The 57,671-nt window shown below is 70.3% G+C and carries 47 protein-coding genes (1 of these 47 running past the window's edge); 38 read left to right on the top strand and 9 right to left on the bottom strand.

The window, feature by feature from the left end; all coding sequences use genetic code 11:
* A protein-coding gene (locus BIU89_RS18500; protein WP_155896754.1) for a hypothetical protein crosses the window boundary here: on the bottom strand, positions 1-89 show its 5' portion. 61 nt of this gene lie to the left of the window's left edge; the window shows 89 of its 150 coding nt (coding positions 1-89); its start codon is at positions 87-89; its stop codon lies beyond the left edge, outside the window.
* A gap of 228 nt (positions 90-317) precedes the next feature.
* Here BIU89_RS18500 and BIU89_RS09700 point away from each other — a divergent pair, with 228 nt between their 5' ends.
* From BIU89_RS09700 to BIU89_RS09670, 7 genes are all read left to right on the top strand, one after another.
* Positions 318-1,418, top strand: coding sequence for a LacI family DNA-binding transcriptional regulator (locus BIU89_RS09700; RefSeq protein WP_071246163.1), 1,101 nt, complete (start codon positions 318-320; stop codon positions 1,416-1,418).
* A 206-nt stretch (positions 1,419-1,624) separates the two neighbouring features.
* The gene (locus BIU89_RS09695) at positions 1,625-3,406 is read left to right on the top strand and encodes an ABC transporter substrate-binding protein (RefSeq protein WP_254791578.1); all 1,782 of its coding nucleotides are present in this window, start codon (positions 1,625-1,627) and stop codon (positions 3,404-3,406) included.
* Positions 3,403-4,383, top strand: a complete 981-nt coding sequence (locus BIU89_RS09690) for an ABC transporter permease (RefSeq protein ID WP_071246159.1) — start codon at positions 3,403-3,405, stop codon at positions 4,381-4,383. The genes BIU89_RS09695 and BIU89_RS09690 overlap by 4 nt, the downstream gene beginning before the upstream one ends.
* Positions 4,380-5,321 carry an ABC transporter permease gene (locus tag BIU89_RS09685; protein WP_027464906.1) on the top strand — a complete coding sequence of 314 codons (942 nt, stop codon included), beginning with the start codon at positions 4,380-4,382 and terminating at the stop codon, positions 5,319-5,321. The genes BIU89_RS09690 and BIU89_RS09685 overlap by 4 nt, the downstream gene beginning before the upstream one ends.
* Positions 5,318-7,114, top strand: a complete 1,797-nt coding sequence (locus tag BIU89_RS09680; protein ID WP_027464905.1) for an ABC transporter ATP-binding protein — start codon at positions 5,318-5,320, stop codon at positions 7,112-7,114. Before BIU89_RS09685 ends, BIU89_RS09680 begins: the two co-directional genes overlap by 4 nt.
* On the top strand, positions 7,111-7,983 hold the full coding sequence (locus tag BIU89_RS09675; protein WP_071246157.1) for an alpha/beta fold hydrolase: 873 nt from the start codon (positions 7,111-7,113) through the stop codon (positions 7,981-7,983). Before BIU89_RS09680 ends, BIU89_RS09675 begins: the two co-directional genes overlap by 4 nt.
* 24 nt (positions 7,984-8,007) lie before the next feature.
* Positions 8,008-9,204, top strand: coding sequence for a glycoside hydrolase family 1 protein (locus BIU89_RS09670; protein ID WP_139178934.1), 1,197 nt, complete (start codon positions 8,008-8,010; stop codon positions 9,202-9,204).
* A gap of 107 nt (positions 9,205-9,311) precedes the next feature.
* Here the strand turns inward: BIU89_RS09670 and BIU89_RS09665 are convergent, their stop codons facing one another.
* Complete coding sequence (locus tag BIU89_RS09665) at positions 9,312-10,499, bottom strand: ankyrin repeat domain-containing protein (RefSeq protein WP_083404291.1); 1,188 nt, start codon at positions 10,497-10,499, stop codon at positions 9,312-9,314.
* 86 nt (positions 10,500-10,585) lie between these two features.
* Positions 10,586-11,770: an acyltransferase family protein gene (locus tag BIU89_RS09660; RefSeq protein ID WP_071246151.1), complete on the bottom strand. Its 1,185-nt coding sequence runs from the start codon at positions 11,768-11,770 to the stop codon at positions 10,586-10,588.
* An 83-nt stretch (positions 11,771-11,853) separates the two neighbouring features.
* Here BIU89_RS09660 and BIU89_RS09655 point away from each other — a divergent pair, with 83 nt between their 5' ends.
* From BIU89_RS09655 to galE, 3 genes are all read left to right on the top strand, one after another.
* Positions 11,854-12,960: a polysaccharide pyruvyl transferase family protein gene (locus BIU89_RS09655; RefSeq protein WP_071246149.1), complete on the top strand. Its 1,107-nt coding sequence runs from the start codon at positions 11,854-11,856 to the stop codon at positions 12,958-12,960.
* Positions 12,960-14,378: a polysaccharide biosynthesis tyrosine autokinase gene (locus tag BIU89_RS09650; RefSeq protein ID WP_071246147.1), complete on the top strand. Its 1,419-nt coding sequence runs from the start codon at positions 12,960-12,962 to the stop codon at positions 14,376-14,378. The genes BIU89_RS09655 and BIU89_RS09650 overlap by 1 nt, the downstream gene beginning before the upstream one ends.
* Before the next feature lie 76 nt (positions 14,379-14,454).
* Entirely contained in the window at positions 14,455-15,414 is a 960-nt protein-coding gene (gene galE, locus BIU89_RS09645; protein WP_071246145.1) for a UDP-glucose 4-epimerase GalE, read from the top strand.
* 76 nt (positions 15,415-15,490) lie between these two features.
* Here the strand turns inward: galE and BIU89_RS09640 are convergent, their stop codons facing one another.
* Positions 15,491-16,753: a hypothetical protein gene (locus BIU89_RS09640; protein WP_071246143.1), complete on the bottom strand. Its 1,263-nt coding sequence runs from the start codon at positions 16,751-16,753 to the stop codon at positions 15,491-15,493.
* 83 nt (positions 16,754-16,836) lie between these two features.
* Here BIU89_RS09640 and BIU89_RS09635 point away from each other — a divergent pair, with 83 nt between their 5' ends.
* From BIU89_RS09635 to BIU89_RS09615, 5 genes are read left to right on the top strand one after another with little or no spacing between them, the layout of a single operon-like run.
* Complete coding sequence (locus BIU89_RS09635) at positions 16,837-17,589, top strand: WecB/TagA/CpsF family glycosyltransferase (RefSeq protein ID WP_071246141.1); 753 nt, start codon at positions 16,837-16,839, stop codon at positions 17,587-17,589.
* A 41-nt stretch (positions 17,590-17,630) separates the two neighbouring features.
* Positions 17,631-18,674, top strand: coding sequence for a glycosyltransferase family 4 protein (locus BIU89_RS09630; protein WP_071246139.1), 1,044 nt, complete (start codon positions 17,631-17,633; stop codon positions 18,672-18,674).
* A complete protein-coding gene (locus BIU89_RS09625; RefSeq protein ID WP_071246137.1) occupies positions 18,671-19,930 on the top strand; it encodes an O-antigen ligase family protein in 1,260 nt (419 codons plus the stop codon). The genes BIU89_RS09630 and BIU89_RS09625 overlap by 4 nt, the downstream gene beginning before the upstream one ends.
* Positions 19,927-20,793: a glycosyltransferase family 2 protein gene (locus BIU89_RS09620; RefSeq protein WP_027464895.1), complete on the top strand. Its 867-nt coding sequence runs from the start codon at positions 19,927-19,929 to the stop codon at positions 20,791-20,793. The genes BIU89_RS09625 and BIU89_RS09620 overlap by 4 nt, the downstream gene beginning before the upstream one ends.
* A complete protein-coding gene (locus tag BIU89_RS09615; RefSeq protein ID WP_071246135.1) occupies positions 20,790-21,881 on the top strand; it encodes an NAD-dependent epimerase/dehydratase family protein in 1,092 nt (363 codons plus the stop codon). The genes BIU89_RS09620 and BIU89_RS09615 overlap by 4 nt, the downstream gene beginning before the upstream one ends.
* 212 nt (positions 21,882-22,093) lie before the next feature.
* On the opposite strand, the gene BIU89_RS09610 is transcribed toward BIU89_RS09615, so the two are convergent.
* Together BIU89_RS09610 and BIU89_RS09605 are read right to left on the bottom strand one after the other, a co-directional pair.
* The gene (locus tag BIU89_RS09610; RefSeq protein WP_071246133.1) at positions 22,094-22,519 is read right to left on the bottom strand and encodes a DUF3060 domain-containing protein; all 426 of its coding nucleotides are present in this window, start codon (positions 22,517-22,519) and stop codon (positions 22,094-22,096) included.
* Between the two features lie 102 nt (positions 22,520-22,621).
* Positions 22,622-25,066 carry an Ig-like domain-containing protein gene (locus BIU89_RS09605; RefSeq protein ID WP_139178928.1) on the bottom strand — a complete coding sequence of 815 codons (2,445 nt, stop codon included), beginning with the start codon at positions 25,064-25,066 and terminating at the stop codon, positions 22,622-22,624.
* A 979-nt stretch (positions 25,067-26,045) separates the two neighbouring features.
* On the opposite strand from BIU89_RS09605, the gene dnaK reads away from it, so the two are divergent.
* The 4 genes from dnaK to BIU89_RS09585 all read left to right on the top strand — a co-directional run bounded on the left by dnaK (position 26,046) and on the right by BIU89_RS09585 (position 30,155).
* Positions 26,046-27,911 (top strand): molecular chaperone DnaK, encoded by a 1,866-nt coding sequence (gene dnaK, locus BIU89_RS09600; protein WP_071246129.1) that lies wholly within the window; start codon positions 26,046-26,048, stop codon positions 27,909-27,911.
* Positions 27,912-27,913: 2 nt separating this feature from the next.
* Positions 27,914-28,573 carry a nucleotide exchange factor GrpE gene (locus BIU89_RS09595; protein ID WP_083404289.1) on the top strand — a complete coding sequence of 220 codons (660 nt, stop codon included), beginning with the start codon at positions 27,914-27,916 and terminating at the stop codon, positions 28,571-28,573.
* Positions 28,574-28,614: 41 nt separating this feature from the next.
* Positions 28,615-29,619 carry a DnaJ C-terminal domain-containing protein gene (locus tag BIU89_RS09590; protein WP_017886377.1) on the top strand — a complete coding sequence of 335 codons (1,005 nt, stop codon included), beginning with the start codon at positions 28,615-28,617 and terminating at the stop codon, positions 29,617-29,619.
* 125 nt (positions 29,620-29,744) lie between these two features.
* On the top strand, positions 29,745-30,155 hold the full coding sequence (locus tag BIU89_RS09585; protein WP_027464889.1) for a heat shock protein transcriptional repressor HspR: 411 nt from the start codon (positions 29,745-29,747) through the stop codon (positions 30,153-30,155).
* 66 nt (positions 30,156-30,221) lie between these two features.
* On the opposite strand, the gene BIU89_RS09580 is transcribed toward BIU89_RS09585, so the two are convergent.
* Complete coding sequence (locus tag BIU89_RS09580; RefSeq protein WP_071246128.1) at positions 30,222-32,282, bottom strand: Ig-like domain-containing protein; 2,061 nt, start codon at positions 32,280-32,282, stop codon at positions 30,222-30,224.
* A 120-nt stretch (positions 32,283-32,402) separates the two neighbouring features.
* Between BIU89_RS09580 and BIU89_RS09575 the strand changes: the two genes are divergently transcribed.
* On the top strand, positions 32,403-33,548 hold the full coding sequence (locus tag BIU89_RS09575; protein WP_071404391.1) for a class I SAM-dependent methyltransferase: 1,146 nt from the start codon (positions 32,403-32,405) through the stop codon (positions 33,546-33,548).
* A 61-nt stretch (positions 33,549-33,609) separates the two neighbouring features.
* On the opposite strand, the gene BIU89_RS09570 is transcribed toward BIU89_RS09575, so the two are convergent.
* Both BIU89_RS09570 and BIU89_RS09565 read right to left on the bottom strand, forming a co-directional pair.
* Positions 33,610-34,440: an aldo/keto reductase gene (locus BIU89_RS09570; protein ID WP_071246127.1), complete on the bottom strand. Its 831-nt coding sequence runs from the start codon at positions 34,438-34,440 to the stop codon at positions 33,610-33,612.
* 73 nt (positions 34,441-34,513) lie between these two features.
* Entirely contained in the window at positions 34,514-34,933 is a 420-nt protein-coding gene (locus BIU89_RS09565) for a hypothetical protein (protein WP_027464885.1), read from the bottom strand.
* 238 nt (positions 34,934-35,171) lie between these two features.
* Between BIU89_RS09565 and BIU89_RS09560 the strand changes: the two genes are divergently transcribed.
* The 18 genes from BIU89_RS09560 to BIU89_RS09475 all read left to right on the top strand — a co-directional run bounded on the left by BIU89_RS09560 (position 35,172) and on the right by BIU89_RS09475 (position 57,633).
* Positions 35,172-37,862: a glycoside hydrolase family 2 protein gene (locus BIU89_RS09560; protein WP_071246126.1), complete on the top strand. Its 2,691-nt coding sequence runs from the start codon at positions 35,172-35,174 to the stop codon at positions 37,860-37,862.
* 111 nt (positions 37,863-37,973) lie between these two features.
* On the top strand, positions 37,974-39,536 hold the full coding sequence (locus tag BIU89_RS09555; RefSeq protein WP_071246124.1) for a sugar transferase: 1,563 nt from the start codon (positions 37,974-37,976) through the stop codon (positions 39,534-39,536).
* A gap of 151 nt (positions 39,537-39,687) precedes the next feature.
* On the top strand, positions 39,688-39,972 hold the full coding sequence (tatA, locus tag BIU89_RS09550; protein ID WP_027464884.1) for a twin-arginine translocase TatA/TatE family subunit: 285 nt from the start codon (positions 39,688-39,690) through the stop codon (positions 39,970-39,972).
* A 104-nt stretch (positions 39,973-40,076) separates the two neighbouring features.
* Positions 40,077-41,495, top strand: coding sequence for an MFS transporter (locus tag BIU89_RS09545; RefSeq protein WP_083404288.1), 1,419 nt, complete (start codon positions 40,077-40,079; stop codon positions 41,493-41,495).
* Between the two features lie 53 nt (positions 41,496-41,548).
* Positions 41,549-43,717: an ATP-dependent Clp protease ATP-binding subunit gene (locus BIU89_RS09540; protein ID WP_083404287.1), complete on the top strand. Its 2,169-nt coding sequence runs from the start codon at positions 41,549-41,551 to the stop codon at positions 43,715-43,717.
* Between the two features lie 74 nt (positions 43,718-43,791).
* Complete coding sequence (locus tag BIU89_RS09535) at positions 43,792-44,346, top strand: DUF2231 domain-containing protein (RefSeq protein ID WP_071246123.1); 555 nt, start codon at positions 43,792-43,794, stop codon at positions 44,344-44,346.
* Positions 44,347-44,391: 45 nt separating this feature from the next.
* Complete coding sequence (locus BIU89_RS09530; RefSeq protein WP_027464882.1) at positions 44,392-45,045, top strand: response regulator transcription factor; 654 nt, start codon at positions 44,392-44,394, stop codon at positions 45,043-45,045.
* Entirely contained in the window at positions 45,042-46,247 is a 1,206-nt protein-coding gene (locus BIU89_RS09525; RefSeq protein WP_071246121.1) for a sensor histidine kinase, read from the top strand. The genes BIU89_RS09530 and BIU89_RS09525 overlap by 4 nt, the downstream gene beginning before the upstream one ends.
* Positions 46,244-46,762: a hypothetical protein gene (locus BIU89_RS09520; protein ID WP_071246119.1), complete on the top strand. Its 519-nt coding sequence runs from the start codon at positions 46,244-46,246 to the stop codon at positions 46,760-46,762. Before BIU89_RS09525 ends, BIU89_RS09520 begins: the two co-directional genes overlap by 4 nt.
* Positions 46,759-47,913 (top strand): peptidoglycan-binding protein, encoded by a 1,155-nt coding sequence (locus BIU89_RS09515; RefSeq protein ID WP_071246118.1) that lies wholly within the window; start codon positions 46,759-46,761, stop codon positions 47,911-47,913. The genes BIU89_RS09520 and BIU89_RS09515 overlap by 4 nt, the downstream gene beginning before the upstream one ends.
* The gene (locus BIU89_RS09510) at positions 47,910-48,656 is read left to right on the top strand and encodes an ABC transporter ATP-binding protein (protein WP_254791576.1); all 747 of its coding nucleotides are present in this window, start codon (positions 47,910-47,912) and stop codon (positions 48,654-48,656) included. The genes BIU89_RS09515 and BIU89_RS09510 overlap by 4 nt, the downstream gene beginning before the upstream one ends.
* On the top strand, positions 48,653-49,840 hold the full coding sequence (locus BIU89_RS09505; protein WP_254791574.1) for an ABC transporter permease: 1,188 nt from the start codon (positions 48,653-48,655) through the stop codon (positions 49,838-49,840). The genes BIU89_RS09510 and BIU89_RS09505 overlap by 4 nt, the downstream gene beginning before the upstream one ends.
* A 287-nt stretch (positions 49,841-50,127) precedes the next feature.
* Positions 50,128-51,453: a sugar ABC transporter substrate-binding protein gene (locus BIU89_RS09500; RefSeq protein ID WP_071246116.1), complete on the top strand. Its 1,326-nt coding sequence runs from the start codon at positions 50,128-50,130 to the stop codon at positions 51,451-51,453.
* A 3-nt stretch (positions 51,454-51,456) separates the two neighbouring features.
* Positions 51,457-52,545 (top strand): carbohydrate ABC transporter permease, encoded by a 1,089-nt coding sequence (locus BIU89_RS18770; protein ID WP_083404285.1) that lies wholly within the window; start codon positions 51,457-51,459, stop codon positions 52,543-52,545.
* Positions 52,542-53,429 (top strand): carbohydrate ABC transporter permease, encoded by an 888-nt coding sequence (locus tag BIU89_RS09490; RefSeq protein WP_254791572.1) that lies wholly within the window; start codon positions 52,542-52,544, stop codon positions 53,427-53,429. The genes BIU89_RS18770 and BIU89_RS09490 overlap by 4 nt, the downstream gene beginning before the upstream one ends.
* Positions 53,430-53,690: 261 nt before the next feature.
* Positions 53,691-54,479, top strand: a complete 789-nt coding sequence (locus BIU89_RS09485) for a DeoR/GlpR family DNA-binding transcription regulator (protein ID WP_071246112.1) — start codon at positions 53,691-53,693, stop codon at positions 54,477-54,479.
* A complete protein-coding gene (locus tag BIU89_RS09480; protein ID WP_027464874.1) occupies positions 54,476-55,471 on the top strand; it encodes a 1-phosphofructokinase family hexose kinase in 996 nt (331 codons plus the stop codon). Before BIU89_RS09485 ends, BIU89_RS09480 begins: the two co-directional genes overlap by 4 nt.
* A gap of 74 nt (positions 55,472-55,545) precedes the next feature.
* Positions 55,546-57,633: a PTS fructose transporter subunit IIABC gene (locus BIU89_RS09475; RefSeq protein ID WP_071246110.1), complete on the top strand. Its 2,088-nt coding sequence runs from the start codon at positions 55,546-55,548 to the stop codon at positions 57,631-57,633.
* Positions 57,634-57,671 lie beyond the last annotated feature (38 nt).

Genomic DNA, 57,671 nt, shown 5'->3' with positions numbered 1-57,671 from the left:
GTGCGTTCGAGCAGCGCGTCGCGCACCTCGGCCTCGTCGTGGCTCGCGCGGAGTGCGAGCTTGCTCCCGGAACGTGTCGACTGTGACATGTCGTGTCCTTCCCCTGCGTGTGGGCAACCTGATCGGTGCGGGCACGCGGCCCGCTGGTGCGCTTCCTCACGGGACGTACTGAGGTCGGAACAGTGTCGCGCGACCCCCGCGGTCCCGCAAGCGTTTCCGGCACCGTGTGGAGAACTCCCGGGACACGGCATGCCTAGGATGGTCCGGCCGCACAGCGCGAGGCGCGGCACCAGCGGACGTCGAAGGGGAGGCACGGGTTGGCCGACCAGCGCACCGCACCTCCCACGGTCTACGACGTCGCGTCTGCAGCCGGCGTCTCCATCGCCACCGTCTCGCGCGTGCTCCGCACGCCCGACGCCGTCCGCGAGGGCACCCGGGACCGCGTGCAGGCGGCGATCCGGAGCCTCGGGTACGTCCCGTCCGGCAACGCCCGGGCCCTCGCCGGCAAGCGCACCGGCGTCGTCGGACTGCTGTTGCCCGGGTTCGACGTGGTGCCCGACGAGCGGCCGGACCTGGTCACCGACGGCGGCGTCCGCGTGGTCGACGACCGGCGGCACGTGACGCAGCCGTTCTCGTCCAACCTGTACTTCGACGAGGTCCTGCGCGGTGCCGAGACCGAGGCCTGGCAGCGGGGGCTCGCGCTCATGGTCGCCGCCGGGCGGGGGTCGTCGCGCGACGTCATCGTGAACGACGTCGCCGGCCGGGTCGACGGGCTGGCCGTGCTGGCACAGACCGTGCCCGACGACCTGCTCGAGCACGTCGCCCGACGCATCCCGGTGGTGGTGCTCGCCGACGACCGGCGCTCGCACGGGTTCGACTCGGTGAGCGTGGACAACGCCGCGGGCATGCGGACCCTGGCGTCGCACGTCATCGGCCGCCTGGGGATCCGGTCCCTCGCGTACGTCGCGGGGCCCATCGACTCGCCCGACGACATGGAGCGCTCGGCGGGGTTCCGCGCGGCGCTGGCCGACCACGGGGTGCCGGCCTCGACGGTGCGCACCGTGCACGGCGACTTCGGGCGGGCTCGGGCGCGGGAGCTCGCGGTGTCGCTGCTCGCCGACGACGTCCCACGAGCCGTCGTCTGCTCGAACGACCAGTCCGCGCTCGGGGTGCTCGACGCCGCCGCTGCGCGGGGGCTCCGCGTGCCCGAGGACCTCGTCGTGACGGGGTTCGACGGCATCGACGCCGGTCGGTTCTCGTCACCGCGCCTGACGACCGTGCACCAGCCGATGGGGGCGCTCGGCCGTGCTGCCGTCCTGGCGATCGTGGACCGGCTGGAGCGCCGCGAGGGGCCGCCGCGCGCCGTGCGCCTGCCCGTCGAGGTGCTGCTGCGCGAGAGCTGCCCGCCCGCGCTGTAGGCGTGCGGCGGCTCGCACCGTGCGAGGGGCGTGTGGTGCGAGCTTCCGTGTTCGGTGCGAGCCTCGCGATCTCGCACCACGGACGGAACCTCGCACCATGCGCGACGCCCCTCGCACCGTGCGACGCCCCTCGCCGACGGCACCTCGCACGGTGCCGCCCCGCGAAACAACACCCGCGCTTGCACGCCGCGATGTAAGCGCATACATTGAGCACGTACCGACTCGACATGGAGGTCGACCGAGCAATGACGCTTCCCCCACAGCGCACGCGCGGCACGCGTGACCCAGGCCCCCGCCGCCGAGGCCGCCTCGTCGCGGCCATCGCCGGCCTCGCCGCAGTGGCCCTCGTGGCCACCGGCTGCAGCATCCAGGTCCGCTCCGAACCCGATCCCACCATCGGCAAGGACACGATGCTCATCAACGCGGACCGCGGCAACCCGCTGTTCGACCGCAACTTCAACCCGTACATCACCAACGCCCGGACAGCCTCCAAGTGGATGTACGAGCCCCTCATCGAGGTGAACCCCCTCGACGGCAAGCGCAACCCGTGGCTCGCCAGCGCGTGGAGCCAGCCCGATGCGAAGACGATCGACATGACGATCCGCTCGGGTGTCGAGTGGTCCGACGGTTCGCCGTTCAGCGCGAAGGACGTCGTCTTCACCTTCGACCTGCTCAAGAAGTTCCCCGCCATGGACGTCAAGGGGGCCTGGCAGCACATCGGGAGCATCGAGCAGGACGGTGACCACGTCGTCTTCCACCTCAAGAGCGAGGACGTCCCGAGCCTGACGATCATCGGGCAGACGTACATCCTCGGTGAGGACCACTGGAGCGGCGTGAAGGACCCGACGACCTGGCGCGACCCGAACCCGGTCGGCACCGGGCCCTTCGTGCTCGGCAACTACACCGACCAGCAGTACTCGATGGACAAGAACCCGAAGTACTGGCAGGCCGACAAGATCGCCATCAAGCACCTCATCCTGCCGGCGACGAACACGCAGCTCGACACCGTCACCCGCGGCTACGACTGGGCGTACTCGTTCATCTCGGACGTCAAGGGCACCTGGGGTGCCGCGTCGAAGACGAACGACTGGTGGTTCCCGGCCGGCGGTGTGATCGGCCTCATCCCGAACCTCACGAAGGCGCCGTACAACGACGTCAACGTCCGCCGGGGCATCTCGCTCGCGCTGGACCGTGACGCCATCGCCGAGACCGCGTCCGAGGGCAACCTGTCGGCAGCGGGTCAGACCGGCCTGATCCTGCCGAACCAGGAGCGGTACCTCAACCCGGACATCCCCGACCAGGGGATGATCACCCAGGACCTCAAGGCCGCGAAGGCGAACTTCGCGAAGTCCGGGTACGTGGAACAGGGCGGGAAGCTCGTCAAGGACGGCAAGCAGCTGTCGATCACGATCACCACGGCCAACGGCTACTCCGACTGGCTCCGCGCGGCGCAGGAGGTCCGCAAGAACCTCGCCGCGATCGGCGTCGACGTGACGATCAGCGCACCACAGCCCGCCGGGTACCAGCAGTCGATCAACAACGGCGAGTTCGACATGGCGATGGGCGGCATGGGCAACGGTGACGTCTACCAGGCGTTCAACTCCCTGCTCAGCAGCGAGTTCTACCAGCCGGTCGGCAAGTCGACCGTCAACAACTACGAGCGGTACAAGAACGCCGACACCCAGAAGCTCCTCGACGAGTACAAGGCGACGACGGACACCGCGAAGCAGCAGGAGATCCTCGACCAGCTGCAGCAGACCGTCTACGACGAGCTCCCCGTCATCGGCATGTACTACGGCGGACTCTGGGGCCTGTTCAACACCGGCAAGTTCGTCGGCTGGCCGAGCGCGAAGGACCCCTACATGGCACCGCAGAACTACGACTCGGCACCGCTGCTCATCTTCACGAAGCTCCGGCTGCGCGACAGCGCCGCGGGCAAGCAGATCCTGCAGGAGCAGAAGGCTGCGCAGCAGGAGGACCAGAAGTGAAGTACATCCTCCAGAAACTCGTCCTCTTCGTCCTGACCCTCTGGGCCGCGGTCACGCTGAACTTCCTGCTTCCGCGTCTCATGCCGGGCAGCCCGTCGGACGCCGCCCTGGCGAAGCTCAGCCGGAACGGCCCCGTCACCGAGGCCACCAAGAAAGCCGTCGAAGCCCAGCTCGGGGTGCCGACCGGCAACCTCTGGGACCAGTACGTCAGCTACCTGCACCAGGTCGTCACGCTCGACTTCGGGGTCAGCTACACGTTCTACCCGCAGCCCGTCGGTGACCTCGTGTCGAAGGCCCTGCCGTACACGCTGATCCTGGTCGGGGTCGTCACGATCCTGGCGTTCGTCCTCGGCACCCTGATCGGTGTCGCGGCGGCGTGGAAGCGCGGCACCTGGCTCGACTCGCTGCCCACCCTGTCGGGCAGCTTCATGTCGACGTTCCCGTACTTCTGGACCGCCCTGCTGCTGCTGTTCTTCCTCGGCTACGTGCTGCACTGGTTCCCGACCACGGGCGCCTACTCGGCGACGACGACGCCCGGGCTCAACGGCGCCTTCTTCGGCGATGCGCTGCAGCACGCGGTGCTGCCGGCGGTCACGATCCTGGTGACGAGCCTCGGCGGCTGGATCATCGGCATGCGCAACGCGATGATCAACACCCTCGGTGACGACTACGTGACCTTCGCCGAGGCCAACGGCCTGCGCGGACGCACCGTGGCCATCCGCTACGCGGCCCGCAACGCGATCCTGCCGAACCTGACCGGCTTCGGTCTGGCGCTCGGTGGCGTGGTCGGCGGTTCCGTCCTGGTCGAGCAGGTCTTCGGCTACCCGGGCATCGGCTACCTGCTGTTCAACGCCGTGATCGGGCAGGACTACCCGCTCATGCAGGCCCTCTTCCTGATGATCACCGTGTCGGTGCTCATCGCCAACTTCATCGTGGACGTCATGTACGGCGTCCTGGACCCGAGGACGCGTCGATGACCAACAACGCAACCATCGCCGTGCGAACGCAAGACACGGAAGAACAAGCAGCTCCGTCCAAGTGGCGCGCCGCCGCCCGCCAGTTCGGCGTCGTCTGGTCGAACAAGAAGGCCCGGATCGGCATCATCATCCTCGGCGTCTTCGTGTTCGTCGCGGTCTTCGCCCCGCTCCTGGCCCCGTACGGCGCCAGCCAGAACGGCTTCGCCCGGTCCGCCGACGCGACGCCCGACCACTGGATGGGCACCACCGCCGCCGGCGAGGACGTCCTGTCCCAGATCATCTACGGCGCCCGCATCTCGGTCATGGTCGGCGCGGTCGCGGGCATCCTGTCCACGCTCGTCGCCGTCGCGATCGGCCTCAGCTGGGGCTACGTCCGCGGCTGGATCGCCGAGGTCATCGGGTTCATCGTGAACCTGTTCCTCGTCATCCCGGGGCTGCCCCTGATGATCGTCATCGCCGCCTACCTGCAGAACGGCGGCATCGCGGTGATCATCGCGGTCATCGTCGTGACGGGTTGGGCGTGGGGCGCTCGCGTGCTCCGCTCGCAGACGCAGTCGCTGCGCGGTCGGGACTTCGTCACCGCCGCCCAGTTCTCCGGTGATGGCGCGACCCGCATCGTGTTCCGCGAGATCCTGCCGAACATGACGAGCCTCATCGTCGGCAGCTTCTTCGGGGCCGCCACCAGCGCCATCCTCGCCGAAGCGGGCCTCGAGTTCCTCGGACTCGGCGACTCGTCGATCGTCAGCTGGGGCACGATCCTGTACTGGGCGCAGAACTCGAACGCGCTCCTCACCGGGCAGTGGATCCTGCTCTTCGCGCCGGGTCTCTGCATCGCGCTCCTCGCGATGAGCCTCACCCTGATCAACTTCGGCGTCGACGCCGTGTCCAACCCGCGGCTGCGCGACGGCGCACGGCCCCGTAAGGAGAAGCGCGCATGAGCGGCTTGCCAGAAACGCACCCGGCAGACGGCCTGGAGGCGCCCACCGGCGCCGCCACGGGCCTCCAGTCCGACGGTGGTGCCGTCCAGGGCGACGCCTCCGTCCTGCTCGACGTCCGCGACCTGTCGGTCGTCTACGAGTCGGCCGGCCAGAGTGCCGTCCAGGCCGTCGACCACGTGTCGTTCCAGCTGCAGAAGGGCGAGTTCGTCGGCCTGGTCGGCGAGTCCGGTTCCGGCAAGTCGACGCTCGGCTACGCGCTGACCCGGCTGCAGAAGCCGCCGGCGCGCACGAACGGCGGCAGCATCGTCTTCGCGGGCAAGGACATCCGCGACCTCGACGACGAAGCCCTGCGCCAGCAGCGGCAGGGCGGCTTCGCCATGGTGCTGCAGTCCGGCATGAACGCGCTCAACCCGGTGCGCACCATCCGGAACCACTTCATCGACGTCTTCAAGGCGCACGGCCACGTGTCGCGCGACCGCTGGGACGCCCGGATGAAGGAGCTCATCGAGAAGGTGAAGCTGCCGACCTCGATGCTCGCCCGGTTCCCCGGGGAGCTCTCCGGCGGCATGCGGCAGCGCGTCTCCATCGCCCTGGCGCTCTCGCTCGAGCCGCAGCTCATGGTGTTCGACGAGCCGACGACGGCGCTCGACGTCCTCGTGCAGCACGCCGTGATGGACACCATCATCGAGCTGCAGCGCACCGAGGGCTTCACGGCGATCCTGATCAGCCACGACCTCGGCATCGTCCTCGAGGCCACCGAGCGCGTCCTCGTCATGCACGAGGGCCGGATCGTCGAGGACGGCGGCTCCCGCGAGATCCTCCGCGACCCGCAGGACGAGTACACGCAGATGCTCCTGTCGCACTACGCCGACCCCCGCGCCGAGGTGGTGTCGCTGCCGGGCTTCCCGGACCGCTCGCTCCGTGCCGAGGCCGGCGAGAAGCGGCAGGAGACGACCTCGTCGTTCAGCACCGTCGGCTCCCGCGAGCGCAGTGCCGCCCGCAACCCGATCGTCGTCGACCACATCGTGAAGACCTACCCGGCTCCCCGCCGCGGTGAGCAGCCGGTGCAGGCCGTGCGCGACGTGTCGTTCACCCTGGAGCCCGGGCAGTCGCTCGCCCTGGTCGGCCAGTCCGGTTCGGGCAAGTCGACCATCGCGAAGCTGCTCACCGGCGTCGAGAAGCCGACCACCGGCACCGTCCGGTTCGGGGACCTCGACGTCGCCCGCCTCGGCAAGCGCGGCCTGCGCGACCTGCGCTCCGAGGTCCAGATGGTGTTCCAGGACCCGTACTCGGCGCTCAACCCGCTGCACACCGTCGAGTACACGCTGTCCCGGCCGATCGCGAACTACACCGGGCTGACCGGCCGCGATGCCCGACGCCGGGTGCTCGAGCTGCTCGAGACGGTGGGGCTCACCCCCGTCGAGCAGTTCGCGCAGAAGCTCCCGCACCAGCTCTCCGGCGGGCAGCGGCAGCGCGTGGTGATCGCCCGGGCGCTCGCGAGCGACCCGCAGGTGATCATCGCCGACGAGCCGGTGTCGATGCTCGACGTGACGCTGCGTGCCGGTGTGCTCGCGCTGCTCGAGGACCTCCGCGAGCAGTGGGGCGTCTCGCTCCTCTACATCACGCACGACCTGCTGAGTGCGCGGCTCATCACGGACGACATCATGGTGCTCCACGAGGGCGCCGTGGTCGAGCGGGGTCACACCGCCCAGGTGCTGCAGGACCCGCAGGACCCGTACACGATCGCCCTCCTCGACGCTGTTCCCAACCCGCGGAGGACCCTGCGCGCATGACGAACCTGCACGACTTCCCGACGGTCCCGCCGTTCGGGCACCTGCCCACCCCGGACGGCGTCGACGTCGTCGGGATCGACGTCCCGGTCGGGCGGCTCACGGCCTACCGGATCGTGCCCGAGGGGGTGTCGAAGGGCACCGTGCTCATCGTCCCCGGCTACACCGGCTCGAAGGAGGACTGGCGGACCTTCCTGCCCGTCCTCCGCGACGCCGGGTGGACCGCGGTCGCGATCAGCCGGCGCGGTCAGGCCGACTCGGCAGCACCGACCGAACCCCGCGACTACTCCCTCGACGAAGAAGCCGCCGACGTCGTCCGGGTCGCACGCCTGCTCGACGACGGCGCCCCCGTGCACCTGATCGGGCACTCGCTCGGCGGTGTGATCGTCCGGGCTGCCGCGCTCCAGGACCCGACGGCGTTCCGCGACGTCGTGCAGTTCTGCTCCGGGCCGCACGGGTGGCCTTACCGCAAGGTCGCCGAGCTGACGATCCTGCACGACACCGGCGGGAACCTCCGGCAGCTGTTCGACTCGACGAACCCGCTCTGGGCGTACCGGCCCGACGACGAGCTGCCCGACGACGTCCGGATGGTGCGTGACCGCTTCGACGCGACGAGCCCGCTCAGCGTCGTCGCCGGCGGCCACATCCTCGAGGACCACACCGACGCGTCCGACGCCCTGCGCGCCACCGGCCTGCCGGTCCTCGTCGCCCACGGCGAGTGGGACAACGCCTGGCCGATCCCGTGGCAGCGGGCGATGGCCGAGCAGACCGGCGCCGAGTACGTCGTCATCCCCGCGAGCTACCACGGTCCCCAGGTCGAGAACCCGCTCGGGACGGTCGCCGTCTTCGACGCATTCCTGAGCCAGCACTGACTCGAACACGCACTGAAAGGCACCATCATCTCCACGCTGCAGTTCCCCGACGGCTTCCTCTGGGGTGCCGCCACCGCCGCCCACCAGATCGAGGGCAACAACGTCAACAGCAACTGGTGGGTGCACGAGCACGAGCCGGACACCACCATCGTCGAGCCCTCGGGTGACGCGGCGGACAGCTACCACCGGTACCGCGAGGACATCCGCATCGCGGCCGAGCTCGGGCTGAACTCCTACCGGTTCAGCATCGAGTGGGCCCGCATCGAGCCCGAGCGCGGGTTCGTCAGCCGTGCCGAGGTCGACCACTACCGCCGCATGGTCGACGCCTGCCACGAGTTCGGCATCGAGCCGATCGTCACCCTCATGCACTTCACCGTGCCGCGCTGGTTCGAGCGCGACGGCTTCTGGCGGGCACCCGACGCAGCGGACCTGTTCGCCCGCTACACCGAGGCCGCGCTCCCCGTGGTGCAGGACGGCGTCCGCTACGTCTGCACGATCAACGAACCGAACATCGCGGCCATGCTCGCCGGCGGCGAAGACGCGGCCAACCTGGTGGCCTTCGGCCTGCCGAACCCGGACCTGGGGGTCGCCGACGCCCTGCTGGCCAGCCACAAGCGGTCGCGCGAGGTCCTGTCACAGGTGTCGGGCCTCCAGTCAGGGTGGACCGTCGCGACCCAGGCCTTCAAGTCCAACGGTGAGCCGGGCGCGGACGCGATGCTCCGCGAGTACGGGTACCCGCGCGACGACTGGTACCTCGAGAACGCCGCGGGCGACGACTTCCTCGGCGTGCAGGCTTACACCCGCACGTTCATCGGTCCGGACGGGCCCCTGCCCGTCGCGGACGACGTCGAGACGACCCTCACCGGCTGGGAGTTCTACCCCGAGGCCTCGGCCGACGGGCTCCGCAGCGCGTGGGAGCTCTCCGGTGGTGTCCCGCTGATGATCACCGAGAACGGCATCGCCACCGCCGACGACCCCCGCCGGCAGGCGTACACGCAGGGCGCTCTCGAGGGCATCCACCGCTGCATCGAGGACGGCATCGAGGTCCTCGGCTACCAGCACTGGTCGCTCCTGGACAACTACGAGTGGGCTTCCGGTTTCCGCCCGACCTTCGGGTTGGTCGCGTGGGACCGCGAGACCTTCGAGCGCACGCCGAAGGACTCCGCCCGCTGGTACGGGCGGGTCGCGCAGGCGAACGCCCTCGAGTCGGTCACCGTCTAGGACGGTCGACCCCGCAGGCGCGCGGCGGACGGGAGGCCCTGCTCCCGTCCGCCGCGCTTCGTCGTGTCCGGCACGGGTCGGCCCACGGGCCGTGGTGCGGACAGCGCTCAGGCGGCGGCGAGCAGGTCGGCGACGGCCGTCTCGCGGAGCAGCTCCGCGCGGTCCGCAGCGGTCGAGCCCTCGTCGTCGGCGGCGTCCCGGTCGACGTCGAGCGACAGCACGACGCGGACCGTGTCGAGCTCGCCGGAGTCGACGGCCGCGATCAGCAGCGTCGCGCCCCGTGACCCGCGCGCCCTGGTGTCCGCACCCGCGGCGGCGAGGGCACGCACGATCGCGGCGTGCCCGCCCCACGCAGCGCGGACGATCGGGGTGTTGCCGTCGCCGTCACGGGCCTCCAGGTCGGCGCCCGCTGCGACCAGCACGTCGACCGCCCGTCGCGCGTCGCGGTCGATCGCCAGCGTCAGCGGCGTCCGCCCCTCGGTGTCCTCCAGCTGCAGTGTCGCCCCGCGGCGCAGGAGTTCCTCGAGCATCTCGGGGTGGTCGAACCACGCGGCGGCGTGCAGCGGGGCGAAGCCCCAGCGGGGGTCGACGTCGTCGACGTCACTCGCGTCGTCGGCCAGGTGCAGCCCGCCGAGGTCGCCGTAGGCCGCGGCACGCACCACCTCGGTCGCCCACTCCACCCAACCGTCCGGCACCGGGCCGTGCCAGCCGCGTGCCGGGCGCGACTCGAGGCCGGAGTACACGGACTCGGCGACGCTCCGGATCGCCACCCGGACGCCCCGGAACCGGATCGCGACCTCACCGACGGGGGAGATCAGCAGGCGGAGTTCCCAGGCGTCGTGCTCGTTCAGGTACTCGAGCTCGCCCCGGGCGACGTGCGCGTCACCGGCGAGCAGTGCCGCGGCGTCGACACCCGGCGGGTCGATGACGGCGTCCCGCAGCCGGAGCGACACCCTGGCGTGGTTCCAGCGGCGCCACAGGCCGCTCGGGGTGTCGAGCACCTCGTCGTTGCGGACCACGATGTCGGCGTGCACGACGACCGGGTCCGGCACACCGTGCCCCGGCAGGTCGACGGGAGTCGTCACGTCGTCCTCGTCGGCGTCCGGGTCGACGACGGCGTCGGCGGACTCCACGACCCAGCGTTCGATCCGTGAGTCGGTCCACTTGACCGTCAGGAGCGCGGCGATCGTCGGCGGGGCGTCCTCGAGCAGCCGGGTCACGTGTTCGCGCTGGCCGTCGAAGTCCTCGAGGGAGACGTAGCCAACGGAGGGCCAGTTCACTCGACTCCATCGCACGGGACGACCCTACCCGGCAGTGGTCCGTCTCCCCGCGGAGGGCCGCGTCGCGTGCTCTCGTCCAGCTCCGCAGTTCTCCACAGGTGTCACCCTTCCGGAGCAGCGCCGTCCGGGATGTGAGATGTTGAAGACATGCCGCCGCGGACCGTCCCCCGAGTTGCGGTACGGGCTGCGTCCAGGGGTCCTGATCGCGCGACTGCTCGGCTCGAGGACCTGCGGCCACGGCCGGAGCGAGCCCCGGGGAGCAGCAGGCGGCTGGCTCCGCGAGTGAGCGGACGGTCGACGAAGCGGTGGGCGAGCGGCGCCACGGCGAGCATGGCACCGGCGGTGATCGTGACGACCACGAACCACGGCACCCAGTACGCGCCCACGGCGGCGAGTGCTGCGGGCACCACCGGCGCCAGGAGCGGGTGAACGAGGTACAGCGCGTACGAGGCAGCGCCGCCGGCCATCACCCAGCGGGGCACGAACCGGCCGATCCGATCGTCCAGCCAGACCGCCGAGAACACGACAGCGGAGATCACGAGCGGGACGACGGCCGCCGAGACCTCGAGCCGCTCGGCTCGCAACGAGGCCAGGGTGCCCATGCAGACCGCGATGCCGCCGAGCGACAAGACGGTCAGGACCGGTCGTCGTGCTCGCCACCCGCGGGCGATGACCATGCCGGCGAGGAAGTAGAGCGTCACGTCATCGGCGTAGAACCACCATGCTGACCCGGTGGCCGGGCGCAGGAGTGACGCGGCGGCCGCGAGCGTGAGGATCGGTGCGCAGAGTGCCAACGGGTCGATCCGGATGGCCAGGGCGAGCGTCATCAGCGCGTAGAACGCCATCTCGAAGACCAACGTCCACCCGACGCCCCAGAGCGGATGGATGGCACCGGCTTCGTCGTGACTGGGGATGAACAGGTACGACGCAAGGACCGTGCCCGGGCTGAGGGCCGAGTTGACCACCAACGAGCCGGCCAGGACCACCGCGGCGACCTTGATGGTGGTCATCAGCCAGTAGAGCGGGACGACCCGCGCGAGCCGCGCCCGGGCGAACCGGTGCCAGGACCCCGGCGCCTGACCGAGGTCGTCGCCGACGAGCACCATCACGAAACCACTGATCGCGAAGAACAGCCAGACGCCCAGTCCGCCGATCCGGTCGAGCTGCGGGGTGTGCTCGTCGAAGCGCTCCGCCGAGTAGTAGCACGCGTGGACGATCACCACGAGGGCGGCTGCGACGTACCGCAGGGCCTGGATGAGACGGAAGGGCTGCTGTCGCGTCGGCATGTCGCAATTCTACATGCAAAATACAAACATACGTGATGATATCGGGCGCGCGCTATGGATATCGCACGTGATATACTAATGACATGACCACACGAACCGCAGCGCGCGAGGTCGTCTACCTCGGCTGGACGGGGCACGGCAACTACGGCGATGAACTCCTCCTCGAGACCTGGCGTCTCGCCCTCGGCATCGACGCCGTCTCGCCGGTGACTCGACGGGAGCGACTCGCCGACGTCCGGAGCGCGATCCACTCGTACCGCACCGGAGGTCGTACCGAGCGGATGCTCCTCCTCGGTGGCGGGACGGTGCTCGGCTTCCAGAACTGGGCACGGCACGTGGCAGATGCTGCTCGGGTGTACCGCGCAGACGCAGTGGTCGCACTCGGAGCCGGGGCGGCTGAGTCGACCGACACGTTCGCCCTGGGCCTGCAGGGGCACGACTGGCGGCGCTGGTCGGAGCTCCGATCGATCTTGCTCGGTGTCCGCGGTCCACTCACAGCGGTGGAGTGCGAGCGGGCCTGGGGTCGTCCTGCGGTCGTCGGCGACCCCGCTCTGCTGTACCCGGTCGTGGCGGGCATCGAACACGTCCACGACGCCGACGGCCCGGTCGGTGTGAGCGTCGGCGCTGATCCGGTGTCGCGGTTCGACCCGCGGTCGGTCGCAGCGGCGGTGTGCAGGATGACCGGAGCGGACACCGAGATCGTGTTGTTCGCGCTGTCCCCGAACGACCTCGCCGCCTGTCGAACCCTGCAGTCCGAACTGCACCGCCCGTCGCGGATCCACCGGTTCGACGGCGACGTCCGCGCAACGACCTCGGAGATCAGCCGGTGCAGTCTCATGCTCACCGAGCGACTGCACGGCGCCGTCGCCGCGGTCGGCCTGGGCGTCCCCACGGTGCCGCTCGCCTACGCCTCGAAGTGTGACGACTTCTGGCTCAGCGTCACGGGTGAACGGCCCACGGTCGTTCCGGGCTCGACGGAGCAGCAGATCGTCGATGCTGCAATGCGGGCACTCGACCCCCTGGAGCGCTCGGCGACCCAGGCGCTGGCGAGCACGCTCCGCCAGCGCCTCGTGGTCGGGGTGCAACGGATAGCCGACTGGCGCGAGGGCGTCACCACGACCGACCAGCTCCGCGAGCCGCTCCCGTTCGAGACGGTCGAACCCGCTGGTGCCAACGGAGGTGTTGCCTGATGGAGGCTCAGGAGTACGTCCGGATCCTGCGGAAGAGCTGGCTCCTCATCACGGCGACGGCGCTGCTCGGCATCCTCAGCGGTGGTGCGCTCGCTGCTGCGTCGACACCCGCCTACACCGCGGCGACCCGTCTCTACGTCTCGGTCCGTGCGCAAGAAGGCGCCGCCAGTACGGATCTGAACCAGGGGACGAGCTTCGCGCGACAAGCGATCTCCACCTACGTCGACGTCGTGAACAGCCCGATCGTCCTCGATCGCGCCGGACGCGAGCTGGAGCCGCGCATGACGGCAGCCGAACTCGCGCCGCTCGTCAGCGCTTCGTCCCCTGCCAACACCGTGCTCCTCGAGGTCTCCGTGACGGACACCAGCGCGAAGCGTGCGGCCGAGATCGCGAACGCCGTCGGGGAGTCCTTCGCACGCGTCGTGTCCGAGGACCTCGAGAAGCCGAGCGTCGGGCCGTCCCTCATCGCCGTGAAGACGATCGCGCCGGCAACCGTACCGAGCGCGCCGAGTGCTCCACGGATCCCGCTGATGCTCGCGATCGGCCTCGCGGTGGGTCTCGTGACCGGGGTGGGGATCGCGGTGCTCCGGACGAACCTGGACACGAGGGTCAGGACCGCGGAGCAGATCGAGGCAGTCGCGCGTCGCCCCTACCTGGGCGGGATCTTCGTCGATCCGGACGCCCAGAAACGCCCCCTCATCGTCCACGCCGACCCGAGGAGCCCACGGTCGGAAGCCTTCCGTCGACTCCGGACGAGTCTGCAGTTCGTCGGTCTCGGCGACGCTGGCCGCTCGTTCGTGGTGACCAGTTCCGGGCCGGGCGAGGGCAAGAGCTACGTCGCAGCGAACCTGGCCATCGCCCTTGCCGAGACCGGAGCGAGTGTCGTCCTCGTCGATGCGGACCTCCGGCGCCCCCGTGTGGCTGACTACCTCGGCATCGAGGGGAACGCCGGGCTGACGGACCTGCTCATCGGACGTGCGGAGATCGCCGACGTCCTGCAGCCGTGGGGTGAGCAAGCGCTCTCGGTGCTCCCGTCCGGACGCATCCCCCCGAACCCGAGCGAGATGCTCGGCTCCGCTGCGATGCGTGCAACCGTGGAACACCTGGAGCGCAACTTCGACTACGTCGTGATCGATGCGCCTCCGGTCCTGCTGGTCGCCGATGCCGCCGTGCTCAGCGCGGTCGCCGGCATCCTCTTCGTGGCCGCCGCCGGCAAGGTCCGCAAGGCGGATGTCATCGCGGCACTCCGGGCGCTCGACGCGGTCAAGGCGGTCACGTTCGGCGTGGTCGGCCAGATGCTGCCGCTGCGCGGTGCCGGTGGTGGGTCCTACGGCAAGTACGCCTACTACGACGGCGACACCCCGGTGATCGAGCCGGTGCCCGAGGAGCGGCGCGGCCGACGCGGTCTGACCACATGACCCACGGTGTCAGCTCGACCGTCGCGCGCCCGGTCGGCGCCGCCCTCACCGACCCCGAACCCTCTGGGAGCTGAACTTGTCAATCCTCGTCACCGGCGGCGCCGGGTACATCGGCTCGCACGTGGTGCGCCTCCTCGAGGAGCGAGGCGAGTCGGTCGTCGTGGTCGACGACTTCTCGAGCGGCCTCAGGTCGCGGGTCGGAGCCGTCGTCGTCCAACTCGACCTCGCGGCCGCCGACGCTACGTCAGCACTCATCGACGTCATGCGCGAGCACGACGTGTCCTCGGTGATTCACCTCGCAGCCCTCAAGGACGTCGCGGAATCGGTCGACGAACCGGAGCGCTACTACAGCGTCAACGTCGGAGGACTCGGGCATCTGCTCGAAGCGATGCGGTCCGTCGGCGTCACCCGAATCGTCTTCTCGTCCTCGGCTGCCGTGTACGGCGATGTGCAGGACGTCGTCGTCACGGAGCGGACCCCGTGTTCGCCGATCAATCCGTACGGCCAGACGAAGCTGATCGGTGAGTGGATGCTCGACGCAGCGCACCACGCCTGGGGGCTGCGGGCGATCTCGCTGCGCTACTTCAACGTCGCCGGCGCCGGATGGGACGACCTCGCGGACACGGCTGCCAAGAACCTCATCCCGATCGTGGTGGATCGGATCCTTCGCGGTGAGTCACCGGTCGTCTACGGCGACGACCATGACACCCCGGACGGCACCTGCATCCGCGACTACATCCACGTCGCAGACCTCGCACGGGCGCACCTCGCTGCGGTCGACACGCTCCGCGACGCCAGCGACTTCGCCGGCCCGGTCAACATCGGCACGGGCAAGGGGGCGTCCGTCCGAGAGGTCGTGGCCGAGGTGAGCAGCGCCCTCGGACGACCGAGCACCCTGCGGGTCGCCGCAGCTCGTGCTGGCGATCCCGCCGCGGTCGTCGCGGACCCGTCCGTCGCAGCCGATCAGCTCGGGTGGCGGGCTCGTCACGGTCTCGACGCGATCGTCCGGTCCGCCCTCGGAGCAGTCCACTCCTGACGCACGCTGATGAGCGCGCTGTCCGCATCGACGCGCGGAGCGCCCGGGATCCGCTGCGTTCTCGGCTCGGGACCCGTCAGAGTCGCCGCGACACGGGCGCCCAGCGGAGCACGGCATGGAGCGCAGGGAAGACAACCCACGGCGCGGTCGCGGCGATCAGCCGGACGGGCACAGCGATGTCCGACGGTACGGCGACGAGGATGCCGAGCGAACACGCGAGCGTGATGACCCGCACAATCGTGAGCTCGGCGTTCGATCGGCGGTAGCGCTGGAACGTCGAGAACACGGTGCTGGTCCACAGTGCTGCCACCAGGAGGCAAGCGACGACGCTGAACGGGACTGCGTCGGAGAGCGCGGTCAGGTGGATGGCGCTCAGGACGAACGGCACGACCGCAGCAGCCGTCGTGCCCCAGAGCGCGCCGGCCAGGATCGCGCTCGCGGCGATCGTGGCGGGGAAGGCGAGCGACCGCATCCGTGCGCGGAAGGACGACGGCACAGCTCGAGTGGGATCCCGGTGATCGGCCGATCGCTCCTCGAGCGCTCGGCCTCGCATCGAGCGGATGACGGTCGGGGAGAGTCCTGTCTGCAGCATCTGGAACGGTCCCGCGATGAGGGTGGTGCAGCTCCGGAATGCGCCGGCCACGGCGAGTGACGTCGATGCGCCGAGCGCGATCACCACCGCGCTCATCGTGGTGCCGATCAGGACTCCGTCGAGCGCGAGGAACGGGATGTCCCGCCGGTACTCGTCGAGGAAGGCCCGGACGCTCCACGACCGGGTCGGGCGTCCGCGCAGTGCGAGTCCTGCGGCACCCACTCCGTACGCGATCGTCATCGCCACCGGCAGCGCCACCGACGCGTCGACGCCGGGCAACAGCCCGACAGCACAGAGTCCAGCCAGGACCACCATCACCACGGCGTCGGTCGAGACGACGCGGCCGTAGCGGACGGCCGACATCTCGACCGATCGTGTCGTGTCGTACAGGGCGTACGTGACGAGTGCGGCTGCGAGCGCGAGTCCGGATGCGGCGGTTGCGAGACCGAGACCGACGACCGCGATCGTGATCGACGCGGGAGCCGCTGCGACGAGGGTGAGCAGCACCGCAGCGCGGCGTGCGGCTCGAGACCGTTCCGGGTCGCCTGACAGGTAGATGACGACGGGCAGCGCTCCGAACCCGCGTACGAAGCCGGCCGCCATGAAGAACACGGAGAGCAGAACGGCGAAACGGCCCCATCCGTCGGGAGTGAGGCGGACGGTGCCGACGATCGTGATGCCCATCTGGCCCAGGCTCAGCATCGCCTGAGCGGCGAAGGGGAGCGCGAGTCGGCCGAGTCGCTGCATGTTCGCGCCTCTCTCATTATGGATGTCACGTGTTAGTATATCACCGACCCGTGGGGGACCCACCTGATGAATGAAGGACCGAGATGCTGACATTTGCCGAGTTCGAGCGAACCGAGATCGCGGGCGTGCCGATCATCGTCGCGACCCGTGACGAAGCGATCGAACAGATCGCGGCGGTCGCGCAGAGCGGTGGTGCCGGTGACGTCCACCTGGCGAACTCGTACGTGATCTCCCTCACCGCGCAGGACGAGGACTACCACCGGCTCATCGCCTCCGGGGCTGCCGTCTACCCGGACGGGAAGCCCCTCACGTGGGTGTCGAGAGTGCTCCCGGGCCGCGCGCTGTCGCAGGTCAGGGGCCCGTCGCTGTTCCCGGACATGATGGACCGGGGGCGGAGCCTGGGACTCCGGCACTTCTTGCTCGGCAACACGGACGAGGTGCTGGCATCCCTCCGCGCCGAACTCGAGCGGCGGTACCCGGGCGTCTCGATCGTCGGGACGCACCGCTCGTACTTCCGGCCGCTGACCGACGACGAGCTCGCCGCGCAGGACGCCGAGATCGTCGCCGCTGATCCGGACATCATCTGGGTCGGGCTCGGCACACCGCTGCAGGACGTCGAGACGCGACGGATAGCCGAACACCTCGGGAAGGTCGCGATCGGGGTCGGGGTGGCGTTCGACTTCATCGCGGGGACGAAGCCAGTGGCTCCGGAGTGGATGACCCGTGTCGGGCTGGAGTGGGTCTTCCGGCTCGCGAGCGAACCGCGCCGTCTCTGGAAGCGCTACCTCATCGGGAACTTCGTGTTCCTCCGCGCGGCCTTGCGGCGACGCCGATGACCGGGGGACGCGTGGCGGTCGTCAGCCAGGTTCCTCCGCCCGTGCACGGCCAGACCGTGATGACCCTCCGTTTCCTCGACGTGTTGGAGCGGCTGGGGCGACCGTCACGACTCATCGACCGTCGGTTCAGTGCGACGGTCGCCGAGGTCGGTGTGCCGTCGCTGCGCAAGGTGGTCGCGGTTGTCGGACTGCTCACCCGTGTCGTCTGGACGAGCGTCCGTTTCCGGCCCGAGGTGGTCGTGGTGTTCGTCACCACCCGGGGCGGATCGTTCCTCGTCGACTGGGCCGTGTCCGAGCTCCTGCGGCTCTTCCGGAGTTCTCTGGTGCTCTACGTGCACTCGGTCGGCTTCGAGGACCTCCGTCGTCGAGGTCGGTTGTGGGCGTGGTGTGTCGATCGTCTCCTCGGCTCGAGCGACCGGATCGTCACACTCGGTCCGTCCCTGCTCGCAGACCTGCCGGGCCGCGCTGCACTGTGTCTCGCCAACACTCCGGGCCCGGTGCCGGCAGTGACCACCGCGGCCGACCCGTGCAGCGTCCTCTTCCTGTCGAACCTCATCCCCGGCAAGGGCGCCGAGGATTTCGCGCGGATCGCCGGCCTCCTCCTTGGTCGCTCCGGGACCGAGCGCTGGCGTTTCACGGTGGCGGGTTCGCCCGCCGATGCAGCCGTCGTCGCAGCGGTCGAACGGGAACTGGTCGACGCTGACGCCACGGCGCGTGTCGCGGTCGTGGGCGCGCTCGGTGCGGCGGAGAAGTGGCAAGCGTTGGCGGCGTCGACGTGTCTTGCCTTCACGTCGTCGCTCGAAGAGGCGCAGCCGTTGACGATCGTCGAGGCGTTCGCGAGCGGCACGCCTGTGGTCGCGTACCGCGTCGGCGGCGTTCCGGACCTCGTCGAGCACGGTGTCAACGGCTTCCTCGTCGACGTCGGCGACGATGATGCGTTCGCCGATGCCATCGAGTCCCTGATCGGAGACCCTGCACTCCGCGGACGTCTGTCCGCTGGTGCCTCGCGGACCTTCTCGGCGCGTCTGTCCGAGCACGCCTACACGGACGCCTGGCGACACGTCCTCGACGAGAGCACCCGATGAGCGTCCGTCCCGGCACGACGTTCCTTCCGAGCCGTCGATCGTTCCGAGGGCACCGCTGGCGAGCCCCTGCCCTGCCCTGGCTCACCTGGGTGGCGGTGGCGATGGCGGTCGTGATCGACGCGAGTGGCCGTGTCGGTCTGGGGCCGGTGAGCCTCTCGGCGTTCATCTCGGTCGGCGTCATGGCGGTGCTCATCGGGCTGGCCCCGCTCGTCGTGGGAGCGGGCCTCGCAGCCGTTCCCCTGCCGTTCCTCCTGTTCTACGGCTTCGTCGTCGTCCGTCTCGTCTTCGCGCCCAACCCCGACGGGCTCCAGAACGCAGCGATCCTCACCATGTTCACCTTCGGCATCGCGTTCTCGGCGCGGTCGGCGACGGTGGAGGTCGCCGGCGCGACGCTCCGGGTGTTCGCCGGTGTCGGTGTCCTGGTCGCCGTCGTGTTCGCCGTCGGCAGTGTGTCCGGTGCGGACGTCTACATGACCCGTGCGTTCGCCCTCACTGCTCTCGTGCTGCTGGCCGCTGCGGTCGTGCTGCCACCGACGGACCTCCTCGCCCGTGCCGCTCCGTTCGTGATCGTCGGGGCCATCGTGCTCAGCCTGTCCCGGACGGCGTCCGCGATCAGCATCCTGATGTTGGTGGGACTCGTCGTCCGGCTCCGCCGAGGACACCGGCTCCTGCTCGCCTGTGGCGCGGTGACCGGCGTCGCGCTCGCCACGTGGGCGCTCCTGTCGACGTTCGCACCGCTGCGTGATCGCTTCCTCGTCGGTGACAACGCGGTCGAGGTCGGTGGCCTCGCGATCAACACCTCCGGCCGTTCGGCGCTCTGGGAAGCAGTCAGCCAGAACGCGATGCACGCGCCCTTCCTCGGCCACGGCCCGGGGTCGGCGGTCGTCTTCGTGACGGAGCGGTTCGGTGGGATCACCCAGCCGCACAACGAGTACCTCCGCGTCCTGCACGACGAGGGCCTCGTCGGACTGATCCCGTTCGTCCTGGGTTGTCTGCTCGTGCTCATCCGTGTCATCAAGCGGATCGCACGGACGGACCAGCCGATCCACTGGGCCGCGCTGTTCGCCCTGACGGCGACACTCGCTGCCGCCGCCACGGACAACGTCCTCGTCTACCCGTTCGTCCTGCTTCCCGCCTCGGTCCTCATCGGGCTGTCGCTCGGTCTCCCGGTCGGTCTCTCCGAGCAACCGACGACGGGAGCGCGCGCACGAGAGCCTCGAATCGGCGACCGCGGACTCCTCGGAGCATCCCGATGACCGGTCGCCCCGACATCGCAGTCGTGATGAGCGCCTACAACGCCGTCGACACGATCATCCCCGCCGTGCGCTCGCTCCTCGACCAGACCGAGGTCGCCCTGGAGGTCGTGGTGTTCGACGACGGATCGACCGACGGGACCGATCTCGCGCTGGGATCACTCGCCGATCCGAGGCTCCGCGTGATCCGTTCCCCGCACAACGTCGGTCGATCGGTCGGACGCGACCGCGCCATCCGAGCGACGACCGCAGCGGTGATCGCGATCGCTGACGCGGACGATGTCGCGCTTCCTGGAAGGCTCGCGGCACACGTCCGACAGCTCCGGGGAAACCCGCACGCGGTCGCGACGTTCGGCAGGCTCGTCGAGCAGCGTGGCTCGCGGACGATCCTCGCCGATCGGTTCCCGCCCGACTCCGATGCCGTCGACGCGATGTTCGAGCGCGGTCAGATGCCGGTGGCGCACCCGGCGAGTGCGTTCCGCCGCGAGTGGTACCTCGACACCGGCGGGTACGACCCACAGATCCGTTGGTGCGAGGACTACGACCTGTTCGCACGCGGATGGCGCCCAGGAGCCGTCGTCCCCGACCGCGCACCCGTCGTGGTCTACGCGTCCCCTGGAGCCGTCCGGCCGTGGCGCTACTGGTGGGAGAACGAGCGGCACCGTCGTGCGATCACCGCCCGTGTCCTCGCGGCCGGCCGCTCTCGAGCGGGTGCGACTCCCATCGCGCCCTACCTCCGTGCTGCCAGCGCCCCACCACGTCGCGCCGTCGAGGTGCTCCGGTACGTCGCTGTGTCAGCTCGCGACGCCGTTCGCGAGCGTCGGCGTCTCCACCGTCCCACAGAAGAAGGAAGCGGAAACAGATGAACACCACCAAGACCGTCCTCATCACCGGGGGTGCCGGCTTCATCGGCTGCGCCCTGTCCCAGCGGCTCGCGAGTTCGTTCACCCGCTGGGTGGTGGTCGACTCGCTGCACCCGCAGGTACACCCCGAGCGAGTCCGACCGGATGGACTCCATGACTCGGCAGAGCTCGTGGTTGGCGACATCACGAAGAGCGCGACCTGGGACCGTGTGCTCTCGGACATCCGCCCGGACATCGTGATCCACCTCGCCGCAGAGACGGGAACAGCGCAATCGCTCGACGAGGCTTCGCGTCATGCCGAGGTGAACGTCGTCGGCACCACGCGCATGCTCGACGGGTTCGGTCGTCTCGGCATCGTCCCCGAGCGGATCCTGCTCAGCAGCAGTCGCGCCGTGTACGGCGAGGGGCGCTGGGTCTCCGAGCGGGGGGACGTCCGGTACCCGGGCCAGCGCAGTCACGGGCAGCTCGAGCGTGGGGCGTGGGACTTCGACGGACTTGTGCCGCTCCCCGCCCGCGCCGGCGACAACGTCCCGCATCCGACGAGCGTCTACGGATCGACCAAGCTGTCGCAGGAGCAGATCCTCGCGGCATGGGTGGGCGCGCGCGACACGGCGTTGACCGTGCTGCGCCTGCAGAACGTGTTCGGTCCCGGTCAGTCCCTGACGAACAGCTACACCGGGATCGTCTCGTTGTTCTCGCAGCTCGCCCGCGCCGGTCGGAGCATCCCGATCTACGAGGACGGCGAGATCACCCGCGACTTCGTCTTCATCGACGACATCGCCGACGCCTTCGTCGCTGCGCTCGGGACCGCTCGCTCGGTCGGGACCACGACGTTCGACGTCGGGTCCGGCGTTCCTTCGACGATCAACGATCTCGCTCGGACGATCGCTCATCACCACGGAGCACCCGCGCCGCACGTCACCGGGGCGTTCCGTGACGGCGACGTCCGGTTCGCCGCGTGTGACGTTGCTCCGACGGTCGCTGCGCTCGACTGGCAGCCGCAGTGGAACCTGGACGCCGGCGTCGTGCGCCTGCAGGACTGGATCGACGGCCAGCTCGGAACGCCGGTCGAGGCACTGATGGCTGGCTGAGGCGCTCGCACGAGAAGCCCCGATCGCTCCCGCGTGGAGCGGTCGGGGCTTCTTGCTGTCCCGCGGACGGCCGGCGGCCGTTGATCGACACACGCGTCGCCCGCCGAAGAGACCGAGGCGAGCACTGGCGCGCACACGAAGATGCCCCGGCTGCTCGCGATGAGCAGCCGGGGCATCTCGTGGTGTGCGGGAACAACACGCTCGTGCGCGTGCTACTCCGCGGTGATCTCGTTCTGCTCGCCCTTGTCGTCGACCGTGGGGGTGTTCCCGGCCTTCACCACGTTGCCGTTCGAGCCGGCACCGATGGTCACCGATCCGATCGACTCCGCACGGACCGAGTTGATGGCACCCGTGATCGAAACGTGTTCGACGGCTCCGGACACCGTGACGAGCGAATTGGACGCGGAGATCTCGACGTTCTCGCAGTCGCCCTGCACGGTGAGCTCAGCGCTGTCGTCGGTAACCTTCGCGGTCCCGTCCTTGCACGCGACGTCCTTCTTGACCACGGGCGGGGCCGTCGACGTGGACGTCGGGCTGGAACTGGGCTTCGCCGTGTTCGTCTCAGCCGCTGTGCAGCCCGCGAGGGTGGCGATGGCGAAGGCGGCGGTGGCGATGGCGAGTGGCTTGATGAACTGCATGAGGGATCCTGACGTCGATTGCATTGCGTGGTTGGGAAGGGGCGAGGCCCAGGTCGCGGTGAGCGAGCCTGGGCCTCGACGAGCGCTCCGGATTCGGAGTGCTCAGCTCACCGTGAAGGAGAACTGTGCGGTCGTGTTCGAGCCAGGCAGGGACTGCAGCACGGTGCCGGTGTAGCGACCCGCCGGCAGCGTGACGGTCGACGTCAGCGTCCACGTGCCGTCGTCCTTGACCGTTCCCGTGGCCAGGGTGGTGCCACCAGAGCCCTTGATGACCAGGGGAGCCTTCGGCGTGCCCTCCCCGGAGAACACCGGCGTGCCGCCGGTCAAGGTCGCGCCGATCTCGGGGCTCTCCAGCGTCACCGCAGTGAACTCGACACGGAACTGGAACGAGGCGGTGGTCACCTTGCCGTCAGCGACCTGTCGAACGGTCCCGGAGTAGGAACCGGCTCCGAGCGCGATCGTCGAGGTGACGTCGAACTCGCCGTTGCTCCGCACCTGGCCCGAAGCGAGCTGGGTCCCGGAAGCACCGGTGACGGTGATGTCTGCGTCCGGGGTCCCCTTACCGCTGAAGACCGGGTTCGGGGTGGAGACCACCGCGTCCTGCGCGGGAGCGGTCAGCGAGACCGGGATCATCGGTGCGACAACGGTGAAGCGGAAGTCGGCCGTGGTGGTCTTGCCGTTGACGGTCTGCCATGCCTTGCCGGCGTAGCTACCTCGAGCGAGGGCGACGTCGGAGGCGGCTTCCCAGGTGCCGTTGTCCTTCACGACCGCGGTGGCGAGGAGGGTGCCGTAGGTGCCCTTGACCTCGATGGTCGCGCCGGGCTGGCCCTCACCCGTGAACACGGGGTTGGTGTCGGTGATCTCGGCGCCGATCGCCGGGGTCTCCAGCGTCACCGGGGCGATCGCCTGCACGACGGTGAACCGGAAGTCCGCCGTGGTGGTCTTGCCGTTGACGGTCTGCCATGCCTTGCCGGCGTACTGGCCGTTGGCGAGGGTGATGTCGGAGGAGGCTTCCCAGGTGCCGTTGTCCTTCACGGTCGCGGTGGCGAGGAGGGTGCCGTAGGTGCCCTTGACCTCGATGGTCGCGCCGGGCTGGCCCTCACCCGTGAACACGGGCTTGGTGTCGGTGACCTCGGCGCCGATCGCCGGGGTGTCCAGCGTCACGGGAGCGATCGCCTGCACGACGGTGAACCGGAAGTCCGCCGAGGTGGTCTTGCCGTTGACGGTCTGCCATGCCTTGCCTGCGTAGGTGCCGTTGGCGAGGGCGACGTCAGAGGTTGCCTCCCAGGTGCCGTTGTCCTTCACGACCGCGGTGGCGAGGACGGTGCCGTAGGTGCCCTTGACCTCGACGGTCGCACCGGCCGTTCCCGTGCCCGTGAAGACGGGCTTGGTGTCGGTGACCTCGGCGCCGATCGCCGGGGCGGTCAGCGTCACCGGGGCGAGGTTCTGGCCAACGGTGAACTTGAACGGTGCTGTCGTGGTCTTGCCGTCGACAGTCTGGGTTGCCGTCCCGGCGTAGCTACCGGTTGCGAGCGCAATGGCCGAGGGGACCGTCCAGGTGCCGTCCGCCTTGACCTCGGTCGTCGCGAGGACGCTGCCGTAGGTGCCCTTCACGACGACGGTCGCCCCAGGCGTGCCGCGGCCCGTGAAGACGGGGTTCGGCGTCGAGACGTCCGAGTCGATCGCGGGAGCGGTCAGCGTGACCGGGACCATCGCCTTCACCACGAAGTTGATCGGCGCGTTCGACTTCTCCCCCTCGAGCGGCGTCTGGGTCGCGGTGAGCGCGTAGCTGCTGTCGTTGAGGTCGAAGCTGGCCGGCACGCTCCACTTGCCGTCCTTGACGGTGGTGGTGGCGACGACACGGCCGGTCGCGCCCGTGATCTCGATCGTGGCGCCTTCGTCGCCCGTACCGGAGAAGACCGGACGCTTGTCGGTTACCGTCGACCCGTTCGCCGGGGTCTCCACGACGATCGGAGCGACCGGGTTCACGGCCTCATCGATCGTGGCCTGCGTGGTGCTCGCGGTGTTGAACGCGCCCTCGACGGCGGTGCCGCTCAGGACGGTGCGCATCGGGAAGGCGCCGGCGTCGGCGTCCTCGGGCGTGTTCACGTTGATGTTCCAGCGCATCAGCGACGCGTCGGGGAGGTTCCAGGTCGTGGTGGTGGTCTCGAAGTCGTAGGTGTACTTCGTACCGTCCTCGGAGCGGACCCCGTTGGTCAGGGTCATGGCGGCGTTCGTCCAGGCGTCCTCACCCGGCTTCTTGAACGAACCTTCGATCGTGCCCTGGTCCGCGGCGAAGGTCGTACCCTCGGGCGCGGTGAACTCGACCTTGCCCTGGGGGCGGCTCACGCTGCCGCTGGTCTTGAACAGTGCCTCGACCGAGGTGTCCTCGCCACGCTCGAGCGTGACGGCGGCGCCGTCCTGCCCGATGATCGCCGCGTCGTTGTTGATCGTGACGACGACGTTCTTCCTGTCAATTTCGACGTTGTCGACCTTCTGAATCGCCGTGAGGGTGTTCGTGCCCACGCTGAGGCCGGTGACCGTCATGCTCCACGCGCCACTTGCGTTCACTTCGACGGTCTTCGTGCCCACCGTGACAGTGGCGTTCGGTGTCGCCGTCCCGGTGATGACAGCAGACTTTGCGTCGTGATCAGTCGCGGTGACCGAGGCGGTCAAGGGCGAGTTCGGGTCCATCGGGCCGAGGTCTCCAACGAAGTCCCAGTTGCCTCCGAGCGACAAGCCGTTGTAGCGCACGACTTGGCCGTTACTGAAGGCCTCGGATTGGACCACGCCTCCGATGCCTTTGTCATTCGCAAACAGCTTCCCGTTCACGTAGTTGAATCGGACGCATTCTCCGGAGCCCACGGGGAGCGCTTCGAAGAAGTTCGTCCTGCTCGCGCTACCGTCAATAGTCATGAGGCAAGTAGCAGATCCGGACAGGTTGAACGCTCCGCTTGGCAGCCGCGTCGCCGTTAGCGGAGCGGCAGCCGCTTGGGCCGCAGCGAGGGTAGAGAATGTGCGTGCACTGGTGAAGTAGAGCGGATTGGTGCCCGACTGTTGGTACGGCGTGACTGCCGCGTAGCTGGAGCCGCTCTTGAAGATGAGTTTGGATGTGGGTGAGCTCGATGCCTTCGATTGAATCGGAGTGGCGGCGGTGGCGGCGGGGGCCCCGAAGGACAGGCCAGACACGATGGTGGCAGCGGCCAGCCCGGCCGCACCCATGGACTTGAGGGCCGTAGAGGCCCTCTTCTTGTGAGACATGTGCATCTTTCAGGACAGGCCGCGCAACGGCGGCTGTGCGGGAAGGGGCACGCCCGTGGACAGACTCCAACGGCGCATGTGTATTCAGAATATCACGTGAAATACCAACATACGAACGTGCTACCTCGCGGGTATTCCGGCTGGGAGTTGAGTGGGATTGACGCAGGTTTATGCTCCCTGAAGTTGACTCCAGGTGACTCAGGAGTAGGGTTGAGTCCATCGGACGCAAGTCCAACGACTTACCCCCAAGCAAGAGGAGCAACACATGGGACGTGCAGTAGGCATCGACCTCGGAACCACCAACTCCGTCGTCTCCGTTCTCGAAGGTGGCGAGCCCACGGTCATCGCCAACGCCGAGGGCATGCGCACCACGCCGTCGATCGTGGCGTTCACGAAGGACGGCGAGGTCCTGGTCGGCGAGACCGCCAAGCGCCAGGCGGTGACGAACGTCGACCGCACCATCGCGTCGGTCAAGCGTCACGTCGGCACCGACTGGACCACCGAGATCGACGGCAAGAAGTACACGCCGCAGGAGATCTCGGCCCGCACCCTCGGCAAGCTCAAGCGCGACGCCGAGCAGTACCTCGGCGAAGACGTCACGGACGCGGTCATCACCGTCCCGGCGTACTTCAACGACGCCGAGCGCCAGGCCACGAAGGACGCCGGTGAGATCGCCGGCCTCAACGTCCTCCGCATCATCAACGAGCCGACCGCGGCCGCTCTGGCCTACGGCCTGGACAAGGGCAAGGAAGACGAGCTCATCCTGGTCTTCGACCTCGGTGGCGGCACGTTCGACGTGTCCCTGCTCGAGGTGGGCAAGGACGACGACTTCTCGACGATCCAGGTCCGCGCGACCTCCGGTGACAACCGCCTCGGTGGCGACGACTGGGACCAGCGCATCGTCGACTACCTGGTCAAGAAGTTCAAGGACGAGCACGGCGTCGACCTGTCCACGGACAAGATCGCCAAGCAGCGCCTGAAGGAAGCGGCTGAGCAGGCCAAGAAGGAGCTGTCGTCGCAGATGTCGGCGAACATTCAGCTCCCGTACCTGACGCTCACCGCCGAGGGCCCGCTGAACCTGGACGAGACCATCTCGCGCGCACAGTTCGAGCAGATGACCTCCGACCTGCTCGACCGCACCAAGAAGCCGTTCAACGACGTCATCAAGGAAGCCGGTGTCTCGGTCAACGACATCGCCCACGTGGTGCTCGTCGGTGGCTCGACCCGCATGCCCGCCGTGGCCGAGGTCGTCAAGTCGCTGACCGGTGGCAAGTCCCCGAACCAGGGCGTCAACCCGGACGAGGTCGTCGCCGTCGGTGCCGCGCTCCAGGCTGGCGTCCTGAAGGGCGAGCGCAAGGACGTCCTGCTCATCGACGTCACGCCGCTGTCGCTCGGCATCGAGACCAAGGGCGGCCTGATGACGAAGCTCATCGACCGCAACACCGCGATCCCGACCAAGCGGAGCGAGACCTTCACGACCGCTGACGACAACCAGCCGTCGGTCGCCATCCAGGTCTTCCAGGGCGAGCGCGAGTTCACCCGCGACAACAAGCCGCTCGGCACCTTCGAGCTCACCGGCATCGCGCCGGCTCCCCGCGGCGTCCCGCAGGTCGAGGTCACCTTCGACATCGACGCCAACGGCATCGTGCACGTGTCCGCGAAGGACAAGGGCACCGGGAAGGAGCAGTCGATGGTCATCTCCGGCGGCTCGTCGCTGCCGAAGGAGGACATCGAGCGCATGGTCCGCGAAGCCGAGGAGCACGCCGCCGAGGACAAGGCTCGTCGCGAGGCCAACGAGCGTCGCAACCAGGCCGAGCAGCTCGTCTACTCGATCGAGAAGCTCATCAAGGAGAACGACGAGAAGCTCCCCGCGGACGTCAAGTCCGAGGTGCAGGCCGACGTCGACGCGCTCAAGTCCGCTCTCGCGGGCGAGGACGACGACGCCGTGAAGTCCGCCTTCGACAAGCTCAACGAGTCGCAGGGCAAGCTCGGCCAGGCCATCTACAGCCAGCAGGACGCAGCAGCCGGCACCGCCGGTGGCGAGCAGCCCGCGGGTGAGCAGCCGGCCGACGACGAGGACATCGTCGACGCCGAGGTCGTGGACGACGAAGACGACAAGGACAAGAAGTAACGATGACGGATCCCAAGGACAACGCGCCCAACGAGGACGAGCCCCAGGTCGAGGGCGACGCCACGAACGCTGCCGAGCCCGAGGACCTCATCGAGGCGGAGGGGCCCGACGTCGAAGTACCGACGGACGGCCCCGCCGCCGGGGGCCCGGCGGCGGATGCAGCGAACGACCTCTCCCCGGAGGACGAAGCGCTGCTCGCCGACGCCGCCCGCGGCATCGCCGAGGACAAGCTGAGCACCGAGGACCGCGACCTCGTCGCCGAGATGCGTGCGGACATGCTCCGTGCGCAGGCCGAGCTGGTGAACTTCCGCAAGCGCGTCGAGCGTGACCGTGAGGCCAACCGCGAGGTCGCCATCGCTGAAGTGGTGCGGGCACTGCTGCCGGCGCTCGACGACCTCACCCGGGCCGAGGCCCACGGTGACCTCGCCGAGGGTCCGATGCAGGTCATCGGCCAGAAGATCCGCGGGGGCTTCGAGAAGTTCAAGCTCGTGCAGATCGGCGAGAAGGGCGAGGCGTTCGACCCGAACATCCACGAGGCGATCGTCCAGCTCCCCACTCCGGGTGCCACCGGACAGACCGTCGCGGACGTCGTCGAGCCGGGCTACAAGCTCGGTGAGCGCGTCCTCCGCGCGGCCAAGGTCGCGGTGGCGGTCCCGGCCTGAGCCGGGTCCCCACGGTGACGACAGAAGAAGGCAGGTGATCCATGGCCAGTCAGGATTGGTTCGACAAGGACTTCTACAAGGTCCTCGGCGTGTCCAAGGACGCCTCCGACGCCGAGCTGAAGAAGACGTACCGGAAGCTCGCGCGGCAGTTCCACCCGGACTCCAACCCGGGTGACGCCGCTGCCGAGAACCGTTTCAAGGAGATCAGTGAGGCGTACTCGGTGCTCTCCGACAAGGAGCAGCGCCAGGAGTACGACCAGGTCCGCGCCATGGGCTCCGGCGCTCGCTTCACAGCGGGCGGCGGGGGCCAGGGCGGGTTCGAGGACGTCTTCGGCGGGATGTTCGGGCAGCAGGGCGGTGGCGGACAGCGCGTCCGCTTCGGCCAGGGCGGCCCCGGCGGTGCCGGCGGTTTCGAGGACATCCTCGGCGGGATGTTCGGCGGGGGTGGTGGCTTCGGCCAGACCTCCGGCGGCTACCGCGGCTTCGGTGGGCCGACGAAGGGCCGCGACGTCACGGCGTCGACGACCCTCGACTTCACGACGGCGATCGCCGGTGACACCGTCAAGCTGTCGCAGGGCAACGGCCGACCGGTGAACGTCCGCATCCCCGCGGGTGTCGCCGACGGTCAGAAGATCCGCCTGCGCGGCCGCGGCGAGCCCTCGCCCGACGGCGGTGAGGCCGGTGACCTCGTGGTCGCCGTGTCGGTGCGGAAGCACCCGGTGTTCGAGCGCGACGGGCTCAACCTGCGTGTGGACGTCCCCGTGACGTTCACCGAGGCAGCGCTCGGCGCGACGATCGAGGTCCCGACGCTCGGCGGTTCGCCCGTGAAGCTCAAGGTCGCCCCCGGCACGCCGTCGGGTCGCGTCCTGCGCGTCAAGGGCCGCGGCGTCACGACGAAGAACGGCACGGGCGACCTGCTCGCGACCGTCCAGGTCGCGGTGCCGTCGCACCTGTCGGACAAGCAGCGCGAGGCAGTCGAGGCACTCGCGGCTGCGCTGCCCGACGAGAACCCCCGCGAGGACCTCCTCGCCAAGGCGCGCGACTAGCGGGTGCAACCACAGCAGTAGACCCGGCTTGGAGGCCCGGCGCGGCTCCGTCAGGAAGCCGCCCCGAGCCTCCAGGCTGGTTTCCACCCCACGCGGACGACGGAAAGGAACGCGCCATGACCGACATGGACGAGAACTCGCCCGTCTTCGCGATCGCGGTCGCGGCGGAGCTCGCCGAGATGCACCCGCAGACGCTGCGGCAGTACGACCGGCTCGGCCTCGTCGTGCCGGGTCGCACCCGGGGTGGGTCGCGGCGCTACTCGATGCGCGACGTGGTGCAGCTTCGCGAGATCGCGCGCCTCGGCTCCGAGGGGGTGTCGCTGGAGGGCATCCGGCGGGTGCTCGACCTGGAGAACGAGAACAAGGCGCTCCGCGACCGGGTGCGGGAACTCGAGTCGGCGCTGGCCGACCAGCTCATCAACCGGCCCGGCGCACGGGTCTTCGCAGCCACCGCGAGTGGTGCGGCGATCTCGCTCAAGGCGGGGTCGCGGCCGCAGCGGAACACGCAGATCGTGTTGTACCGCGGGCCGCGCTGAGTGTCGGAGAGCGCAGAACGCCCCCGGTGACCATCTGGTCACCGGGGGCGTTCTGTGAGCCGGGGCTCAGTTGATGGTGAAGTGGACGGGTGCTTCCGTCGTGGCGTTGCCGGGGGCGGTCTGCTTCGCGGTGAGGACGTAGCTGCCGCGGGCGAGGTCGATGTTCGACTCGGCGCTCCAGTTGCCGTCAGCGTTGACCTTCGCGGTCGTGACGACGCGGGTGGTGCCGCGGATCTCGATCGTGGCTCCGGCCTGGCCGGTGCCGGTGAAGGTGGGGCGGGGCCCGGTCTCGGTGCCGTTCATCTCGGGAGACGTGACCGCGATCGGCGCTGCCGCGGCGGCGGCGATGGTGAAGCGGACGGGTGCTTCCGTCGTAGCGTTGCCGGGGGCGGTCTGCTTCGCGGTGAGGACGTAGCTACCGCGGGCGAGGTCGATGTTCGACTCGGCGCTCCAGTTGCCGTCAGCGTTGACCTTCGCGGTCGTGACGACGCGGGTGGTGCCGCGGATCTCGATCGTGGCTCCGGCCTGGCCGGTGCCGGTGAAGGTGGGGCGGGGCCCGGTCGCGGTGCCGTTCATCTCGGGGGTCTCGACCACCACCGGTGCGACCGAGTCGTCTTCGGCGGCGAACGCGATGTCGCGCATGACCGAGGTACGGCCGTCCGCGGTGGTCTGGGTGAAGGTGAGCTCGTAGCCCTTGGCGCTGGTGAGGTCCGCGTCCGCCTTCCACGTGCCGACGCCGGAGCGTGAGCCGGTGACCTCGGCGCTGAACACCTGGTGGCCGTCCTGGTCCGTGGCGGTGACGGTTGCGCCGGCCTCGGCCTTGCCGGAGAACGTGCGGGCACCGGGCGCGTAGGTGTTGTCGTCGGCGATGCCGTCGACCTGCAGGAGGCGGGGGAGCGCCACACGCTCGGACGTCCCGCTGAAGTCGCGGCCGTCGAAGACCAGGTTGACCATGTCGAGCTGCTTGCCGGTCGCGGCGGCGGCGATCGTGTAGCTCCAGATCGCATCGGCGCTGGTGGCGTGCCCGACGACGCGGTCGCCGTCGAGGATCCAGAGCCCAGGAGCGTCGTCGTGCTCCCCGACCACCTGGACGCGCCCGTTGGGGTGGACGAACACGGACCGGAGGGACGGCGCGGCGGCCGTCGGGTCGATCGGCAGCTGCTCGAGGGCGACGGGCACGCGGGCCGACGAGGTGCCGTCGGCAGTGCGTCCGACGACGTAGACCGTGGAGCCGACGCGGTCCTGCGGGAGCCGAGCGGAGTAGCCGGTCTCGCCGAGGCTGGCGTCGGCGATGGTGGAGCCGGCTTCGTCCTGCACGACGACCGAGTCGACGTCCTCAGCGACGGAACCCGCCACGACGAACGACCCGTCGAGGACGCGCCCCTTCTGCACGACCGTCGGCGCCTGCGGCGCGTCCGATGCCGCCGGCGAGAACCGGACGTCGCGGAGCTCGTTCGTCCGACCGTCGGTCGTCGTCTGCGTGAGGGTGATCACGTGGTCGGAGTCGGTGAGGTCGGCATCGGCGTTCCAGGTGCCGGTCCCGTTGCGTGCCCCGCTGACCTCGGTCGTGAACAGGGTGGCGCCCGAGGTGGTGTCCTTCGCGACGATGGTGGCGCCGGCGGTTGCACTGCCGGCGAACTTGGTGGTGCCGGGCGTGAACGTGTTCTGCTGCTGCAGCCCATCGACACGGATGCTCCGCGGCATCGGGATGCGCTCACCTCGGGTCTGGGTGCCGTCGGCGGCGGTGTGGACCCGGATCACTTCGAGTCCGGCGTCCTGGTGATGATCCTGCACGTTCAGGAAGAACAGGCCGCCTCCGGTCGAGCGGTCGTAGACAGTGTCGCCGATGACGAGCCAGACATCATCGCCGCCGGCGTCCCCGGCGACGGTGCGGGAGCCGAACGGCGTGCTCCAGTCCTGGTAGAACTTGGGCGCTGTCAGCGTGGGGTCGACGGGGATCGAGTCGAAGTCGGGAGTGTCCTCCTGCACGGTGGAGTCCGACGACGAGGCGGCCGCGGGAGCGGTGGTGGCAGCGGTGGCGACCGCGGGCGTCAGCAGGCCGAAGCCGAGAGACGCGGTGAGGACGCCGCACACGACTGCGGCGCTCCGGAACGAGGTGGATGCCATGAGGGCTCCTTCTGGTGGGGGGACCCTCAGGATACCGACATGTGAAATACACAACCTGTTCGCATTGTGAGTGCGATGGCCACTGCTCCGGCGCTGGCCGCCGCCGGGTACGCTGACGCGGTGCCAGACTTCGCCGACCTCTTCCGCCGACGCGACGACGACGCGCCCGACCTCATCGCGATCGACGGCACCGACCGCTTCCTGCTCGACGAAGCACCGCACGTGCACGGCGACGCACTCCGGCAGCCCGGCGAGGTCGCGGTCGTCGACGACCGGTACGGGGTGCTGACGCTCGGCCTCATCACGCAGTACGGGGCGAGCGACATCCGCGTCGTGCAGGACTCCCTGGTGGGGGAGCGGGCACTCGAGGCCAACGCCGGCACGTTCGGGCTGCGCGGCTTCCACCACCCCGACTCGCTCGAGGACGCCTTCCGCGACGTGCGGCTCGTGGTGCTGCGGCTGTCGAAGTCGCACGATCGCCTCGACGAGATCGCCCGTGCCGTCGCCCGGTTCGCGGCGCCCGACGTGGTGCTGCTCTGCGGCGGCAACGTGAAGTACATGCACGTGACGCAGAACGACGTGCTCCGGCGCTCGTTCGGCGAGGTCACGGCATCGCGAGGTCGTGGCAAGTCGCGACTGCTCATCGCGCAGGACCCCCTGCGCGCACAGGCGAACCGCGCCGCCACGACGAACCCCTGGCCCCGGTCGGTGCACGTCGACGACCTCGGCATGACCCTGGTCGCGCACGGCGGTGTGTTCGCCGGGACGTCGCTCGACCAGGGCACGCGGGTGCTGCTCGACGCGATGGACCAGGCGGTCCCGACCGCGCGCACGATCGTCGACCTGGGCAGCGGCAACGGCGTCATCGCGGCTGCGGTCGCTCGTCGGCGACCGTCGGTGCGGGTGATCGCCACCGACGTGTCGCGGATCGCGGTCGAGTCGACGCGTGCGACGGCGGAGGCCAACGGCGTGGCCGACCGGGTGACGGTGCTGCGGACCGACGCGGGCGACGAGCTCGCGGAGGGGTCCGCGCAGCTCGTGCTCTGCAACCCGCCGTTCCACGCGGACACCACGGTGACCACGGACACGGCCGAGGCGATGTTCCGGAACGCGGCCACGATCCTCCAGGCCGGCGGTGAACTGTGGTGCGTCTGGAACACGCACCTGCGCTACCGGCCGGTGCTCTCGCGCCTGGTCGGGCCGACCCGTGAGGTCGTCCGGACCCCGAAGTTCACGGTGACGGCCTCGGTCGCGACCAACCGCTGACGGCGAGAGCCGCCCGGGCTGACCCGGACGGCTCTCGCGACGTGGTGCGGTGGGGGACCGATCAGGCCGGCACGTAGTCGAACGTGTCGGGGTCGGGGCCCGTGCGGTGCCCCTTGTCGAGGGCGGTGATGTCCGTCATGTCCTCGTCCGAGAGCTCGAAGTCGAAGATCGCGAAGTTCTCCTCGACGCGGGCGCGCGTGACCGACTTCGGGAACACGATGTCGCCGCGCTGGATGTGCCAGCGGAGGACGACCTGGGCCGGGGACTTGTCGACCGACGCGGCGACGCGGGTGATGGTCTCGTCGTCGAGGACGAGGCCCTGCGCGATCGGGGACCACGCCTCGGTCGCGATGCCGAGCTCGCGGTTCACGGCGCGGAGGTCGTCCTGCACGAGGTACGGGTGCACCTCGATCTGGTTGACCGACGGCGGGACGTCGGTCTCGGCGCGCAGGCGGTGCAGGTGGTGCGCCTGGAAGTTCGAGACGCCGATCGAGCGGGCGGTGCCGGCGTGGTAGAGCTCCTCGAGGGCCTTCCACGTCGGGACGAAGTCCGAGACGGTGGGCAGCGGCCAGTGGATGAGGAACAGGTCGGTGTAGCCGCCGAGCAGGTCGGCCGACTTCTTGCCGTTCTCCAGCGCCGCGGCCGGGTCGTGGAAGCCGTTGTTCAGCTTGGAGGTGACGAAGATCTCGGAACGGTCGATGCCGGACTCGGCGATCGCCTCGCCGACCTCCTTCTCGTTGCCGTACATCTCGGCGGTGTCGATGTGGCGGTAGCCGACCTCGAGCGCGGCCAGTGTGGCGGCCTTCGTCTCGGAGGGGTCGATCTGGAAGACACCGAAGCCGAGCTGCGGGATGGTCTTGCCGTCGTTCAGGGTGATGTTCGGAACGGTCATGGTGTCATGCAACCAAACGCCCCTCAGCGCCCATTCCGCCAACGCCCAGGAACGGCGACCCCGGGCGTGCCGTTCACGCGAGCGCGGCCGTGATGTACGCCTGCAGGGCCTGCCCGTAGGCGATGGCCGGCACCTCGGACGCGAAGCTGCGGTCGGCCCCGCCGATCGTCGCCGTCACGGTGAAGACCACGCGGCCGCCGACCTGCACCCGGGTCAGTCCGATGAACGAGGGCCCGAGGAGTTCGCGGAGCTGGTCCTCGCGGGGCAGCCAGAGCGACTCGGTGGCGGTGACCGAGTCGAGCGCCCACTCGGTGGTGCCGTTGAAGCCGAGGATCGTGCCGGTGGGGGAGTCGTGCCGCTCGACGGTCATCTCGGACACCGTGTAGACGTCGTCGTCGATGCCGGGCTTGTCGATCACGAACCGGTCCCCGGTCTCGGGGTGCCAGCGGAGACCGGCGTCACGGAGGGACCTGGCGAGTTCGACGGTGATCACGTTCCCACCTTGCCCGCGCGACCCGCCCCTGTCACCACCTAGGTTGCCGAAAGCATCCCGTACTAGCATCGCCGAGCACCCCTCGCGCGAGCGCAACCCGTTCGTGCGCGCGACGTGACGACGCCCGGGCAACCGGTGCCGAGCCTCCAGGCCGTGGGAACCGGCCGTGGGCCGGACCGCCGGTCGGCGTCCCCGACCGAGGCTGACGGACACCCTGCCGCCGAAGAGAAGGACCCGCATGACCCTCGAACGCGAGGAACTCCGCGACGACTGGACAGTGACCCTGGCCGGGGGAACCGGCGCGCCGGACGGTGTCGCGGGCCGTGCCATCCCGGCGACGGTGCCGGGTCAGGTGCACACCGACCTGGAACGGGAGGGCCTGCTGCCGGACCCGACGTTCCACCTGAACGAGCAGCCCGCCAAGTGGGTCGGCCGCGCCGACTGGGCCTACCGCCGCACGGTCGACGTCGACCCGCGGGGCCACGAGCGCGTCGACCTGGTCTGCGACGGCCTGGACACCGTCGCGGAGCTCAGCCTGGACGGCGTCGTCGTGGGCACGACCCGCAACATGCACCGTCGCTACCGGTTCGACGCCCGGGTGCAGACGGGATCCGGTGGCACCACGAAGGACCTCGAGATCCTGTTCGAGTCGCCCTACCGCGAGGCCGGCCGGGTCGCCGCGAAGGCCGGCAGCATGCCCGGTCCGTACGACGAGCCGTTCCCGTACATCCGCAAGATGGCGTCGAACTTCGGCTGGGACTGGGGGCTGACGGCGGTCACGAGCGGCCCCTGGCGGCCGGTCGCGATCGAGCGCTGGTCGACCGCGCGCCTGCGCGAGGTCCGCCCGCTCGTCGACGTCGAGGCCGGCGAGGGCGTGCTCGATGCGCACATCACCGTCGAGCGCTCGGGCATGAACGACCTGGACCAGGACGGCGAGGACGACGACCTCGTGCTCGTCGTCACCGTCAGCGGCGAGACCGAGGACGGCGGCACCACACGCCAGCGGTCCCGCGCGCAGCTGACCCCGAAGGACGACGAGACGGTCGTCACCGTGCGCGTCCCCGAGGCGCGGCGCTGGTGGCCGCGCGGCTACGGCGCGCAGCCGCAGTACGACGTCGTGGTCGAGCTGCAGACCGTCGACGGCGAGGTGCTCGACCGCGACACGTTCCGCACAGGGTTCCGGTCGACCCGCATCGAGACCCAGGTCGACGGCATCGGCCGACCCTTCGCGGTGCACGTCAACGGCACGCTCATCGACGTCCGGGGCGTCAACTGGATCCCCGACGACGTCATCGTCTCGCGCGTCGACCGTGCCCGACTCGAGTCCCGGCTGGGTGCCGCGGCCTCGCTCGGCACGAACCTCGTGCGCGTCTGGGGCGGCGGAGTGTACGAATCGCGCGACTTCTACGAGGTCTGCGACGAACTCGGTCTGCTGGTCTGGCAGGACTTCCCGTTCGCGTGCTCGGCCTACCCCGAGGTCGAGCCGATCCGCAGCGAGGTCATCGCCGAGGCACGCGACAACGTCGCCCGGCTCGCCCGCCACCCCTCGCTGGTGGTCTGGAACGGCAACAACGAGAACATCTGGCTGCACGACGCCGACGGCTGGGGTGCGGAGCTGGGCGACCGGGGCTGGGGACTCGACTACTACCTCGACCTGCTGCCGACCATCGTCGACGCCGTCGACCCGTCGCGGTTCTACACGGTCGCGTCGCCGTGGTCCGGCTCCGAGTCGCTGCCCGCGAACGAGGTCGACCACGAGACGCACCATTCGTGGGACGTCTGGAACCGGCTGCCCGACACCGCCTACCGCGAGTCGGTGCCCCGGTTCGTGTCCGAGTTCGGCTGGCAGGCGCCGCCCGCCTGGCGCACCCTGCGCGAGGCGGTCACGGACTCGCCGCTCCGGGTCGACTCGCCCGGTGTGGTCCACCACCAGAAGGCCGCCGATGGGATGGCCAAGCTGGCACACGGTCTCGAGCCGCGCTTCGGCGCCGTCGACCCGGCCGCGTTCGACGCGTGGCACTACCTGACGCAGCTCCAGCAGGCGCGGGCGATCGCGACCGGCATCGAGCACTGGCGCACGCACTGGCCGCGCAACACCGGTGTCGTGGTGTGGCAGCTGAACGACCTGTGGCCGGTGTCGTCGTGGTCGGCGATCGACTCGGCAGGGCGGCTGAAGCCGCTCGCGCACGAGCTGCGCCGCCTGTACGACGACGTGCTGCTGACGATCCGTCCGGTGTCGTCGGTGTCGGTGACGCCGGGTGCGGCAGGGGCCGCTGGTACCGCGGGTGCGTCGGGTGCGGAGCGGACTGGAGGCCCGGATCACCCGGGTGGGTCGCCTGCGGTCGGCGAGACGGCCGACCTGGGCGAGCTCGCGGACACGCTCTCGCTGGGTGTCTCGCCCGGCGCGTTCGGGTCCTCACCGGTCGAGGTGGCCGTCCGGTCGACCCGCACCGGGCACGACAGCGTGGTGCGGGTGCGCCGGATCACCACGGCCGGCACGATCCTGGCCGAGGTGTCACTGCCGGTCCGGTTGTCCGGCGCCGGCGTCGCGGTGGTGTCGCTGCCCGAGTCGGTCGGTGTCGTCGACGACCCGGCGAACGAGCTCATCGTCGCGGACATGGACTGGCGCCGTGCGGTCTGGACCCCCGGCCCCGACGCTGCCATCCGTTGGGAGCCCGCCCGCTACCGGACCTCGTTCGCGGTGGTCGACGGCGGTCTGGACCTGACGGTCGAGGCCGATTCGCTCGTGCGCGACCTGCTGGTGCAGCCGGACCGGGTCGCGGCCGGCGGCACGGTCGACCGTGGGTTCATGACGCTGCTGCCCGGGGAACGGGTGGTGTTCCGGCTCGGCGGTGTGACCGAAGCGGATGTACCGGCGCTGCGGTCGGAGCCGGTCCTCTGGAGTCTGGACCGCGCCCTCGCTCGTTGATATGCAGAACAGCACGGTGATATATTTGAGATTGCGCCGCTCGTTGTCGTGACCTGAGCGACTCCGGCGTCCGATCGACCTCCTCGTCGACCGGTCGACAGGAGGTCTCACATGTCGCTGGCCATGCGCCCACCCACCGGGGCGGTGCCGACCGTGCTGCACTCAACCGTGCTGCACTCGACCGCGCTGCACCCGATCGTCCCCGTGTCCTCCCCTGCCGGGGCTGCTGGGTCCACGGCGTCGCACCGCACGGTCGCTCCGGCGGGGGCCCGCCGAGGGTTCGTCCCCGCGGTGGCGCTGCTCGACCTCGTGCTGCTGCTCGCCGCGTTCGTCATCGCCCACGTCGTGCGATTCCCCTGGGAACTCGCGTCCGTCCGACCGCGGTCCGGCTGGCTCGAGTTCGTCGTGGCCCCCGCCATCGTCGTGGTCTGGATGCTCCTGCTCTCGGTGTTCCGCACCCGCGACCCCCGGATCGCCGGCATCGGCGGCGACGAGTACCGCCGCCTCGTCACCGCGAGTCTCGTCGCCGTCGCCGGTGTCGCGGTCGTGGCGTACGCAGCGCAGCTCGACCTGGCTCGCGGGTACGTCGCGATCGCCTTCCCGTTGGGGCTCGTCTTCCTGGCGCTCGGCCGCAAGGGGGTCCGGACGGTGCTCGCCCGCAGCCGCGCCAGGGGTGAGCACCTGCAGGACGTCCTGATCGTCGGCGACGCCGAGGACGTCCGCTACGTGGGCGCGCGGATCGCCGCCGCACCGAGTGCCGGCTACCGGGTGCGTGCCGTCGTGACGGACTGTGCTCCGGTCGGGGCCGAGGTCGACCTGGGGGCGGCCACGGCTCCGGTCGTCGGCGGCATCGAGGACGTGCTCGCGCACGCCCGGGCCGAGGGTGTGTCGGCCGTCGTCGTCGCGGGTGCCGTCCGCGGTGGGCACGCGCGCCTCCGTCGACTCGGGTGGCAGCTCGAGGAGCACGGCGTCGAGCTCGTCGTGTCCTCTCCCCTGGCCGACATCGCCGCCGGGCGGGTGCACGAGCGCCCCGTGGACGGGTTGCCGCTCATGCACGTCGAGACGCCCGACTACCGCCGCCGCGCGGGCAAGCGGGCACTCGACGTCGTCGGCGCCGCGCTCGGCCTGACGCTGCTCGCCCCGGTCCTCGCCGTGGTCGCGCTGGCGATCCGCGCCGACGACGGCGGGCCGGTCTTCTTCCGGCAGGTCCGCGTCGGTCGCGGCGGTGCGGAGTTCCCGATCCTGAAGTTCCGGACGATGGGCATCGACGCCGAGGCGCGCATGGCTGCCCTGCAGTCCGAGAACGAGGGCGCCGGTCCGCTGTTCAAGATGAAGGACGACCCGCGGGTGACCCGGGTCGGTGCGTTCCTGCGACGGACCTCGCTCGACGAACTGCCGCAGCTGTGGAACGTGCTCACCGGTTCGATGAGCCTGGTCGGCCCTCGGCCGGCCCTGCCGCGCGAGGTCGCGCTGTACGAGGACTTCGCGGACCGCCGACTCCTCGTGACCCCGGGGATCACGGGCCTGTGGCAGGTCAGCGGCCGATCGGACCTCGACTGGGCCGAAGGGGTCCGGCTCGACCTGCACTACGTCGAGAACTGGTCGTTCCTGCACGACCTCGTGATCCTCGCCCGCACCGTCCCGTCGGTGCTGCGGTCCCGCGGCGCGTACTGAGCGCTGCGCTTCCCTGTACGAACGGTGTCCGTTCCGGTGCCCGGCCTGGGCATCCAGGGGCGGGGGAGTTACGATGGATGCACACGGACTTCCGCCGCGTGGGTCGACGACGATCACCGGACGGCGACCAGTTCCACAACAAGGAGTCATGATGCTCGGAAACCTCGGCGGCATTCACCTGCTGATCATCCTCGGGATCGTCATCCTGCTGTTCGGCGCGACCAAGCTCCCGGCGCTCGCCAAGGGCCTCGGCCAGTCGATCAACATCTTCAAGAAGGAGATGTCCGACGACGAGAAGAAGGCCCAGGCCAACGGCACGGCGCCCGACGGCACGGTGCACAACAGCACCGTCCAGAACGCTCCCGCCGAGCCCGCCGCCGGTCCGGTCCTGAACCCGGGGCCGAGCGCGCAGCCGAACACCGACTCCCGGCGTTAGGACACCCAGCCCCGTCCTGTCGGCAGCCCCCGCGACCACATCGGTCGCGGGGGCTTCGTCGTGCGGGATCGACCGCCGGGCACCGCGTGCCGCAGGATGAGCACATGACCGCTCCCGTTCCCGTCCCGGGTCCCGTGCCGCACGGAGTCGCGCCGCTCCGGGACGACCGGCGGATCGTGCTGGTGGTGGCGATCCTGGCGTCGTTCGTCGTCGGGCTCGACTCGAGCGTCGTCAACGTCGCGCTCCCCGCGATCCGGCAGGAGCTCGGCGGGGGACTCGTCGTGCAGCAGTGGGTCGTCGACGCGTACCTGGTCACCCTCGGCTCGCTCATCCTGGTGGCCGGCAGCCTGTCCGACCTGTTCGGCCGGGTGCGGATCATCACCTGGGGGCTGGTGGTCTTCGGGATCGCCTCCGTGGTGTGCGCGATCGCCCCGACCGGCGAGGTGCTCATCGTCGCGCGGGCGCTGCAGGGCGTCGGCGGGGCACTCGTCATGCCGAGCGCACTCGCCCTCATCGTCGCTGCGTTCCGCGGGGCGGCGCAGGCGAAGGCGATCGGCACGTGGACGGCGTGGTCGAGCGCGGCCACGATCCTCGGCCCCGTGGTCGGCGGGTTGGTGGTCGACGGCATCGGGTGGCGGTGGGTCTTCGTGCTCACCGCGGTACCGATCGCCGTCACGATCCCGCTGGTCCTGCGCATCACCGGCGACGTGCACCCGGCGGTGCGCCCACGCATCGACGTCGTCGGGGCCGTGCTCGCCGTGGTCGGGGTCGGCGGTGTCGTGCTGGGCCTCATCGAACAGGAGCGGCTGGGGTGGGGTGCGCCCGTGGTGGTCGGCGCGCTCGTGCTCGGTGCGGCCGCACTCGTGGCCTTCGTGCCGTGGGAACTGCGGGTGACCCGGACGACGGGGTCGCCGCTCGTCCCGCTCGAGTTGTTCCGGGCGCGGAACTTCACGGTCGGCAACCTCGCGACCCTGTCGATCTACGGCGCGCTCGGCATGGTGTTCTTCGTCGTCACGCTGTTCCTGCAAGAGGTCTGGCGGTACCCGGCCTGGCTCGCTGGCCTCGCGACGCTGCCGCCGACGATCATGCTGCTCGCGCTGTCCACCGCCGTGGGGTCCGCGGCGGGTCGGTTCGGCCCGCGGTGGTTCATGGCCGCCGGGCCGGCCGTGGGCGCGGTCGGGGCGCTCCTGCTGCTGCTCGCCGGCGACGACCCGACCGGTTACTGGTGGTCGGTGTTCCCCGGTCTGGTGCTGATCGGCGTGGGCATCGCCCTGATGGTCACACCCCTGACGAGCGCGGTGCTCGGGTCGGTGCCGCAGTCCGAGGCCGGGTCGGGTTCGGCCGTGAACAACGCGGTCGCGCGGATCGCCGGCCTCGTCACGGTGGCACTGGCCGGTGTGGTGCTCGGCGGCGAGGTGAGCGTCGACGGGCTGCACCGGGCCATGGTGGTGATGGCGCTCCTGCTGGCGGCCGGTGCCGTCGTCAGCGCCGTCGGGATCCGGAATGTCCCCGACCGCACGTAAGTTGAGTGGAGTAGACTCAACTCCAGGACCACCGCAACGAAAGGACGGAACGCATGGCGAACCTCCAGGGCGCTCCTGACTCCCAAGAACGACAGAAGACCGCCCTCGAGCAGTACGGCATCGACCTGACGGCGATCGCCCGCAGCGGCAAGCTCGACCCCGTGATCGGACGTGACTCCGAGATCCGACGCGTCTCCCAGGTGCTGACGCGCCGCACCAAGAACAACCCCGTGCTCATCGGCGAGCCCGGCGTCGGCAAGACCGCCGTCGTCGAGGGGCTCGCGCAGCGCATCGTCGCCGGCGACGTCGCCGACTCCCTCAAGGACAAGCGACTCATCTCGCTCGACATCTCCGCCCTGATCGCCGGCGCCAAGTACCGCGGCGAGTTCGAGGAGCGGCTCAAGGCCGTGCTCAAGGAGATCAACGACTCCGACGGGCAGGTCATCACGTTCATCGACGAGCTGCACACCCTGATGGGTGCCGGGGGCGGCGAGGGCTCCGTCGCGGCGTCGAACATGCTCAAGCCGATGCTCGCCCGCGGTGAGCTCCGGCTCATCGGCGCGACGACCCTCGACGAGTACCGCGAGTACATCGAGAAGGACGCCGCGCTCGAGCGTCGCTTCCAGCAGGTCTACGTGGGTGAGCCCAGCGTCGAGGACGCCGTGGCGATCCTCCGCGGGCTCAAGGAGCGCTACGAGGCACACCACAAGGTGACGATCAACGACTCCGCACTGGTCGCGGCCGCGAGCCTGTCGAACCGGTACATCTCCGGCCGCCAGCTGCCCGACAAGGCCATCGACCTGATCGACGAGGCCGCGAGCCGACTCCGCATGGAGATCGACTCCAGCCCGGTCGAGATCGACGAGCTGAAGCGGAACGTCGACCGGCTGCGGGTCGAGGAGTTCGCGCTCAAGCAGGAGAAGGACGACGCCTCGAAGGCCCGCCTCGAGACCCTGCGCAACGAGCTGCACACGCGCGAGGAACGGCTGGCCGAGCTCGAGCAGCGCTGGCAGGCCGAGCGCGCGAGCCTGAACCGCATCGGTGAGCTCAAGCAGCAGCTCGACGACCTGAACATGCGGTCGCAGCGAGCTCAGCGCGAGGCCGACTACGAACTCGTCTCCCGACTGGAGTACGGCGAGAAGCCCCGCATCGAGGCCGAGCTCGCCGCCGCCGAACAGGCCGAGAGCGCCGACCGGATGGTGAACGACAGCGTCACCGACGAGGACATCGCCGCCGTCATCGCGCAGTGGACGGGCATCCCGCTCGGCCGACTGCTGCAGGGTGAGACCGAGAAGCTCCTGCACCTCGAGAGCGAGCTCGGCCGCCGCATCATCGGGCAGCGCACCGCCGTGACCACCGTGTCCGAGGCCGTCCGTCGCACCCGCGCCGGCATCTCCGACCCGGACCGCCCGACCGGTTCGTTCCTGTTCCTCGGTCCGACCGGCGTCGGCAAGACCGAGCTGGCCAAGGCGCTCGCCGAGTTCCTGTTCGACGACGAGAAGGCCCTCGTCCGCATCGACATGAGCGAGTACGGCGAGAAGCACTCCGTGGCCCGCCTGATCGGTGCCCCGCCCGGGTACGTCGGGTACGAGGCCGGTGGACAGCTCACCGAGGCGGTCCGCCGCCGTCCGTACTCGGTGATCCTGCTCGACGAGATCGAGAAGGCGCACCCCGAGGTGTTCGACGTGCTGCTGCAGGTGCTCGACGACGGGCGACTGACCGACGGCCAGGGGCGCACGGTCGACTTCCGGAACACGATCCTGGTGCTGACGTCGAACCTGGGGTCGCAGTTCATGACCGACCTGTCCCTGACCGACGTGCAGCGGGAAGAGGCGGTCCGTGAGCTCGTGCAGCAGGCGTTCCGACCGGAGTTCATCAACCGTCTCGACGACATCGTGGTGTTCCAGGCCCTGACGGCCGACGACCTCGGGCAGATCGTGTCGCTCTACGTCGACCGGCTGGCCCGCCGTCTGACCGACCGCCGGCTCGAGCTCGCCGTCACCCCCGAGGCGCGCGGCTGGCTGGCGGAGCGCGGGTACGACCCGCTGTACGGCGCTCGGCCCCTGCGTCGCCTGATGCAGCGACAGATCGACGACCGGTTGGCGCGGGCCATCCTGTCCGGTGACGTCCGCGATGGCGACACGGTGCGGGTGGACGTCGCGGCGGACGGCGACGGCCTGACGGTCGAGCCCTTCGAGCTGGCCGAGATCGTCGAGGAGTAGTCCACCAAGACGGACGGGAGGTCCGTCACCGGTTCCTGGGACCGGCGACGGGCCGCTCGTCTACCGTCCACGGCATGCCTGAGATCCGCGCGATCCGTCGCCTCACCGACGCAGTCGAGCACGCGAGTGTGCTCGACAAGGCCGTCGACATCGACCGTGCCGTCGTGAACGCCCTCGCCAAGCCGAAGGCCCTGCGCCAGCTGCTGCACGGCGTGCCGTTCGGTCACCCGATCCACCCGCTCATGGTCCAGGTGCCCCTCGGCGCCTGGATCTCCGCCGCGGTCCTCGACCTGGTCGGCGGGAAGGGCAACGCGAAGGCCGCCAAGACCCTGGTCGGCGTCGGGGTCGTCTCGGCGAGCAGCGCCTCGGTCGCCGGCTACGTCGACTGGTCCGAGCTGAACCGCGAGCAGCTCCGCACCGGATGGGTGCACCAGGCCGTGAACTGGACCGGCCTGTCGTTGTACGGGCTGTCGTGGCTGCAGCGGAAGCGCGGCAACCACGGCGCCGGCAAGCTGCTCGGCTTCGCGGGTCTCGCCGTCGTCAGTGTCGGCGGGTACCTCGGTGGGCACCTGTCCTACCGACAGCGTGCCGGCGTCAGCGAACACGGCGAGGTGCCGTTCGACGCCTGATCCACTTCCCAGGTCCGGCAAAGGTACGTCACGTGTGATGTATCGATGCGCGTACTCGTGGTGGACGACGAACGGGCCCTCGCCGACCTGGTCGCGACGGGCCTGACCCGGCAGGACATGGCGGTGGACGTCGCCTACCGCGGCGACGACGCCGACGAGCTGCTGGCGGTGCACGACTACGACGTCGTCGTGCTCGACCGTGACGTCCCCGGGCTGCACGGCGACGAGGTCGCACGGCGGCTCACCGCGCGCGGCGCACTCACACGGATCCTCCTGCTCACCGCCGCGACGACGTTGAGTGACCGTGTACACGGGCTCGAGCTCGGTGCCGACGACTACCTGACCAAGCCGTTCGAGTACCCGGAACTCGTCGCCCGGGTGCGCGCGCTCGGTCGACGGAGCGTCGCACCCGTCGCCCCGGTGCTCGAGCGTGCGGGGTTCGTCGTCGACACGAACCGGCGGATGGCCACGCGCGACGGACGGCCGCTCGACCTGACCTCGAAGGAACTCGGGGTGCTCGAGACCCTGCTCCGTGCGGACGGTCGGATCGTCTCCGCCGAGCACCTGCTCGAGAAGGTCTGGGACGTGAACACCGACCCGTTCACCGCCGCGGTCCGGGTGACGATGTCGAAGCTCCGCCGGAAGCTCGGGGACCCCGACCCGATCCGGACGGTGCCCGGTCAGGGTTACTCGCTGTGAGTCGGTGGGCCCGGGGCTGGAGCATCCGGACCCGGACGGCCCTGACGTTCGCGCTCGCGGCCATGGCGCTCGCGACCGGGGTCGTCCTCTTCACGAACACGATGTCGCTGGCCGGTGTCGGTGCCGGCCTCGACACCGCGGCCGTGCAGCGTCCGCCGTCCGGATCGCCGGGTGCCACGACCGCTCCAGAACCGATCGAGGTGGGCGGAGACGATGACGGTGCGGTGGCGGTGATCCGGCTCGTGGCCGTGCAGCAGTGGCAGTGGTCCGCGATCGGGATCGCTGGCGCCGGGCTCGCGGCCGGGTGCATCGGCTGGCTCGTCAGCCGCCGGGTCCTCCGCCCCATCGACCGGATCACCGCGACCACGAACCGCATCTCGGCGTCGAACCTGCACGAGCGCATCGCGCTGGACGGTCCGGACGACGAGCTCCGGCGGCTCTCGCGCACCGTCGACGACCTGCTGGAGCGGCTCGAGACCGCGTTCGAGAGCCAGCGTCGGTTCGTCGCCCAGGCGTCCCACGAACTCCGGACACCCCTCGCGGTGCAGCGCGCGGCGGTGCAGATCGGTCTGCACGACGACGCCGACCCCGCAGACGTCCGAGCGGTCCGGGCGGAGCTGCTGGAGCAGAACCGCCGCACCGAGCGGTTGGTCGAGTCGTTGCTCGTGCTCGCCGAGGCCGATCGCGGGCTGGCGGGTGCGACGCGCGCGGTCGACCTCGACGAGGTGACCGAAGAGGTCGTCGCGGGGGCGGCCCGGGACGCGGCCGAGGCGGGGGTGACGCTGACCCACGAGCGCCGCACCGGGCCTCCCGGCCTGGTCGTGCCGGGGGAGCCGACGCTGCTGCGGCAGCTGCTCGGCAACCTGGTCGGCAACGCCGTCGAGTACAACGAACCCGGCGGTGCCGTCCTGGTGACCACGGAGCCGGACGGGTTCGTCGTCGAGAACGGAGGGCCGGTGGTCCCGGCGGACGAGGCGGGGCTGCTCGTCGAACCGTTCCGCCGCGGTGGGACGGACGAGGCACGCGGGCAGCACAGCGGTCTGGGCCTGTCGATCGTGGCCGCGATCGTGCACGCCCACGGGTGGCGACTGTCGATCGCCGCACGGCCGACCGGCGGGCTGCTCGTCCGGGTCCGTGTTTCGCCGGTGCAACCCGACGTGCACGCGGGGCGAAACAGCCGTTCCGGTGTGCTGGAGGCATGAACCACACCACGATGACGACCACCCGTCGCACCCGGTCCCTGATGAGCGCGGCCGCGGCCGTCGTCCTGCTGCCCCTGCTGCTCGTCGGCTGCTCGGACACGGCACCGGACGACGACACGACGACGGCAGCCGGGAGTGCGGCGCCCGGCGTCGCCCTGGCCGAGTGCATGCGCGACCGCGGGTACGACATGCCCGACCCCGGCACGGGTGGCGGGTCGATGCGGCTCAGTGCACCCGACGGCGTCGATCCCGAGCAGTACCAGAGGGACCTCAAGGGCTGCCTCGACGACTCCGCAGCCGCCGGCGACGCGCAGGCCGCGCAGCCGATGCCGGGCAGCGAGGAGATCGCCCGGAAGACCGCGGAGTGCCTGCGGGAGCAGGGGTTCCCGGACTTCCCGGACGACCAGGAGGCGCAGAACCGGTTCCAGCCCGACGACCAGGAGGCGTTCGACGAGGCCGCCGGCACCTGCACCGACGCGGCCTTCGAGGCCGTCCAGGGCGGAGCCGGGTCGTGACCCACCGGCGCGCTCGACGCCGGACGATCGTGTCGGTGTGCCTCGTCGCGGCGGTGGCCGCGGGGGCCGGGACGTGGGCCCTCGCCACGGTGCCGAGCGGTCCGGGAGCCTCGGCCAGCAGCGGGTCGCGCGGCGGGACCGCGTCGACCGGAGCCACCGCCACGGTCACGCGCGGCGACCTGACCGACTCGAAGGTGTTCGCCGGGACGCTCGGGTACGGCGCAGCGACGGGGGTCCCCGGTGCCGCCGCCGGCACGATCACCTGGCTGCCCCGCGCCGGCGACGTCATCGAACGCGACGGGGCCCTGTACGCCGTCGACGAGCGGGACGTCCGGTCGATGTACGGCACCGTGCCGCTCTGGCGTGACCTGGAACGGGGGCTGCAGGGCGCCGACGTGCGGCAGCTCAACGAGAACCTGGCCGCGCTCGGGTACGACGTGTCCGTGGACGACCGGTTCGGTCCACGGACCGAGCGAGCCGTCCGGCAGTGGCAGCGGGACCGCGGACACGAGGTGACCGCGGTGCTGACGGCGGACGACGTCGCCTTCGTCGACGGTGCGGTCCGGGTCGCCTCGGTCGACGGTCGGCTCGGGGAGCGGATCGCCGGCGGAGCGGGTGCGGCGGCGGGTGCGGGTGGTGCAGGCGCAGGCGCAGGTGCAGCGGACGGTACGGGTGCGGCGGCCGGCGCGGGCGTGGCGGCCGACGTCCTGCAGGTCACGAGCACCCGGCGCGTCGTCGCGGCGACCGTGCCCCAGCGCGACGCCGAGCGGCTCGCGGTCGGCACCGACGTCGAGGTCCGGGTGAACGGCGCCGGGGCAGCCATGCCCGGATCCGTCGTCGACGTGCAGCCGACGACGAGTGAGGACGGCGGGACGGCCGTCGACGTCTCCGTGTCGTTCGACCCGGGGAAGCGCACGCTGCCCGCCGCGGCGTCCGCGCAGGTCGACGCGAAGGGCACCACCGAGCACGACGTCCTGTCCGTGCCGGTGGCCGCACTCGTCGCGGGTGCCGGTGGCCGGTACGCCGTCGACGTCGTGCAGCGGGACGGCACGACGGAGCGGGTCCGGGTCGAGCCCGGCTTCAGCGCGGACGGACGGATCGCGGTCACGGGCGACCTGGCCGCCGGCGACCGCGTGGTGGTGCCCGGATGAGCGCCGTGCTGCCACCTGCCGCCGTGCTGCCACCCGCCGCCGTACTGCCACCCGACTCCGTCCTGTCGCTCCGTGACGTCACGAAGACCTACGGCGACGTCGGAGCCCTGCGCGGGGTGTCGCTCGAGGTCACCGCGGGCGAACTCGTCGCGGTCGTCGGGCCGTCGGGGTCGGGCAAGTCGACGATGCTCAACGTCGTCGGGACGCTCGACCGTCCCACGTCCGGCACGGTGACGATCGCCGGCAACGACGTCGCGACGATGTCCGACGACGCCCTGTCCGGACTCCGTGCCGACCACATCGGGTTCGTCTTCCAGCACTTCCACCTGCAGGCCGGCGCGACCGCCACCGAGAACGTCGCCGACGGCCTGCTCTACCAGGGCGTGCCCCGGCGCGAGCGGCAGCGGCTGGCGGTCGAGGCCCTGGGCCGCGTGGGCTTGGCGCACCGGGTGGATCACCGACCGCACCAGCTCTCCGGCGGCGAGCGCCAACGCGTCGCCATCGCGCGGGCCGTCGTGGGTGACCCGACGATCCTGCTCGCCGACGAACCGACGGGTGCACTCGACACGGCGTCCGGTGCCGCGGTGGTCGAGCTCCTGCGCGAGCTCAACGCGGCGGGCACGACGGTCGTGGTCATCACGCACGACCTCGACCTGGCGGCGTCGCTGCCCCGGCAGGTCCGGATGCGTGACGGCCGGATCGAGCACGAGGTCGCGCCGGTCGTCGACGAGGTCGCCCGGTGAGCCGGCGTCGGTCCGTGGGCGCGGTCGACCTGCTCCGCCTCGGCGTCTTCGGGTTGCGGACCCGTCCGGGTCGCGTCGTGCTGTCGGCGCTCGGCATCGCGATCGGCATCGCGGCGATGCTCGCGGTCGTCGGGATCTCATCGTCGAGCAAGGCGAAGGTCGACCAGGTGCTCGACACGCTCGGAACGAACGTGCTCACCCTCACACAGGCCCAGGGCCTCGGCGAACCGGTCCCGTTGCCGTCCACCGCACTCGAATCGGTGCTGCGGCAGGACGACGTCGAGTCGGCCGCGGCCGTCGGCACCGTGCCCGACACCGGTGTGTACCGGAACGACCACGTCCCGGCGCCCGAGACGAAGGGCCTCGGGGTGCTTGCAGCGTGGGGCGACGTGCCACGGGTCCTCGGCGGCCAGCTCGCAGCCGGGCGGTGGATCGACGATGCAGCCGGGGCGCCGCCGCAGGTCGTGCTGGGGGCACGGGCGGCCGCGGTCCTCGGCTTCGACGACCTGCGGCCGGACAGCCGGGTCTGGATCGGTGGACAGTGGGTGCAGGTGGTCGGGGTGCTCGAGCCCGTCGCGCTCGCCGAGGACCTCGACTCGCGGGTGTTCGTGCCCCGCGGGTTCGCCGGGCAGCTGGGCTTCGACGGGTCCCCGACCGCGGTCTACACGCGTGTCGACCCGGCCCACGTCGAGCGGTCGAGGGACCTGCTCGCCGGTGCGGTCCGACCCGGGGCGCCGCAGGACGTCGGCGTGACACGGCCGTCGGACGCGTTGGCCGCGAAGGACGCCACCGACGACTCCTTCACCGGGCTGCTGGTCGGCATCGGCGGGGTGGCGCTGCTCGTCGGTGGCATCGGGGTGGCGAACACGATGGTGATCACCGTCCTGGAACGCCGCGCCGAGGTGGGCGTCCGTCGTGCGCTGGGGGCCCGTCGTCGGAACATCCGCGACCAGTTCCTGGTCGAGTCGTTGCTGCTGTCGTTCCTCGGTGGGCTGGCCGGCGTCGTGCTCGGTGTCGCGGTGACGGTCGTCTTCGCCGTCACGCAGGGCTGGCCGGTCGCACTGCCGGTCTGGGCCGTCGTCGGGGGACTCGGTGCCACGGTCGTCATCGGCGGGGTCTCCGGGCTCTACCCGGCGGCACGCGCGGCGCGGATCCCGCCGACGTCCGCCCTGGCGGCCGTCTGACGCGTGCGGTGGACGCACGCTCTGGAGGCCCGGTGCCGGTCCGGCGGACCGGCACCGGGCCTCCAGGCGGTCGCTTCCCCACACCGGACGCGAGTCGCAGATCATGCCTGGTCATGACCACCTGGTCAAGCATCTGCGTCGATCTGTTCGACATCCGTGATGCCCCGGAAACACGCGGATCGAAAGCGGTCACAGGGACCGATCGAACGGTTGACAAGGGGCCGTGCAGGGTCTTCTATTGCGAATACGCAACGTCCTTTCATAAAGGTCGGACCAAGGGAGTCATCGTGACACGAACGCGTTTCGCCGCACTCGGTGCGCTCGCCCTCACAGGCGCGCTCGCCCTCACCGGGTGCTCCGCCGGGAGCAATGCCGCTTCCGACGGCGGCACGAAGTCCATCGGCACACCCGATGGCAAGGGCAAGACCATCACCGTCTGGATGATGAACGGCGACCTGAGCGACAAGGTGCTCGACGCCGCCGGCAAGCAGTTCACCGCCGACACCGGGGCGAAGGTGAAGATCCAGACCCAGCAGTGGGACGGGATCACCACCAAGCTCACCACGGCGCTCGCGCAGAGCGACGCCCCCGACGTCGTCGACCTCGGCAACACGCAGGTGCCGGTGTACGCGGCCGCCGGCGGGTTGACCGACCTGACGCCGCACCGCGACGAGCTCAAGGACGGCCAGACCTGGCTCACCGGGCTCGAGGGCCCCGCCACCGTCGACGGCAAGCTCTACGGGGCACCGCTGTTCGCCGGCAACCGGGCCGTGGTCTACGACAAGAAGGTCTGGAAGGACGCTGGCGTGACCGACGTGCCGACCACCTACGACGAGCTCACCGCCGACCTCGACAAGGTCAAGGCCGCCAACCCGGCCAGTGACTTCTCCGCCTTCTACATGCCCGGTCAGTACTGGTACGGCGGGCTGCAGTGGGTCTGGGACGCCGGCGGCGAGATCGCGACGGACAAGGACGGCAAGTGGACCGGCACGCTGGACTCCACGGACGCGGTCGAGGGGCTGACCGCCTGGAAGGACTTCCAGAACGCGTACTCGGCGAAGTCCACCCAGGACATCAACACCGACAAGCCCTCGCAGAGCGACGTCTTCGCACAGGGCAACACCTCGGCGTTCCTCGGGTCCGCCTGGGAGATCGGCTCGATCACCACGGCGAAGCCGGAGCTCGCCGATCGCATCGGCACGTTCCCGATGCCGTCGTCCACGGCGGGGAAGACGCAGCCGGTGTTCCTCGGCGGCTCCGACCTGGGGATCCCGGCCAAGGCGAAGAACCAGGAGCTCGCGCTGTACTACCTGAAGATCCTGACCTCGAAGGAGTTCCAGCAGGACCAGGTGTTCGGGGTCGACGGCTGGGAGCCGAACTCCACCGAGCTGCTCGACGCGGTCGCCGGCGACGTCGACGAGCTGCACAAGCCCTACTTCGAGGCGGCCGGCACGAGCCGACCGACCCCGGCCACCCCGGGCTGGGCCACCATCGAGGGCGACGCCTCGTTCCAGTCGATGTTCGCCGACGTCGCGACCGGCCGGAAGTCGCCGGAGCAGGCCGCCGAGGGCTTCTCGAAGCACCTCACGACCGCGCTGAACGCGCAGCCGTAGGCGATGACGTCCACTGCGGAGCCGGTGACCGACGCGGAGCAGTCCGCGCCGGTCGCCGGCGGGCGGGGCGCCGGCGGCCGGGGTGCCGGGGGCCGGCGTACCGGTGGCCGGTGGGCCCGGGGCCGGCGGGCCGACGGGCCGATTCAGGAGCCGTCGCGGGGTTCCCGGCCTGGTGGGCGCGACGCGGGTCGTCGGTCGCCGGTCGGGTCGCGGGCGCCGCTCGTCCTGCTGGCCCCGGCGGCGCTGCTGCTCCTGGCCCTCGTCGTCTACCCGCTCGTCCGGCTCGTCGTCATCTCGTTCCAGGACTACGGGCTGCGGGCGATCTTCACCGGACAGGCCGGGTTCACCGGGCTGACGAACTACACGGACGTCCTGACCGACGCGTCGTTCTGGCCGGTCATCCTGCGCACCGTGCTCGTGACGGGCGCGATGGTCCTGGGCACGATCGTCATCGGCATGGGGGTGGCGCAGCTGCTCACCCGCCTCGGGGTCGCGATGCGCACGATCGTCAGCGTCGTGCTCGTGCTGGCCTGGGCGATGCCGAACGTGGCCTCGAGCCTGGTCTGGCAGTGGCTCTTCCAGCCGTTCTACGGCGTGCTCAACTGGCTCATCACGCAGCTGCGGGTGTTCGGGGACCACACGCAGGACAACTGGGCGTCGCACCCGGGCCAGGCGTACACGATCGTGCTGACGCTCGTCATCTGGCAGGCCGTGCCGTTCGTGGCGCTGACGCTGTACGCCGCGCAGTCCCAGATCGCGCCGGAGTACTACGAGGCCGGTGCGCTCGACGGGGCCTCGGTGTGGACGATGTACCGCGCGATCACGCTGCCGGCACTCGCGCCGACGCTGCTGCTCGTGTCGATCCTGTCGGTGATCTGGGACTTCAACGTCTTCAACCAGATCTGGCTGCTCACCCGCGGTGGACCGGAAGAGGCCACGCTGACGCTCGGCATCTGGACCTTCGTGCAGTCGTTCGTGTCCAACGCCTACGGGCAGGGCGCGGCGATCGCCGTGATCTCCACCCTGATCCTCGGGGTGCTCACCAGCTACTACATCCGCCGGCTCGTCCGCAGCGGCGAGGAGGACCTGTGACCGTCTCGAGAACGGCGCCCCGTACGAGCGGGGCGTCCGCGCCGGGCCCCGTGCGGGTGCGCAAGCGCAAGCCGCGCGTCCTCGCGAACACCATCGCCGTGCTGTTCTGCCTGGTGTGGGTGTTCCCGATCTACTGGATGGTGAACACCGCCTTCAAGCCCGCCGACGAGGTCACCACGATGACCCCGATCTGGGCGCCGCTGCACCCGACGCTCGACAACTTCACGCGGGCGCTCACGCAGGAGGGCTTCCTGGTCTACCTGCGGAACTCCACGATCGTCGTGGTGGCGGCCGTACTGCTGTCGATCGTCGTCGGGTTCCTGGCATCGGCGGCACTGTCGCGGTTCCGGTTCCGGGGACGGCGGGCGATCCTGGTCGCGATCCTGTTCGTGCAGATGATCCCGTCGGGTGCACTGCTCATCCCACTGTTCCTGTCGTTCCAGACCCTCGGGCTGCTGAACAGCTACGTCGGGCTGATCCTGGCGTACGTGGCGAGCGTGCTGCCGTTCTCGATCTGGGTGATGCGCGGCTTCTTCGTGGCCGTCCCCGTCGAGATCGAGGAGGCGGCGAAGGTGGACGGCGCCGGCACCTTCCGGATCCTGTGGAGCGTGCTGTTCCCACTCGTCATGCCCGGGGTCATCGCCACGAGCGTGTTCGCGTTCATCGCGGCGTGGAACGACTACCTGATCGCGTACGTGATGCTCAAGGACCAGGGGATGTACACGCTGCCGGTCTGGCTCGCCGGGTTCTCGACGAACAAGGGCACGGACTTCGGCGGGCTGATGGCGGCGAGCGTGCTGTTCTCGATCCCCGTCGTGGTGTTCTTCCTCATCGTGCAGCGCCGACTGGTCAGCGGGATGACGGCGGGTGCCGTGAAGGGGTAGCACGTCGGACGACCGACACCTGCGTCGTGTCGCGAGGTCACAACACCCCGCATGCTTGCCTGCGAGCGGTCACGGAACGTCGGCTGGCGCGGTCGCAGCCGACACTTCGTGACCCCTCGACCTTCGGCTCGCGACGTGTTGTGACCGCTGCAGCGCCCGCCCTGCACCTGTGGACGTGTTGGTTGTGTGACGGAACGGTTGCGTTCTTGTGGGTTTCGGACGTACAGTGCTCGAAACCCAACGGAACGAAGGAGTTCGGGCATGTACGCAACCGAGCGGCACACCGCCATCGCCGCCGAGCTGCAGTCCGCCGGCCGCGTGTCGGTCGCCGGTCTGGCCGAGCACTTCGACGTCACCACCGAGACCGTGCGCCGCGACCTCGACCTGCTCGAGACCGCCGGGCTCCTGCGTCGGGTGCACGGGGGAGCGGTCCCCGTCGGGCGCTCGAGCGTCGTCGAACTCAGCGTCGCCGAGCGGGAGGGCCAGCACGGCTCCGCGAAGTCCGCGATCGCCCGGGCCGCGATGCGCCTGGTCCCGCCGACTTTCACCGGCTCGATCGCCCTCGACGCCGGCACCACCTGCGCCGCCGTCGCCTCCGAACTCGCCCGCTGGGAGCCCGAGGTCGTCGGCTCGACGATCACCGTCATCACGAACTCGGTGCCGATCGCCGCCACCCTGCAGCACAGCGAGCACCTCGAACTGCACCTGCTCGGCGGCCGCGTGCGCGGCGTCACGAGCGCCGCGGTCGGCACGGCCACCGTCGAGCAGATCGGCGCCCTCCGGCCCGACGTGGCGTTCATCGGCACGAACGGCCTGTCCGCCGGCTTCGGCCTGAGCACCCCGGACGAGTACGAGGCCGCCGTGAAGGGCGCCTACGTGCTCGCCGCCCGACGGGCCGTGGTGCTCGCCGACGCCGCCAAGCACGGTGTGGAGGCCCTGATGCGGTTCGCCCGCCTGGACGAGATCGACACGCTCGTCACCGACCAGCAGCCGCCCGCCGACCTGGCCGAGGCGCTCGCCGGCTCCGACGTCGAGGTCGTCGTCGCATGAACGTCCGCATCGTCACGGTCACCCCGAACCCGTCCCTCGACCGCACCATCGAGCTCGCCGGCGAACTGCAGCGCGGCGCCGTCCAGCGTGCGACCCGGTCCACCGCGGAACCCGGCGGCAAGGGAGTCAACGTCTCCCGCGTGGTCGTTGCGAGCGGCGGGGACACCGTCGCCGTCCTGCCCGGCGACGAGCTCGACCCGGTCCTGCTCGGCCTGGCCACGCGCGGCATCCCCACCGCAGCGCTGCCGATCGGGGCGCCGCTCCGGTCGAACGTCACCGTGACCGAGCCGACCGGCACCACGACGAAGCTCAACGAACCCGGCCCCTCGCTCGCCGGACGCCTCGACGACCTCGCCGCCCTGGTCGCCGACACCGCCGCCGCGACCGCCACCGGCCCCGCCGCCCGCTGGGTCGTGGTCGCCGGGTCGCTGCCGCCCGGTCTGCCCGACGACGCGCTGGCCGTGCTCGTCCGGGCCGTCCGTGCCCGCCACGGTGCGGACGTCCGGATCGCCGTCGACTCGTCCGGGGTGCCGTTCACCGCTCTGCTGCAGTCGGGTGAACGGATCGACCTGGTGAAGCCGAACGCCGAGGAACTCGCGGAGGTCGTCGGCGGCGACCCCGAGGAGTACGAGCGCGACCTCGACGCCGCGGTGGCCGGGGCCCAGCGGCTGCGGCGGCGGAACGTCGGCACGGTCCTGCTCACCCTGGGCAGCGCCGGCGCCGTGCTGGTCTCCGATGAGGGCGCGTTCGCCGCCGCCGCACCGAAGATCGTCGCCCGGTCGACGGTCGGCGCGGGGGACTCCTCGCTCGCCGGCTACCTGCTCGCCGAGGTCGCGGGAGCGTCGCCCGAGCAGCGTCTCGCCCAGGCCGTCGCCACCGGTGCCGCGGCCGCAGCCCTGCCCGGCAGCGACGTGCCGGCACTCGACCACACCGACCCGACGGCGGTCTCCGTCCGGGTGCTCGAAACGCACCCGGCCCCCGAACCCGCCTGATCCCCTCCCCACCCGATCACCCCACGAACACCTGCACCACCGCGCGATCAGCGCCATTGCGAAGGAGCAAGCACATGTCCGCAGACTCGAGTCCGCGCCTCATCAGCGCACAGCTCGTCGGCCTCGACGAGGACCTCGGCGCCACGTCGACCGACGTGATCCGGGTGCTCGCCGACCGCGTCGCCGCGACCGGCCGCGCCGCCGACGGCGCCACGCTCGCCGACGACGCCATCAAGCGCGAGGCGAGCGTCGGCACGGGCGTCCCCGGTGGCATCGCCATCCCGCACGCCCGGTCGGCGTCGGTGTCCGAGCCGACGCTGGCGTTCTCGCGCCTGGCCCGGAAGGTGCCCTTCGGTGCTCCGGACGGCGACGCCGACATCGTGTTCATGATCGCCGTGCCCGAGGGGGCCGACAAGGACCACCTGACGGTCCTCTCGACCCTGGCCCGCGCGCTCATCCGTGAGGACTTCACCGCCGCGCTGCGCGCCGCGACCACGGCCGACGAGATCGTCCGGTTGGTCGACGACGAGGTGAGTGGCGAAGTGGCCGAGGCCGGCGTCGGGAAGGCGAGCAGTGCCTCCGATCCGGCCACCGCGCCGGAGGCGGGCCGCAAGGTCTTCGTCGGCGTCACCGCCTGCCCGACCGGGATCGCGCACACCTACATGGCGGCCGACGCCCTCGTCGCCGCAGCCCAGCGCGCCGGTGCCGAGATGCACATCGAGACGCAGGGGTCCTCGCAGGTCGAACCCCTCGACCCGGCGCTCATCGCCCGGGCCGACGCCGTGGTGTTCGCGGTCGACGTCGACGTCCGCGACCGCGGTCGGTTCGCCGGCAAACCGCTGGTGTCCGGACCCGTGAAGCGCGGTGTCGACGAGCCCGACAAGATGATCGCCGAGGCCATCCGCGCCTCGGATGACCCGCACGCCGCACGCGTGCAGGGCGGCGCCGCCGTCGAGGGCGAGACGAACAAGTCGAACGAGCACTTCGGGCAGGCGCTCAAGCGCTGGCTGCTCACGGGCGTCAGCTACATGATCCCGTTCGTCGCCGGCGGCGGGCTCCTCATCGCGCTCGGCTTCCTGCTGTCCGGGTACGGCATCGCGCTGACCCACGGTGACTCGGGCCAGAACAACGCCGTCTTCACGCTCACCAACTACACCCTGCTGAACCTGCCGCCGGAGGGCCTCGGCTACTACCTCGGCGCCGCCGCGTTCCAGATCGGGTCCGTGTCGCTCGGGTTCCTGGTCGCCGCACTCGCCGGGTACATCGCCTACGCCATCGCCGATCGTCCGGGCATCGCACCGGGCTTCGTGGCCGGGTCCATCGCCGTGTTCATGAACGCCGGGTTCCTCGGTGGTCTGGTCGGCGGTCTCATCGCCGGTGCCGCCGCGTACTGGATCGGGCGCATCCCGACCTGGCGCTGGCTGCGCGGCCTGATGCCGGTCGTGATCATCCCGCTGTTCGCGTCGATCATCGCCTCGGGCCTGATGCTCCTGGTGCTCGGTGGCCCGATCGCCTGGGTCATGACCGAGCTCACCGCGTTCCTCAACTCGCTGTCGGGTGCCTCGGCCGTGCTGCTCGGGATCATCCTCGGCCTGATGATGGCGTTCGACCTCGGTGGTCCGGTCAACAAGGTGGCGTACGCGTTCGCCGTCGCCGGGCTCGGTGCCGGGACCGCCACGAACGTGGTGCCGTTCGAGATCATGGCCGCCGTCATGGCGGCCGGCATGGTGCCGCCGCTCGCACTCGCACTCGCCTCGACCGTGCTCTACCGCAAGGGCTTCACGAAGCCGGAGCGCGAGAACGGCAAGGCCGCGTGGCTGCTCGGTGCGTCCTTCATCTCCGAGGGTGCGATCCCGTTCGCCGCTGCCGACCCGCTGCGCGTCATCCCGGCGTCGATGGTCGGTGCCGCGATCACGGGTGCGATCTCGATGGCTGCCGGCGTGACCTCGCGAGCGCCGCACGGCGGGATCTTCGTCTTCTTCGCGATCGGTGACGTCCTGATGTTCGTCGTCGCGATCCTGGCGGGGACCGTGGTGTCCGCGCTGGTGCTCGTCGCCCTGAAGAAGTGGGTCCGTCGTCGCCCCGTCGACGAAGCCGCTGCGGCCAGTGAGGCTACCGTGGCCGGCGAGACGGTGGGCCAGCGCGCACCGGTCGCCGCGTAGTCGACGCGACCGCAGGGAAGACGGGAGGCCCGGTGCCA

The organism is Curtobacterium sp. MCBA15_005, from assembly GCF_001864855.1.
Classification (GTDB): Bacteria; Actinomycetota; Actinomycetes; order Actinomycetales; family Microbacteriaceae; genus Curtobacterium; species Curtobacterium flaccumfaciens.
This window is presented reverse-complemented; position numbering and strand designations above follow the sequence as displayed.

Excerpts from the sequence above, each read along its gene's own strand:
- BIU89_RS09660 (WP_071246151.1), bottom strand. The coding sequence starts at position 11,770 with ATGCCGACGCGACAGCAGCCCTTCCGTCTCATCCAGGCCCTGCGGTAC.
- BIU89_RS09480 (WP_027464874.1), top strand. The coding sequence starts at position 54,476 with ATGAACGTCCGCATCGTCACGGTCACCCCGAACCCGTCCCTCGACCGC.
- BIU89_RS09510 (WP_254791576.1), top strand. The coding sequence starts at position 47,910 with ATGAGCGCCGTGCTGCCACCTGCCGCCGTGCTGCCACCCGCCGCCGTA.
- BIU89_RS09635 (WP_071246141.1), top strand. The coding sequence starts at position 16,837 with ATGCTGACATTTGCCGAGTTCGAGCGAACCGAGATCGCGGGCGTGCCG.
- BIU89_RS09570 (WP_071246127.1), bottom strand. The coding sequence starts at position 34,440 with ATGACCGTTCCGAACATCACCCTGAACGACGGCAAGACCATCCCGCAG.
- BIU89_RS09615 (WP_071246135.1), top strand. The coding sequence starts at position 20,790 with ATGAACACCACCAAGACCGTCCTCATCACCGGGGGTGCCGGCTTCATC.
- dnaK (WP_071246129.1), top strand. The coding sequence starts at position 26,046 with ATGGGACGTGCAGTAGGCATCGACCTCGGAACCACCAACTCCGTCGTC.
- BIU89_RS09545 (WP_083404288.1), top strand. The coding sequence starts at position 40,077 with ATGACCGCTCCCGTTCCCGTCCCGGGTCCCGTGCCGCACGGAGTCGCG.
- BIU89_RS09560 (WP_071246126.1), top strand. The coding sequence starts at position 35,172 with ATGACCCTCGAACGCGAGGAACTCCGCGACGACTGGACAGTGACCCTG.
- BIU89_RS09540 (WP_083404287.1), top strand. The coding sequence starts at position 41,549 with ATGGCGAACCTCCAGGGCGCTCCTGACTCCCAAGAACGACAGAAGACC.
- BIU89_RS09475 (WP_071246110.1), top strand. The coding sequence starts at position 55,546 with ATGTCCGCAGACTCGAGTCCGCGCCTCATCAGCGCACAGCTCGTCGGC.
- BIU89_RS09520 (WP_071246119.1), top strand. The coding sequence starts at position 46,244 with ATGAACCACACCACGATGACGACCACCCGTCGCACCCGGTCCCTGATG.
- BIU89_RS09530 (WP_027464882.1), top strand. The coding sequence starts at position 44,392 with ATGCGCGTACTCGTGGTGGACGACGAACGGGCCCTCGCCGACCTGGTC.
- BIU89_RS09655 (WP_071246149.1), top strand. The coding sequence starts at position 11,854 with ATGACCACACGAACCGCAGCGCGCGAGGTCGTCTACCTCGGCTGGACG.
- BIU89_RS09680 (WP_027464905.1), top strand. The coding sequence starts at position 5,318 with ATGAGCGGCTTGCCAGAAACGCACCCGGCAGACGGCCTGGAGGCGCCC.
- tatA (WP_027464884.1), top strand. The coding sequence starts at position 39,688 with ATGCTCGGAAACCTCGGCGGCATTCACCTGCTGATCATCCTCGGGATC.
- BIU89_RS09580 (WP_071246128.1), bottom strand. The coding sequence starts at position 32,282 with ATGGCATCCACCTCGTTCCGGAGCGCCGCAGTCGTGTGCGGCGTCCTC.
- BIU89_RS09620 (WP_027464895.1), top strand. The coding sequence starts at position 19,927 with ATGACCGGTCGCCCCGACATCGCAGTCGTGATGAGCGCCTACAACGCC.
- BIU89_RS09605 (WP_139178928.1), bottom strand. The coding sequence starts at position 25,066 with ATGACGGTCACCGGCCTCAGCGTGGGCACGAACACCCTCACGGCGATT.
- BIU89_RS09625 (WP_071246137.1), top strand. The coding sequence starts at position 18,671 with ATGAGCGTCCGTCCCGGCACGACGTTCCTTCCGAGCCGTCGATCGTTC.
- BIU89_RS09675 (WP_071246157.1), top strand. The coding sequence starts at position 7,111 with ATGACGAACCTGCACGACTTCCCGACGGTCCCGCCGTTCGGGCACCTG.
- BIU89_RS09535 (WP_071246123.1), top strand. The coding sequence starts at position 43,792 with ATGCCTGAGATCCGCGCGATCCGTCGCCTCACCGACGCAGTCGAGCAC.
- BIU89_RS09585 (WP_027464889.1), top strand. The coding sequence starts at position 29,745 with ATGGACGAGAACTCGCCCGTCTTCGCGATCGCGGTCGCGGCGGAGCTC.
- BIU89_RS18770 (WP_083404285.1), top strand. The coding sequence starts at position 51,457 with ATGACGTCCACTGCGGAGCCGGTGACCGACGCGGAGCAGTCCGCGCCG.
- BIU89_RS09555 (WP_071246124.1), top strand. The coding sequence starts at position 37,974 with ATGTCGCTGGCCATGCGCCCACCCACCGGGGCGGTGCCGACCGTGCTG.
- BIU89_RS09590 (WP_017886377.1), top strand. The coding sequence starts at position 28,615 with ATGGCCAGTCAGGATTGGTTCGACAAGGACTTCTACAAGGTCCTCGGC.
- BIU89_RS09640 (WP_071246143.1), bottom strand. The coding sequence starts at position 16,753 with ATGCAGCGACTCGGCCGACTCGCGCTCCCCTTCGCCGCTCAGGCGATG.
- BIU89_RS09595 (WP_083404289.1), top strand. The coding sequence starts at position 27,914 with ATGACGGATCCCAAGGACAACGCGCCCAACGAGGACGAGCCCCAGGTC.
- BIU89_RS09610 (WP_071246133.1), bottom strand. The coding sequence starts at position 22,519 with ATGCAGTTCATCAAGCCACTCGCCATCGCCACCGCCGCCTTCGCCATC.
- BIU89_RS09650 (WP_071246147.1), top strand. The coding sequence starts at position 12,960 with ATGGAGGCTCAGGAGTACGTCCGGATCCTGCGGAAGAGCTGGCTCCTC.
- BIU89_RS09685 (WP_027464906.1), top strand. The coding sequence starts at position 4,380 with ATGACCAACAACGCAACCATCGCCGTGCGAACGCAAGACACGGAAGAA.
- BIU89_RS09485 (WP_071246112.1), top strand. The coding sequence starts at position 53,691 with ATGTACGCAACCGAGCGGCACACCGCCATCGCCGCCGAGCTGCAGTCC.